Origin of the sequence: Marinobacter piscis, assembly GCF_007671655.1 — a bacterium.
GTDB lineage: Bacteria > Pseudomonadota > Gammaproteobacteria > Pseudomonadales > Oleiphilaceae > Marinobacter > Marinobacter piscensis.
The window spans coordinates 57,409-114,275 of sequence record NZ_VCGX01000003.1 but is presented as its reverse complement, the minus strand read 5'-3'; the positions used below and the strand labels follow the sequence as shown (position 1 = coordinate 114,275).

Genomic DNA, 56,867 nt, shown 5'->3' with positions numbered 1-56,867 from the left:
CAATCCATTGCCGAACACCTGGCGATTGACAGACAAGATAGTTCTCAGTACTCAACTGAAACGTGAGATTACACCCGGAAATTTTCAGGCATTCCTGAAACTCGGCAGACTGTCGGACTTTTTCTTTTTCAGCCTCGCCATGCAGAAAGTCGTGAACGGCTCGGACGCCCTCATCGTTCGGTAAGTCGGCATACAGCCGGTCCACAAGATCCACGAAAGCCTGATGCTGCTTTTCCGCCATGCTCACTTCTTTCGCAGAGGGTGTCGTCCCCGGCCTGGTTACTTTTGGCTGGCCCAACACATAACCAAAATGATCCCAGAGGCAGTAAGCCGTTTCATATGACTTGGCACCAGTGCGTTTGGTCCCTTGAGGAACCGTGAATGTCTTCGCGATGGCCTTGCCTTTTTCCTGGAACTCGCGGGTGTCCTTTAACTGAACAAATTTACCGTCCGGGCTTAACACGATGACAAACGGAATTTCCTTTTCCTGAAACCCTAAGGGTGGTAAAGGGTTTCCTGCTGCTTGTCTTCGGTCGTAGTATTCGCAAAGGGCCTGAAGGATCATCCCCTAACCTCCCCACTATGTCGGTCAGGCACTTCCACCACGCCATTTTTCATTTTTGCCCGAAAGAACAAAGGCTGCGGTGAAGTCGGATCAGAATAATCGAGGTCATACAGCATGAACCCAAAATCTGGTGATTCCTGAATGGGGTCAGGACCGTCTGCGGCATCCACCAGAGTGAAGTCGCAACTGAATTCACGACATCCCAGATAAGGCTGGTTGAAGCACTGCCCTTTTTCGGCGCGACGCCGGAACATATCCGCAAATTTCGCCGCAGAATCCTGGGGACCAGCATTTTCTGTCAGTTGAAACTCACCGTGGAGTCGGTAGCGCACATCTTTCAGAAGCAGGCTGGCCCGCTGCTGACGCTGTTCGTCTACGTAAATACCCAAGTGCCCTTCCCCACTATTCATGGCCGTCTTCGCCGTTCGCGTGGACACTATGGATTCCACTTCATTACGCCGTAGGTTCATCCATTTAATAGGGTTAAGCACTTCTATTTTGGTTATCTGCCACTGAATAGCCGGTTTCCACAAAATCGCCTCAAAAATAGCCCGCGCGGCCGACGGAGTGATCACGTCGTAGCTCACCCGCTCTACCTTCATTTCTGGCCTTGTAAAGCAGGCGAACTCTCCACTGACTTCCAGGCAAAATGCCATAAGGCCTCCTATATAACGGTTGATTCAGCAGGGATCAGGCTGTCCGGTGCCTGAACGCCCCAAACCGAGTGGTAGTGACTGGACTCAACAACAAATTTCCCGGCTCTCTCGTAAATAGCTCCCATTCCATATAGCTGTTTCGCAAGTGACTCCGGCAATGTAACGCTGTATCTCTGTAATTTCCGGTGAACCCACTTCAAAGAGCCATCCTGCTCCAGCATAGTCAGCCATTGGTCGATAGGTGTTTCTTCATACCGGTCGGGGCAGAAAGGAACAATAACCCCAACGCCCACATCATTAATGAGCCGAAATTTGTCTGCCGCTTCCCGAAACTGAATACCCAGAGGCGTATCGGGAGTGTTGTCCGCTTTTAAAAGCTGGCAAATCCCATGCTTGTCACGATCGCCCTGAGCATTGAGATCGCTAAAAAAGGCCTGTATCGCTTGGGGACTCAGTGGATCGCCCAACTGCCCACTACGCAGCAGCTTTGTTGTTACTTGTGCAGCTTGCCTCAGAAAACCAGGTGGAGGGAGCTGTTCTGGCTGAAACACCACAACGCGCCCACAGGATAAGCGCCCTTCACGGTTACAGCGTCCTGCCGCCTGAGCGATGGAGTCCAGGCCCGCCATGGCGCGATAAACAACGGGGAAGTCCACATCTACCCCAGCCTCAATCAGTTGGGTGCTGACGACGCGCAGGGGACATGTTGATCCCGCCTGGCGTTCAGAGAGCTTGTTACGAATTTCCTTTAAAACACCGGAGCGATGTTCGGCACACATATTTGCAGAGAGATGATAAGTATCGCCGTCGTCGGGAAGCAGCCCAAAGAGGGTTCTCGCATCCTGACGCTTGTTAACCACCACCAGAGCACATGGCTCTCCCGACAGTTGGTTAGCCAGTGACTCCCAGGATGTTGTTTCGTCTGGGTCTGACGGCATTTCTATTTCTACTCGCTTCAGCTCGCTCGCAAGCTGCGCAGGCTCCGGAATTATTTCCCGGACCTTACCCAGTCCTGTATGCAAGACTCTGCCAAAGGGGTCTGCTTGCTTGCCCAGATCCGGCTGAGTGGCTGTACACAATAACCAGGTCACACCAAAGTAATCAGCCATCTGCTGCATCACTCGAGTGATGGGCTCATGAAAATCTCTGGGTATTTGTTGCGCCTCGTCCAGAACAATCACGCTGTTCACAATGTTATGCAATTTTCGACAACGGCTGGTTCGGCTGGCAAACAATGACTCGAATAGTTGAACGTTGGTGGTAACAATCAACGGCGCATCCCAGTTTTCAGCAGCCAGCCTTGAGCCTGCACTTTCTGCGGCCGGGTCGACATCAAGACTGCTGTGGTGCTCGAGAACAGCAGTCTCGCCAAGAAAATGACGAAATACGCTGGCATTTTGTTCTATGATGCTGGTGAACGGAATCGCATAGATAATCCGGGACTTTCCATGCAGTCTGGCATGCTCCAGGGCAAACCCAAGGCTGGCGAGAGTCTTTCCGCCACCGGTAGGTACCGTCAGGCTGAAAAGCCCTGATACTTCAGCCGCACTGTGATGGCAGGCATCAAATATCGTTTTCCGGGTTCTGTTCAATGGCGTGTCATCTGCGTTTGTTTGCAGATCTTTCATTTTCTTGAAAAATACAGGATGAAGCTCCGACAACGTAGGCAACTGCTTTCGTTGCCCAACTCGCTCTGGAGCCATATAACTCTCAGTATCCAGAAAATCTGCATCCACCAGGCAGGAAAACAATAACCGCATCCAGAGGCTGATGGAATCTGGATCTCTGGCCGGGGCAGGAATTGCGGGTTGGTCAGCGATCAGAAGATGCTCGGGGATCTCAACACTCATCGCCTCAGAGTATTCGTCTCCTGCGTTCTGTAAACGAAACTGCAGGGAGCCCTGGTTCCCAAGCCAGTCAGGCAATCCCGCGTGATGCCCGGCAATGAGGTACGCAATGATATGGCCTGGCACCGATGGCCACTGGTTAATCGCGTGAACCGCACCTGCCGTCGAATGCGTCACTCTTTTTGGCCCTTCGACATGGGCGTTCTCACGCTCGTAGCCGGATGCATCGCGAATGTATTGCTGGAAAGCGGGACGAAATTTCCCAAGGTCATGCCAAAGGCCTGCAGCAGTTCCCCAGCCAGCCGATTGGAATTCATCTGCTTTCGCACCACTGAGCTTTGCAACTTTATGGAGATGAGCCTCCAGTACATGAGGCTCCAGCCAGCCTTCACCGTGCTCGTCCATTTTCACATGCGCGACATAATCGCACTCATGCAACATTCTCATTTAGTCCCCCGAAACTTATACCTGCTGCCCGACCACTGCGTGATTTCTCACGAAAAGACAGTCTGGGCCTCTGGTTCATTCATTTGGGGGTTGGCTTTGCGGGATCGACTAGGCTGAATAGAAATCCAATCAAAACAGCTCACGTACACTCCTTCCTTGTAATACCATCTACCGTCCGACCACACTAGCTACATATCTTTTGTTTTTCCACTTGTTGAACAACAATTTGCCACCGCCTTTATGGCGATGGCACAGTGAACAATCCTCTTACCGTATCGTTACGGCACCCCTTAATTTATTTAGACTGCTCATCCCACGGATGCACAGGCATAACAGCTTCGCTGGTTTCTGCATCAAAAGAGCTGCGGAAATAATCCATGGCTTTCTCGGCCTCGCTCAGTTCGTCAAAGCGGGCGATGTGGTAAATTGCCTCACCTTCGTTTACCAGCGGCAGATTATTTACGCAGATCACAATCCCCGAACAAGGCGAGGTGATCGCGGTTTCAGACTCACCAAACGGGTTAGCGACGATGGCCAGCTTCTGGCCTTTACGGACTTTCTGGCCCAGCTGGGCAACGGGGCGCATAATGCCGTCGGTATCGGTTCTCACCCACTGTGAGTTTGCCGCTATTTCAGAGCGCTTTTTCGATGCTTTGGGGCTTTTCTTTCTGGGCACCATTTCCAGTTCACGCATTACCCGCATCACGCCCTTTACACCGCTTCCGATCACAACACCGTCAAAGCGCAGGGCTTCGCCGCCCTCAAATGTAATCACCGGAATATCCCTGGAGTCGGCGTAGGCTCTGAGGCTGCCATCGCGAAGCCCGGAGTTGATAATAACCGGCGCTCCGAAGGCTTCTGCCATGCGTGTGGTTTCCGGGTTTTTCAGTTGGGCCCGGATCTGTGGAAGGTTGAAGCGGTGCATTGCGCCTGTGTGCAGGTCGATAATGTGAGTCACCTTTTCCATGATCTGCGTGCGCAGCAGGTAAGCTATTCTGGCCCCCAGTGAGCCGGACTCAGTGCCCGGAAAACAACGGTTCAGGTCGCGGCGGTCCGGCAGGTACCGAGTACGCTGCACAAAGCCGAAAATATTCACAATCGGCACCGCAACCAGAGTCCCGCGCAAATGCCGCAAGGCAGAGTTGTTCAGAACCCGGCGAATGATTTCAACCCCATTGATTTCGTCACCATGAATGGCCCCGCACACCATTAACACCGGGCCATCACGGCGGCCATGAACAACCTCAACCGGTATATTCAGGGGTGTGTGGGTGTAAAGCTTTGCTACCGGAATCTCCACCATTTCCCGGCTTCCGGGTTCAACCTGGTGTCCTGCAATTTCAAATGGGCCTCTGGCCATAGGTTACCCTCTGCCGCCCTTGGTGCGGGTTTTCCAGGGCTTCTGGTTTTTTTCGATCCAGTCCACGATCATTCCCGCGACATTCTTGCCGGTTGCATTCTCAATGCCTTCCAGGCCCGGTGAAGAGTTCACCTCCATAACCAAAGGCCCGCGGCTGGAGCGCAGCAAGTCCACACCGGCCACATTCAGTCCCATGGCTTTGGCCGCTGTAATGGCCGTTTTACGCTCGGCCGGCGTAATTCGCACCAGGGAGGCGCTTCCGCCCCGGTGCAGGTTGGAACGGAATTCTCCCTCTGCACCCTGACGCTTCATGGCGGCAATTACTTTGTCCCCAATCACAAAACAACGGATATCGGCACCGCCTGCCTCTTTGATGAACTCCTGCACAAGAATGTCGGCTTTGAGGCCCATAAACGCCTCAATCACACTCTCTGCCGCTTTGCGGGTTTCCGCCAGCACCACACCAATGCCCTGGGTTCCCTGCAACAACTTGATAACCACAGGGGCTCCGCCCACCATTTTCAGCAGCTCAGGCACGTTATCGGGCTTGTTTGCAAAGCCGGTTACCGGCATGCCCACGCCTTTGCGGGCAAGCAACTGCAAGGAACGTAATTTATCCCGGGAGCGGCTGATGGCAACCGATTCATTCACCGGGAACACACCCATCATTTCAAACTGGCGCAGCACTGCCGTTCCATAAAAGGTAACGGAGGCACCGATGCGGGGAATGGCCACATCAAAACCTTCCAGAACTTCCTCGTGATAATGAATCTGGGGATTCGCGGAGGTAATGTTCATGGAACAGTGAAGACAATCGATTACCTTCACCTCATGACCACGATTAACCCCCTCTTCCACCAGACGCCGGGTGGAATACAAATGCCGGTTACGGGACAGGATTGCTATTTTCATGTATCGGACCTTGAGGCCGGCTCCCCGGCCATATAGGAAGCTTCAGGGTAAACCATTGCGCGGCCGGCCATTGCCGTGCGTCCGAGCAACATGCGAAAACGCATGGTATCGCGGTTGGTGAGGGTCATCTCAACAGGCCAGCGCTGGTCGCCAACAATCAGGGTTGTCTCGATGACCAGGCGCATTTCTTTATGGCCTCCGGAATCGGATACATCGCGCTCATCCAGCACCCGGGCATCACACTCAACCACCTCGTGCATATTATTCTGTACCGGGTGAACCCAGAATTTCACCCGACGCTCGCCATCCCGGGTGTAGGGTTCCATACGGAACGTATGCAGGCAGGAAGTACGCGCTCCTGTATCCACTTTTGCCTTGATGCGGCTAATGTCCAGATCTGGCAGAGCCACCCACTCACGCCAGCCCAGACCAACTTTATTATCAGCGGGTGTGGGCCCTACGGTTTTGGTGGCTTCAATCGTTTTTTTCGACATCCAATGGTTCCTTTTCAGTGGACTTTTCCGGCGCCAGCAATTGCACTCGGAATGGCTCGGAATGGCTGCCAGCATAAATACTGGTATGCGGGAAGGGTATTTCTATGCCGGCTCGGTCGAGGGCTTTCTTTGTTGCTACCAGCATACCGCTTTTACCTTCAAGTACTTTGTTTTTTGGCACCCAGAAGGAAAACTGCAGATCCACCGATGAAGGGCCAAAGGCGGTGACCAGCACAAAGGCTTTGGGCTCTTCCAGGCAGAGAGGGTTCCTTTTTGCCAGCTCCAGCAACAGGCCTTCTACTTTCTCGGCATCTTCGGCGTAGGCAATCCCGACCTTAAGATCAATTCTGCGAACCGGAAACCGGGAGCGGTTAACCACCGGCGTCTTGATCAGCGTTTCGTTGGGGATGCGCACATACACATTATCTCTGGTACGAAGCTTTACGCTGAGCATATCAATGCCCACCACTTCCCCCATGATGGACTCCACTTCAATGAAATCACCAATTTCAAAAGGCTTTTCAACAAGCAGAAATAACCCGCTGATCATATTGGAAGCCGATGTCTGTGATGCAAAACCAATGGCTACCGTAAGAATCCCCGCCGCACCCAGCACCACATCCAGCGAAAATCCTGCTTCCCGAAGAGCCGCAACACCAAACAGCAGAAAGATGGCATAGAAAACCAGCCGCCGGACCATGACAGTATGATGCCGGGAACTGCGTTTCAGCATTACGTTGGTCACACTGCGCCCGGCCACTGACGCAAGAAAAGCTCCAAGCGCCAGCAGAAAACCGGCACTGACCCACTGTCCCCAGGCTATATCGGTAAACACACTCATTGCCCCTTTTTAAAGTTCTAGCCGAACACCCGGTCAAGAGCCCGTACCAGACGCCCCCTGACAGTTTTTTCCCGGGCCGGCGCCACTTGTCGGCAAGGCCCGGCCACCGCCGGCAACTTCTGGTCTACATGCAGGTTTGCCGCATTCATATCGGTTGTTACTTCCACAACCACTCCCGGTGTCCAAAGCTGGCCACGCTCATTCTGGTGCAGTGACAGCAAAGGTGTCGGCAGACTGAAGCGCTCCAGAACCAACGGCTGCGCCCTGCGATTAATGATTGTAACCGCTGTGGTGGCCCGCCAGGATCGCTTCGGTAGTGCCTCCAGTACCAGGCGGCCAAAGTTTGACGAGGCGTAGCACAGCTCCCCCTCCATGGTATTTTTCCCCACCCAGGTAAGGGATGGGATTTCCAGAGAAATTTCTGTCAGAGGTGTCTGATTATCCCCCGCACACACTTTCATCCAGACAACCGTTCCAAGGTAAATCGTACACTGTGTACCGCCGGGAATAGTCAGCGGGTGGAAAGGCCGGACCACCGTCGGAAGATCTGCCACTGCGGGTATGAAGGTGACTGTTGATGCGTCCCCTTCCCGAACAAAGCGTTCCAGCGAGACACTGGCAGCAGGCAGCTGGTGGCCTATGGACTCGGACCAGCCGGTTGGGGCTGTTTCCGGCTCCCGGGTTTCGGAACGCACCTGCCACTCCTTGTCTAACAGCGTTACCCATAGCCGCACATGCCCAAGCTTATGGTACTGAGTCTCCCCGGGGGACAGCTCGTACGGCTGTGCCCAGATACCCTCACGCCGGTCTGCAGTTTCATTAACCATAAACGCTGTACGTCCCTAACGTAGACAGGTGATAAACTTGGCTCCACTATAATCCAATCAGTAATCCCGGGCGACCATCCACACCCCATACGGAACACTATATGACACATCTGGTCTGGTTCAGAAATGACCTGCGAACAGCCGACAACGTTGCTCTTATTGCGGCCTGCAAAACAGCCTCCCGGCCGGATAACGCCTCTGGCGTTCGGGCCTGTTTTATCCTCACGCCGGCTCAGTGGCAGGAACACGACTGGTCACCGGCACGGGTGCATTTTGTGATTGCCCACGCCAATGCCCTGGCTGCGGAGCTGGCGAAGCTTGGCATTCCGCTTTCTTTTATTTATGCCCAGCGGTTCTCTGACAGCCTGTCGGCGCTGGAACATCATTGCCGCCAACATGATGTGTGCCAGATTCATTTCAATGAAGAGTACGGCTTTAATGAGCGCAGGCGCGACAAAGCCCTGAAGCACCGCTTTGACCAGCTGGGCATAGCAACCCGTAAATACCGCGACCAGACTGTGGCGCCAGTGGGTGATATTCTCACAGGTCAGGGCCAGCCTTACTCCGTATTTACCCCATTCTCCCGGCGCTGGCGCAGCTGGATTGAGGAAGCCCTGCCAGCACCCCACCCGGTGCCACCGCCCCGGCATACTGATATTAAGCCAGAACGCATAATCGACATACCCGAGGCCTTTAAAGTGGCGCCGCCCGCCCTGGTAAAAACCGGTGAAGACGCCGCCCACGCACAACTGGAACGTTTCCTTAATGAAGACGGCAGTGCTTACAAGGAGCAAAGAGATTTCCCCGCTTTTAATGCCACCAGTCTGCTCTCCCCATACCTGGCCAACGGCGTTCTCTCAGGACGTCAGTGCCTGAGTGCTGCCCGGCAAGCACTGGCGATGGGCGGCAACCCCGAAGGCCTGCAGACCTGGATCAACGAAATCGCCTGGCGCGATTTCTACATCCACACTCTGTACCACTACCCGCGCGTCAGCATGCACCGTGCCTACAAACCGGAAACCGAAGCATTACAGTGGAACGACCCGAAAGACCACTTCGAAGCCTGGAAAACCGGTAACACCGGCATTCCGTTGGTAGACGCCGCCATGCGTCAGCTCAACCAGACCGGCTGGATGCACAACCGCCTGCGCATGGTCACCGCCATGTTCCTCACTAAAAACCTGTTCATCGACTGGCGGCTGGGCGAGGCTTACTTCATGTCAAAACTGGTAGATGGCTTTCTGGCATCCAACAACGGCGGCTGGCAATGGAGCGCTTCCACTGGCACAGACGCCGCGCCCTACTTCCGGGTGTTCAACCCGGTTACCCAAAGCGAGCGTTTTGATCCAAAGGGTGAGTTTATCCGGGAGTGGGTGCCAGAACTGGCAAAACTGGATAACAAGCGTATTCACGATCCGTCTAAAGGCGGCGTTATCCCCGGAGGCTACCCAAGGCCGATCGTTGACCTGAAGGAAAGCAGAAAAGAGGCAATAGCAAAGTTCCAGGCACTAAAAAACTAGGCGGAGCAACCAATGCAGAAGCGGGTGTGGGAAGGGCTCTCCAAAACCGTGCGGAGCCAGGGATGGCGGAGCCGAGCGTACACGGACGTATTTACAGCGTGTTTTGGAGAGTATTTGCACGCCCGCTTCGGTCCGGCCCGTACTATGCCAGACCACAAACCGGACAATCAGGATCCCGGGCAAGCTTCATCTCACGCCACTGCATCTCCCAGGCATCCAGCAGCAGCAACCGGCCAACAAGCGGCCGACCAACGCCCGAAAGCAACTTGATAGCCTCCATGGCCTGAACAGTGCCGATCATACCCACCAGCGGCGCAATCACCCCGGCTTCAGAGCAGGTCAGATCTTCATTGCCCTGCTCCGGGTATAAACAGTGGTAACACGGGGATTCAGAATTGCGGCTGTCGTACACGCTGACCTGCCCCTCCCCCCGGATAGCGGCACCGGAAATCAGGGGTACACCCGCAGCAACGCAGGCACGGTTCAGACCAAACCGCGCCGCAAAGTTATCCGAGCAGTCCAGAGCCAGGCTGGCGCCGCTGACTTCACGGGCAAAACCTTCCTGGTCCAGGCGGCGGTTCACTACAGAAATGGACACCGCCGGATTGATACTGCGTACCCGGTCAGCAAGAGTCTGCGCTTTAGATTCACCAATTTGCGCGGTATCAAACGCTATCTGGCGCTGCAGATTAGGCAGCTCAATAACATCATCGTCTATCAACGTTAAGTGGCCAACCCCGGCCGAGCCAAGGTAGAGCGCAACCGGGCAACCGAGACCGCCAGAACCAACGATCACCACACGGGCACTCTTCAGCGCCTGCTGGCCGGCGACATCAAAACGGGGTATCAGTATCTGGCGACTGAAGCGCAGGAGTTCTTCATCAGTTAGCATGGCAGGCTCCTTTCCGGGGCCACTGGCCCAGTGTCATACGATCGTTACCACCGTAATCCTTCCGGCACTCCACGCCAACAAAGCCCTGGCTGATAAACAGATCCTGTACTGTCTCTGCCTGATCAAACCCATGCTCCAGTAACAACCAGCCCCCGGCATTCAGCCACGCAGGCGCCGCTTTTATAATCAACCGGATATCATCCAGGCCATCCGTCCCGGAGACCAGCGCAGAGGCAGGTTCAAACCGCACATCGCCTTCTTCAAGATGCTCGTCGCCAGAGGCAACATAGGGAGGGTTGGAGATAATCAGATCAAAATGGCCGGCAGGCAACTGGGCAAACCAGTGGCTCCGGGTGACAGAAACCTCCAGCTGCAGCTGGTGGGCGTTCAGCCGGGCCAGGGTAACGGCCTCGTCCATCCGGTCACAGGCGCTTACACCCCACTCAGGCCGCTCACTTTTCAGTGCCAGAGCGATAGCACCTGTGCCTGTACCCAGATCGATCACACGGGCTGCGTCTGGTAACGGCAATGCCAGAGCCTGCTCAACCAGACATTCAGTATCCGGGCGGGGGATCAGTGTGCTGTTACTTACCCTTAAAGGCAGCGACCAGAATTCCTGGCTTTCCAGAAGGTAAGCCACAGGCATTCCCTGTGCCCTCTGTGCAACCAGTTGTTGAAACTCATCGGTCACATGGGCCGGCACTTTACGTTCGGGAAATGCCCGGAAGCTGGTACGGGAAAGACCGCTTACGTGGGCAAGAAGCAACTCGGCATCCAGCCTGGGGCTGTCACTGGTAATACGCTGTACGGCATCATCCAGCAGAGTCTGACAAGTGAGCGCAGCTTTACTGGTCATCGGAAAGCGAGGCCAGAAGCTCCGCCTGGTGCTCTTGTCGCAAAGGCACGACAACGGCATCCAGGTCGCCGGCAATAACATCATCAAGCTTATACAGTGTCAGATTAATCCGGTGGTCTGTAACCCGGCCCTGGGGGAAATTGTAGGTACGAATCCGCTCAGAACGATCACCACTGCCCACCAGGCTTTTGCGGGTTTCTGCCATGGATTTCTGCTTACGCTCAATTTCTGCGTTTTGTAACCTGGAGGCCAGAAAGCTCATGGCCTTGGCACGGTTTTTATGCTGCGAACGCTCTTCCTGACACTCCACTACTATCCCGCTCGGGAGGTGTGTGATCCGGATAGCTGAGTCTGTTTTGTTGACGTGCTGCCCCCCTGCGCCGGAGGAACGAAACGTATCCACCCGCAGGTCGGCCTTGTTGATTTCAATTGCCTCTGCCTCATCGGCTTCGGGCATAACGGCAACCGTGCAGGCAGACGTGTGAATACGCCCCTGGGATTCCGTTTCCGGCACCCTCTGTACCCGATGGGCACCGGATTCAAATTTCAGCGTTCCGTAAACCGCATCGCCCGCCACCCGGACAATGATTTCCTTGTACCCACCGTGCTCACCTTCGCTCTCGTTCAGCACTTCCATGCGCCAGCGCCGGCTTTCCGCATATCGGCTGTACATACGGAACAGGTCACCGGCAAAAATCGCGGCTTCATCACCGCCCGCTCCGGCGCGGATTTCCAGAAACACGTTTCTGCCATCATTCGGGTCTTTAGGCAACATCAGCCGCTGCAGCTCTGCATCCAGTTCTTCGCTTCTCTGCTCGGCCAGCTCCAGCTCTTCTGCAGCCATCTCACGCATGTCGGCGTCGCCATCTTTGGCCAGTTCTCTGGCGGCATTAATATCTTCCAGCGACTCTTTCCAGGATTGAAAGCACTGTACCACCGGCTCAATCTCAGCAAATTCCTGGGACAGTTCACGAAACTTGTCCTGGTGTGAGATGGTGGCAGAATCGCTGAGCAGCGCTTTCACCTCTTCAAATCGCTCGACAAGCGTTTCAAGACGGGTCTGTATGGATGGTTTCATAGTTTTTCCGGGGTTGTCGCGTCTGCGTCCACTGCATCAAGCTGATGCAACTCCCTCAGCCACTCGGTTACCTCGGTTCGTCCCTCGGTAGTGGCCTTTCGAACCTGGATAGATGGCTCGTGGAGCAGTTTGTTTGTCAGCCCTCGTGCCAGACTGCGCAGCGCGGTTTCAGGGTCTCCGCCATTGCGCAGAGCACGCAGGGCTTTCTCCGTCTCCATATCCCGCAGCACTTCCGCTCGCTGCCGGAACTGCTTCAGTGTAGAAACAGCATCCAGGGCCCGGATCTGGCTGACAAATTCCTGTACACCATCGGCAATCAGGTTTTCGGCTTCACGGGCTGCCCCCTCACGGGTACGGATGTTTTCCTCAATAACCTGGCGCAGGTCATCCACGGTATAGAGATAGACATCGGCGAGGGAACCTACTTCGGGTTCGATGTCCCTGGGAACAGCAATATCAACCATAAAAAATGGCCGGCGCTTACGTCTTTTGAGCGAGCGCTCCACTGTTCCCTTGCCAAGAACAGGCAAAGGGCTTGCCGTGGAGGAGATGATGATATCTACATCTTCCAGGTAGTCGGCAATTTCCGAGAGCAGGATGCCCCGTCCGCCCCTGGGTTCAGCAAGAGCCTGTGCCCGCTCCAGAGTCCGGTTAGCAACCACAAAGTCTTTCACACCGGCGTCTGACAAGTGCTGGGCAACCAGTTCAATGGTTTTCCCCGCGCCGACCAGCAATGCCCGGTTGCGTGACATATCAGAGAAAATACGGTGAGCCATGCTGACTGAGGCATAAGCAACTGACACCGGGTTTTCGCCGATAGCAGTCTGGGTGCGCACACGTTTGGCAACCGAGAAGGTGTGTTCGAACATGCGCGACAGGAACGACCCACTACCACCATGCTCTCTTGCAAGCGCATAGGCATCTTTCAGCTGGCCGAAAATCTGCGGCTCGCCCAGAACCATGGAATCCAGACCAGCCGCCACCCGCATCATATGCCGCACTGCATCGGCATCGCGATGCACATAGATCACATTCTCAAGCTCAGCGGCATCCAGATCGTGAAATCCGGCTAACCAGCGCAGCACCAGCGGTGCGCAGTCGTCATCGCCGGCCAGGTACAGCTCGGTACGGTTGCAGGTAGAAAGAATTGCGGCTTCGCTGGCGCCCGACGCCGCCCGCAACTCCACAAACGCCTCTGACATTCGCTCAGGCGTAAACGCAACCCGCTCCCTTATTTCAACAGGAGCGGTGCGATGATTAATTCCCAGCGTCAACAATGCCATGTGTTGGTTCTACAATCCTCTACCGGTAAATCTGTGTGAATACGCGCAAGCTTGCGCCCATTTTAGCGACCAGAGCCTGAAGCCGCCACCCATAAGCCATTTCAGTTCGGGAAGTGCGGACAGGTTGGGCAAGAAAGGAAGCTTGTGCCATTATAGGGTACCGACGCACGCCGGGGCCCGTTTCTGCGCAAAAAACCAGCGCCTGCACGGGTCATTCAGAGTGCGCAGTCATCAAATCACGGGAAGTTGCATGCACAAATCCGTACCGCTTTTACTTACCTGCCTGCTGGGTCTCTCCCTGGCAGGCTGTGCCAGTATAACTGATTCAGAACCCTCACCCTCCACAGGTGAAGCCAGCGTCGAGAACACTGAAGAATCCGTCGGTGATATCAGCAGTATGCCCCCGCCGGAGTATGCTGATTTTGAGCCCGAAACCCTGTATCTGCTGCTGTCTGCCGAAATTGCGGCACAGCGGGGCAGGTACGATGTCACACTGGTCAACTACCTTAAAGCCGCACAGCAGTCCCGTGATAAAAAAGTGATCGCCCGCGCTATGCGCATTGCCCGTTCACTCAATGCCGATAACGCTCAGAAACAGCTGGCCGAGTTATGGCTCAGCGTTGACCCGGACAACTTGCAGGCCCTCAGAGTCTCCGCCATTCAGGCGGTCAAACGCAAGGAGTTGGACGTTGCCATGGGCCATATGGAAAAAATCCTGGCTCAGGGCGAAGATGCAGACTTCGATAGCCTGGCGGCCATGGCAGCAAACCTGCCACCAGAACAGCAACAGGAACTGCTGACGCTTTATGAAGAAATGGCCAGCCGCCATCCGGACACACCGGAGCTGGAATACAGTATTGCCCTGCTGCTGAAAGTCACCGGCGAACCCGATACCGCCCTTAACCGCATTGAACCGCTTCTGGCCGAAAACGCCAACTTCCAGCCAGCTATTATTCTCAAGGGCGACCTTCTGTACCAGACAGGCAGAACCAACGAAGCGCTTGAGCACCTGCTTATCAATACCCGCCGCTTCCCGGCAAACCGCCAGATGGGCACCCTGTACGGGCGCATGCTGATCAATGAAGGCGAATTGCAGGCAGCTCAGGATGAATTCAGCCGTCTGGTAAAGCGCTACCCTGACAACTCAGGGCTGCGCCTCTCACACGCTCTGGTTGCTCTGGAAAACGGGGAGCCGGATCTTGCAAAAAATCAGCTTACGCAGCTGATCGAACAAGACCACCACAGCGATGAAGCCAGTTATTACCTTGGCAGAATTGAAGAGGAAGCAGGTAACACCGAGCAGGCCATTGGCTATTATCAGAGCGTGGAAGCCGGTGCCTACTACTTCCCGTCTCTTGCACGGTCCAGCGCCTTATTGAGTGCTGAAGGCCGGCTCGACGAGGCTTTGGAGAACATCCGCTCACTGCGCAACGCCAACCCGGGGAAGGCGGAGAATCTCTGGCTGCTTGAGGTGAACCTGCTACTTGACCAGAAACGCCAGCAACAGGCGCTCACTGCAGCCTCCGATGCGCTTGCGGATTACCCCGGCAACCTGGAGGTGCGCTATGCAAGAGCCATGCTTTTTGATGCCATGGATCAGCCTGGTAAAGCCGAGCAGGATCTCAGAACCATTGTTGAAAGCGAACCGGATAACGCCATTGCACTCAACGCCCTCGGCTACATTCTGACCACACGCACCGACCGCCTGAGCGAAGCCCGTGGCTATATCGAGCAGGCTCTGGCACTGGACCCGGAAAACCCCGCCATCCAGGACAGTATGGGCTGGGTCCTGTTCCAGGAAGGCCAGATACAGTCGGCACTGGAGTATCTGTCCCGCGCGTGGGCTGCTTACCCGGACCCGGAAGTAGCTGCTCATTACGGCGAGGCCCTGTGGATGAGTGGCGCGGATGAACAGGCGCAGGTTATCTGGAAAGAAGGCCTGGAGCAGGATCCGGAGCACGAGATCCTGCGGGAAACCATTGAGCGGCTGACCGGCAGTGGTGTTCAGTAATGCCTTTATGGATACGCGCCTGGCTGACAACCCTGCTGATTGCGAGCCTGAGCGCCTGTAGCACCATCCGGCTGGAGCCCCTTCCGGATGGCATGACGGATCAGCCTCCGGCTGACTGGGCAGATCGCTCCGCACAACTCAGGCAGTTTGACCACTGGCAGCTGAGCGGCAAGCTGGCGGTCCGCCAGCCCTCAGACAGCGGCACTGCTCTTATCAATCACTGGATACAGAAAGGCGAGGCCTACGACCTTGCGCTCTCCTCATCTTTTCTCGGGATGGGCAGTACAACCTTAAAAGGTGTGCCCGAGTTCATCGAACTGACGCTTGCCAATGGTGAGACTTACCGCTCAGGTGACCCGGCTGCCCTGATGGAAGCCGCAACAGGCTGGCAACTCCCCCTGGAAAGCCTGACCTGGTGGATACGCGGCCTGCCTTCACCCGGGAGTGATTACCGGCTGCTTTTCAACAATCAGGGTGAGCTGGCGATCATCCGGCAGGACGGCTGGGAAATCCGTTATGACCGCTGGCATGAACAGCAAAGCAACATTCCGGCCCTCCCGGCCCGAATCACCGCACTGAAAGAACAGAAGCGGGTTCGGGTGGCTGTTGGCGACTGGCAGGAACTCAAGCCGTGACTCGCATTACCCTGCCCTCTCCTGCCAAACTAAACCTCTTCCTGCACATACTCGGACGGCGACCCGACGGGTATCACGAGCTGCAAACCCTGTTTCAGTTCCTTGATTACGGCGACGATGTCACTTTGAGCCTGACCCCCGACCGGCCTGGTATTCATATGGAGGACGCCATTCCCGGTGTTCCCGCAGAAGACAACCTGGCCGTCCGGGCCGCGCACGCGCTTGCACAGAAGGCGCCGGAGGGCCTGTGTGGTGTCTCGATCAGCATCCATAAACGTCTGCCCATGGGTGGCGGCCTGGGTGGCGGCAGCTCTAACGCGGCCACAACCTTGCTGGGGCTGAATTATTTATGGGGGCTCAAACTGGAGCTCACAGAGTTGGCTGAAATTGGCCTGACACTGGGCGCCGATGTACCGGTTTTCGTGCATGGCCAGGCGGCCATTGCTGAGGGCGTAGGAGAAAAACTGACCCCCGCTTTCCCACCCGAAGACTGGTTTCTGGTTCTGAACCCTGACTGCAACATCAACACAGGAAAGATATTTTCAGCCCAGGGGTTGACAAGGGACACTCCAAAGATGACAATAGCGCCCGCTTTTGAGGGAGACGCCTCGAGGTACCGAAACGACTGCGAAGATACGGTTAAAGAGCTGTATCCAGAAGTCAGGCGGAGCATGGAATGGCTCACACAATTCGGACCTGCAAGATTAACCGGAACCGGGGCTTGCATTTTTGGACGTTTCCCTACAGAATCCGCAGCTCGGATCATCTGGGAAAGCAAACCCTCCGGCATCAAGGGGTTCGTAGCTAAAGGGGTGAACAGATCACCTCTACACACAAAGCTGACTGAGCTGAAATGATGCCAAAGAAGCACGATACTGGGGTGTCGCCAAGTGGTAAGGCAACGGGTTTTGATCCCGTCATGCGCAGGTTCGAGTCCTGCCACCCCAGCCACCTTTCTCCCACTTCTCCTGACACAACCTCCGAAAACGAGAAGGATATCATCGTGTCCAAATTGATGATTTTCGCAGGCAACGCCAACCCAGAGCTTGCCCACGCTATCGCCAAAAAACTTCATGTACCTATGGGCAATGCGACCGTAGGCGGATTCAGTGACGGCGAATCTACCGTAGAGATCAACGAAAATGTACGCGGCCATGATGTGTTCATCATTCAGCCCACGTGCTACCCGACCAATGACAACCTGATGGAACTGATTCTGATGGCCGACGCTCTGCGCCGCGCATCAGCCTCACGCATCACTGCTGTTGTCCCCTACTACGGCTATGCACGCCAGGATCGCCGTGTGCGCTCCAGCCGCGTGGCTATCAGTGCCAAGGTAGTGGCCGACATGATTTCCAGCATTGGCATTGACCGGGTCCTCACTGTAGATTTGCATGCAGACCAGATCCAGGGCTTTTTTGACGTACCAGTAGATAACATCTACGCCACCCCCGTACTGCTTGATGATATTGAAAAGCAACGGTTTGAAAACTTTGTGGTGGTATCACCGGACGTGGGTGGCGTTGTGCGCGCCCGCGCCGTTGCCAAGCGTCTTAATGACGCCGACCTGGCGATTATTGACAAGCGCCGGCCCAAAGCCAATGTATCCCAGGTTATGCACATCATTGGCGATGTAAACGAAAAGACCTGCATCCTGGTTGATGACATCGTGGATACCGCAGGAACCCTGTGTAAAGCGGCCAACGCACTCAAAGAGCGCGGCGCATCCCGGGTTGTCGCCTATATTACGCATCCGGTTCTGTCCGGCCCGGCTATTGAAAACATCAGCAACTCCGAGCTGGATGAGGTGGTTATCTGCGACACCATCCCGCTGGGTGACAAAGCGAAAAACTGTGATAAGATCCGCCCCCTCAGCATGGCCGGGTTGCTCGCAGAGTCTATTCGCCGTGTCAGTAATGAAGAATCAATCAGCGCGTTGTTTGAAAACGCCTGAGTGTATAAAAATCAGTGAGTCGGGAGCCTGCACAGGCTCCCGACTCTTTTCGTCAGCCGGAAACCCCGGCTTATCAAAAACATCACCTGTCCCAACGCCTGGTCGCGGGCAGTTCAGGTGACGATCGAGGTAGAAACCATGTCTCAGGACTTTGTAATAGATGCATTTCCTCGTGACGACAAGGGGAGAGGTGCGAGCCGCCGCCTGCGTCGTGAGGAACGTAAAATTCCAGCCATCATTTACGGTGGTGGAAAAGATGCTACTCCGATTTCCATCTGGCACAACGAGCTGAAAAAGGCGCTGGAAAACGAAGCTATCTTCTCTCACATTCTGACCATTAACCTCAATGGCAAGAAAGAGAGTGTAATCATGAAGGACCTGCAGCGGCACCCATACAAGCTGCTGTTGACTCACGCGGATTTCCAGCGGGTTGAGCAGGACCAGGAAATCTTTGTCCAGGTGCCCGTGCATCTGCTGAACGAAGAAACGGCTCCGGCAATCAAGACTTACGGTGGTGTTGCCTTCCGTCTGATGACTGAAGTTGAAATCGCCTGTCTGCCGAAAGATCTTCCCGAGTTTCTCGAAATTGACCTGACCGATATCGAAATGGACCAGGTTGTCCACATGAGTGACCTGAAGCTTCCGGAAGGCGTACGCATTCCTGCCCTGCAACACGGTGAGGAGCACGACCAGGCCATTGTTTCGGTTAACCAGCCGAAAGGCGTCAAGGCTGACGAAGAAGCCGACGAAGCCGAAGGTGAAGGTGAAGGCGAAGAAGGCAGCGAAGACAAGGAGTAATCACTCCGGAGGCAATGGCAAATGGCACAGGATATTGTCATGGTGGTTGGCCTGGGAAACCCGGGCGCTAACTACGAAAACACCCGCCATAATGCCGGCGCCCTCTTTGTTGAAGCCCTGGCCCGCGACGCGGGCCAGGTGCTACGCCCCGAAAAAAAGTACCACGGGCACTATGCTCGCATTCAGTGGCAGGGTATTGAGCTGCACCTGCTGAATCCGGCCACGTTTATGAACCGCAGTGGCCAGTCTGTAAAAGCACTTGCAGACTTTTTCAAGATCTCCCCCAGCCAGATTCTCGTCGCACACGATGAGCTCGACCTCCCCCCCGGCACCGCTAAACTGAAAAAAGGTGGCGGACACGGCGGGCATAATGGTCTGAGAGACACTATCGCACATCTGGGCACCAATGAGTTCCAGAGGCTGCGTATTGGTATCGGACACCCCGGCGACAGCCGCAAAGTCACAGGCTATGTGCTGGGCCGCCTGGGCAAGCGTGAAACCGAAGACCTGAACGCGGTGTTTGGTGAAATCATGCGGGTACTGCCTGATGCTGCATCCGGCAATACGGCGGCTGCAATGAACCGTTTGCACAGTTTCCGCCCTGCAACGACTTGAGTAGCGCAGCTGTACACCCTGGCAATTCACCACCCCTCAATACTCCTTACTCGCACCCGGTGCCGGACACCAGTATAATCCGGCAAAATTTTCCAGTTCCAGCAGAGGCTTTTCATGGGTTTTAACTGCGGCATCGTCGGCCTGCCTAACGTCGGCAAATCCACCCTGTTCAACGCACTTACAAAGGCGGGTATTGGCGCGGAAAACTTCCCGTTCTGCACCATTGAACCAAACGCAGGCGTGGTTGCCATGCCAGACCCACGCCTTAACCATCTGTCGGAGATCGTCAAACCGGAAAGAGTGGTGCCCACCACCATGGAGTTTGTGGATATTGCCGGCCTTGTTGCCGGTGCATCCAAGGGTGAGGGCCTGGGCAACCAGTTTCTTGCCAACATCCGTCAGACCGAGGCCATAGCTCATGTTGTTCGTTGCTTTGATGACGACAACGTGATCCACGTCGCCAATAAAGTAGACCCGGCCTCCGACATCGAAGTCATCAACACAGAGCTCGCGCTGGCCGATATGGACACGGTCGAGAAAGCCATCAAACGGGTTCAGCGTGTGGCAAAAAGTGGCGATAAAGAAGCCAAGGCTCAACTGGAGATCTTTGAACGCCTGCTGCCGGTGCTGAACGAGGGAAAGCCTGTTCGCAGCATGGGGCTGGATGCCGATGAACTGCTGCTGATCCGGGAGCTGTGCCTGCTCACAATCAAACCGACCATGTTCATTGCCAACGTGGCGGAAGACGGCTTTGAGAACAACCCCTATCTCGATCAGGTACGGGCAATTGCAGCCGAGGAAAACGCTGTCGTAGTGCCGATCTGCAGCAAGATTGAAGAAGAAATTTCAGAACTGGAAGATGACGAGAAAAGCATGTTTCTCGACGAGATGGGCATGGACGAACCAGGCCTCGACCGGGTTATCCGTGCCGGTTATGACCTGCTGGGGCTGCAGACCTACTTTACCGCAGGTGTTAAGGAAGTCCGGGCCTGGACTGTCAAGATCGGCGCCACCGCCCCTCAGGCCGCTGCGGTGATCCACACGGACTTTGAGCGTGGCTTTATCCGCGCCGAAGTGATCAGTTACGACGACTTTATCCAGTACCGCGGAGAAGCGGGCGCCAAGGACGCAGGCAAATGGCGCCTGGAAGGTAAGGAGTACATTGTTCAGGACGGCGACGTTATTCACTTCCGGTTTAACGTTTGATTCAACCTGCCAGACCCCGCAGTCTGCCAGCTGATTGCCTGGCAGACTGCCCTTCCCTATTCTTCATCACCCAGACTCTCCGGCTCATCAAGTATCTGCTGGTACAGTTTCAGATCTTCCTCCGAGAAGCAGCAGAAGATCACTTCTTCAAGCCCTGCACCCGAAACAAGGCTTGCCTGCACCGTTTCCACAGCAATACGGGCTGCCGGCGCTGCGGGAAAGCCGTAGACACCAGTGCTGATGCACGGGAAGGCTATGGTCCGGGCACCGGCATTAATGGCTAATTTCAGGCTCTGCCGATAGCACGAGGCCAGCAACCCGGCTTCATTATGGTCGCCACCCTGCCACACTGGGCCAACCGTGTGGATCACATGCTTTGCGGGCAGGCGGTAGCCTTTCGTAATTTTAGCATCCCCTGTATCGCATCCCTGAAGCGCCCGGCACTCCTGCAGCAATTCAGGGCCGGCGGCACGATGAATGGCTCCATCCACGCCACCACCGCCCAGCAACGATGAGTTAGCAGCATTGACAATAGCGTCAACACTCAGAGAAGTTATGTCACCACGAATAGCACGCAATTTTGTCGTCAACAGAGTCATCCTCCCGCTGTAGGCAGATTGCCACCCAGCATATTTTCAACCACGGCGGCGTTATAGAATGCCTCCACCGTATGAATTTTTCCGTCACGGACACGAAACCAGACCGCGAGCCGCACATCCCCGATTGGCTCAAAGTTCGTCTGGTAATCCAGGATTGCGAACACATGCTCACCGTCCGCGCTGAGCTGGCGCACAATCAAATCCTTCTGGATAGCAACCATACCGAACTGATAAGACAGCATGTCATCCCGGCTGAGAAAGCGCATATTTGGCCCGACATACTCAAACCCTTCCGCTGCCAGCAGGTTCTTTGCCTCATCCAGACGCTGGGCGTGAATGTGCGCGATGAAGTGCTCTACGGTTTCTTTCGGCTGCATGGGCAAACTCCATTTCAAAAAGCTTTTGGGAAACATTACCACACTCTGACAAACACCACTGGCCCTTTTTCAAACCAGCTATTGACACACAGCCGCTCCGAACATATGATACGCGCCGCTTCCATTGATGAAGCAATGGCAAGGTAGCTCAGCTGGTTAGAGCACGGCACTCATAATGCCGGGGTCGGCGGTTCGATTCCGCCCCTTGCTACCAGTATTCAGAAAAGGTCGCGATTTACATCGCGGCCTTTTTTTATTCCTGTGGTGAAAATCCGGGAATGCCAAGCTTCTGTGGAGACATCTGATGAGAACCACCGCTGACAGAATCCGGCAAGCGGTTTCCTTTGAGGTGGTCGGACTGCTGATTTCTGCCCCTCTTGCTGCTTTTGTCTTTGGCTACTCTCTTGAAAAAACCGGTGTGCTCGGTCTGATCGGCGCCACCCTGGCGACAACCTGGAACTACCTCTTTAATCTGGGCTTTGATCACACGCTGAAGCGGCTGACCGGCTCAACGCACAAATCTGTAAAACTGCGTCTGCTGCATGCCGTCTGTTTCGAGGCAGGTCTGTTAATCGTCTTTCTACCGATTATTGCCTGGTGGATGGAGATCAAATTAATAGACGCACTGTTGCTGGATATTTCTTTCTCACTGTTTTATCTGGTATATGCCTTTGTCTTCACCTGGTGTTACGACACCCTTTTTCCTGATCCGGATTCCACGCCTCCGCCGGCACATTAAGGCGCTGCCCGGCCCCATAGTGTTTTTCGGTATGTCACGATTGCATACCGTTATAAACCCTGCCTGTTCTATATGGCATACTACGGCCCTAAACCAATAACACCGACGACCTGTTCGCAAGGAAGTTACCATGAAATTTGAGACGCTAGCCCTCCATGTAGGCTTTAAAGGCGACCCGACAACAAAGGCCGCCACAACACCGATTTATCAGACCACGTCTTACACGTTTGATGACACCCAGCACGGCGCCGACCTTTTTGACCTGAAAGTCGAAGGCAATATCTACACACGGATCACGAACCCGACAAACTCGGTACTGGAAGAGCGCGTAGCAGCTCTTGAGGGCGGCATAGGTGCGCTCGCGGTGGCTTCTGGCATGTCAGCTATCACTTATGCCCTGCAAACCATCTGCCGGGTTGGCAACAATATTGTCAGCACAGCCCAGTTGTATGGCGGCACTTACAACCTGTTTGCCCATTCGCTGCCTAACCAGGGTATCGAGTGCCGCATGGTTCGCCACGATGATTTCGACGCCATTGAAAAGGCCATTGATGACCAGACCCGCGCACTGTTCTGCGAATCCATTGGCAACCCTGCCGGCAACGTAGTGGATATTGAGCGCTGGGCAGAGGTTGCCCACAAACATGGCATTCCCCTGATCGTGGATAATACGGTGGCCACCCCTTACCTCTGCCGACCGTTCGAACATGGCGCCGATATCGTGGTTCACTCCCTGACCAAGTACATCGGTGGTCACGGCACCACAATAGCCGGCGCTGTTGTGGATTCCGGTAAATTTGACTGGAAAGCCAACGCTGACAAGTTTCCAATGATGAACGAGCCGGACCCGTCGTACCATGGCGTGGTGTACACCGAAGCGCTTGGCGCGGCCGCTTTTATTGGCCGCTGCCGCGTAGTGCCGCTGCGTAATACCGGCTCCGCTCTGTCTCCTTTCAACTCATTCCTGATTATGCAGGGCCTGGAAACTCTGGGGCTGCGCATGGATCGTCACTGTGAGAACTCCGAGACCGTGGCGCAGTTCCTGCAGGATCATCCGGCCGTCGAATGGGTAAACTATGCCGCGTTACCCAACAGCCCGTACAAGGCAACCTGCGACAAGATCTGCGGCGGCAAGGCCTCCGGCATCCTCAGCTTCGGCATCAAGGGCGGACGTGACGCCGGCGCCCGGTTCATTGATGCGCTGGAGATGATTTACCGCCTGGTGAACATCGGTGATGCGAAAACACTGGCCTGCCACCCGGCAACCACAACTCATGGCCAGCTAAACGCAGAAGAACTCGCAAATGCCGGCGTCAGTGAAGACCTGGTGCGACTGTCGATCGGCATTGAACATGTGGACGACATTCTGGCAGATATCACCCAGGCTCTGGAGAAGTCCCAGGCCTAATAGAAGCTCCGGGCCGGGTACGACCAACGTCGTATCCGGCTTCTTATCCACCCCCGTGATTGCCCGTACCTGCCTTGTAACTCTCCCGCCAGCCGATTATTCTCTGGGGATACCTTCATCCTTCTGAGAGTTCGGTTGCAATGAGCGAAAGCGCAAAGCCCCGCGTTACCAGTGGTTCCAAGTTCCGCAATGAGCATGGCTTTTCTGCCATCAAGGATGGCCAGAAGCGATCGGCAAGGCAGACACCTGCCCCGGTTGAGCGCAAGCCCAGCTGGTTGCGGGCCAGAATGCCGGGTGGTGAACGTTATGAGGCGGTACGCAAAAACGTCAGTGACCACCGGGTAAGCACCGTTTGCCAGGAGTCCCACTGCCCCAATATCGGTGAGTGCTGGACCGCTGGCACAGCCACTATCATGGTCATGGGATCTGTGTGTACGCGTGCCTGCCGCTTCTGTGCCGTGGACACGGGTAATCCGAAAGGCTGGCTGGACAAGGACGAACCTGAAAATACCGCCAAATCGGTGGAGCTCATGGGCCTGCGCTATATCGTACTGACCTCTGTCGACCGGGACGATCTCGACGACGGTGGTGCCGCACACTATGCGGCCTGTGTGTCAGCCATCAAAAAACGCACGCCCGAGGTGGCAGTAGAGGCTCTGACGCCTGACTTTGACGCCGTCATGTCTGACGTGGAAAAAGTGGTGGATTCCGGTCTTGAAGTATTCGCACAAAACGTAGAGACCGTGGAGCGGCTGACCGGTCGTGTACGCGACCCCCGTGCGGGCTACCAGAAGACGCTCAGTGTCCTGGCGCATGCCAAGAAATACCGGCCAGACGTACTGACGAAAACCAGTCTGATGCTGGGCCTGGGCGAGACTCATGAAGAAATTCTTGCCACCATGGACGATTTGCGCGCTATTGGCGTAGACATCCTGACTCTGGGCCAGTACCTGCGGCCGACGCAGAACCACCTGCCGGTGGAGCGTTACGTTACACCGGAAGAGTTCAATCAGTATCGTGAGATAGGTCTGGAGAAAGGCTTTATGGAAGTGCCCTCAGGGCCCATGGTGCGCTCCTCCTACCGGGCCGACCGGGTCTTCGACAAGAATAACCTTGGGCTGGCTGTGCCCGAAGTACCTGCCCCGGATGCCATGCAGATTCCGGTAAAAAGCCTGGACTGAAACATGTCCATAAAAAAAGCCGCCACCGATTCCTTAGAACCGGGGCGGCTGTTTCTCTGAGCTGTTAATGCTTCAGCAGACTCACTGACCCTGCTGCTGTTGCATCATCTGCTGTTGCTGCTGCATCTGCTGACGCATCTGTTGCATTTTCTTCTCCAGCTCATCACGCTGCGCCTGTGTGAACACACTGTCCACCTTAGCCTGCATGAGGGTGGATAGCGCGGCAATTTCACCGGTCACATCACCCAGATCTTCTGCCTGATCACGAATCGCATCTTCATCGTAATCTGCTTTGATCTCATTCTGCATCTGTTCCTGTAACGAACGAGCCTCTTCTCTCAGCGGTGCAATCTCGGCCTGCATTTCATTAAGAATACCGCGAATCTCGTTCTGCTGATCATCTGACAGACCTACCATTTCCGCAAGCTGTGTAACCTGATCCGTCTGCTGCGGCGCACCTGCCTGTTGAGCCAGCGCCGGGGCTGACAGGCTCAGCGCTACAAGAGCCGTACCGACAAACTTTGCGAGCTTCATAGAAATCTCCGTTAACGATTGGGTTAAGAAACTACGTAATGGAACACCCTAAAGCATTCGGCATCCGGATTTCACCCCGATACCCCTTATTTTTGTACACACTGAGCACCAGATCCCTTTATAACCCGCCACACGAGCGCTTTGAAACAAATGTGAAAATTTCGTCATTCCCCTTCATAATAGGCAGGCTACTTTACTTTCGGAGCAAAACATGGCCATTAACTGGTTTCCAGGGCATATGCACAAGGCCCGCAAGGAGATCAAAAAGATCATGCCTCAGATGGACCTGATCATTGAGGTACTTGATGCCCGCATCCCTTTCAGCAGCGAAAACCCGCTGGTTCCAGCTCTGCGCGGTCATACGCCACTACTCCGGGTGCTGAACAAGCGTGACCTGGCGGATCCGGACGTCACGGCCCAATGGCAACCCTGGCTGGAGCAGGAGCGGGGTGTCCGGACTATCCCCCTCACCCATAAAAAGCGCAATGAAGTGCTGGACATCCTCGACCTGGTCCGGGAAATGACGCCAGAGCATGACCGCCAGAAAAGCGCCTTGCGAGTGATGATTCTGGGCATACCCAATGTTGGTAAATCCACCCTGATCAACACTCTGGCAGGACGCCCGATTGCCAAGACCGGTAATGAGCCGGCAGTAACCAAGGCCCAGCAAACCATCAAACTGCCTGACAACATTCTTCTATATGACACGCCCGGGTTTCTATGGCCGAAACTGTCTCCGGAAGACTGTGGCTACAGACTGGCAATCACCGGTGCCATTCGCAGCGCGGTACTGGATTTTGAGGATATTGCCCTGTTCGAGGCAGATTATCTGCTCGAGGCCTACCCTGAACAGGTACAAGCCCGTTACGGCCTCGATGAGCTGCCGGCAGATGGTCTGGCGCTGATGGATGCCATTGCCCTGAAACGCCGGTTTCTCGGCCGTCGCGGCAGGCCGGATCTGCATAAGGTTGCGGAAGTGCTGCTTAACGAGTTTCGCAGCGGCACCTTGGGGCGAATCTCTCTGGAAACCCCGGAAATGATTGAACAGGAAATGCGCGACCACGAGGAACAAACTGTCCAGACACCCTGACACTTGCCTGCTAACCGGCATTTTTGTTTTCAATATATGCACATGTCCTTAAGTTTAGTCATTGGCAAACTGTCTTCAGGGTATTAGAGTAACAAGTTGACTTGCATCAAATTGGACGGTTTACAAGTAATGGCTCAAGCAATAAAGATCCGTCAGGCATCCTCTCCCCTCAAAGCATCCTGCCACCAGTGCAGCCTGAGCAACCTGTGCCTGCCACTGGCCATAGAGGATAACGACCTGGACCGCCTTGAAGATATCGTACAACAGGGCCGTATCTACAGCCGTGGTGAACATATCTTTGATCAGAGCACACCTTTCCGATCCTGTTTTGCGGTTAAAAGCGGCTCCGTTAAAACATCGATTATTACAGAGGGTGGCGAAGAGCAGGTAACCGGCTTCTTTATGCCCGGTGAACTTATCGGTCTGGACAGCATGAGCAGTGACTCATACGCCTGTACGGCCCGGGCCCTGGAGCGCACCAGCGTGTGTGAGTTTCCGGTCGGCAAGCTGGAGGAGCTCACCGGCAAGCTGCCTGAACTCCAGCACCACATGTACCACCTCATGAGCCAGGAAATTCAGAACAGCCACCAACTGGCCCTGCTGCTGAGCAAGAATACAGCGGAAGAGCGGATTGCATCGCTGCTGCTGTCATTATCCAGCCGGTTCCAGCGTCGTCGCATGTCACCGACGAACTTCAGCCTGCCGATGGCAAGAAATGACATTGCCAACTTTCTGGGCCTTGCTGTTGAAACCGTAAGTCGTGTTTTTACCCGCTTCCAGAACCAGGGCATTATCCGTGCGCGGGGCCGTGAGGTGGAGTTACTGGATATCGAAGCTCTGCAGCTGGTAACCCGTGAATTCGCCCGTCAGGGCTGCCAGTCATAACCCTTTCCCGGGCGGGCCGGTATTAGCTTGCCCCCGGCGCCCTGGCGGCTTCTTTTAACATAGCCAGCTCGGTAACCATCCCGGAGCGCCAGGGCAGCTGTTTGATTCCGAACGTATTGCGAATCTTGGTGCAGACCAGTGTTGTATTGGGCGGCTCAATAGCGCCCCAGGGCGGCATTTCATCGACGACACGCAAATCTTCGGGAATACCTGGCAAACCGGCAATGGCCAGCCCCAGTTCGTAGAGGCTGACTGTTTCAGAGCCGGCATACTGGTATGTTCCCCAGGCCTCAGCACCACAATCCAGTTGCTGCACAACTGCCGTCATAACCCGTGCCAGATCCTGCACAGATACCGGCTGGCCTACACACCGCCCCGGCAATGCCAGCACCTCATTAGCCGCCGTACTGGCCTGTACTTTGCGAATAAAGCGGCTGAGGCTCCACCCGGTACGCAAGACAATGTGCCGTGGCAAGAGTGCACGCAGCGCCTGCTCACTCTCCCACTGCCAGCTCCCCAGTTCGTTTACCGGTTGTCCGGGGTTCGACGCTATATAACCATTCTGCTTCCGGCCATCAAACACATAGCATGAAGACAGCTGGAACAGTGCTATGTTTTTATCCCGGGCAAATTCTGCCAGCGCGACCGGTAGCGAAAAGGCCGTTTTGTAGGTGCCTTCCGGGTTTTGCTCAGCGGCTTCCGGGTCTGCCAGCCAAAGAGCATTGACGATAAGGTCGGTATCTTCAGGAACCCAGTTCTCCAGCGCACTTAGGTCGGCACTTGCAGGATCACTGACCAACAGAGGGCTGACATCAAGAGAGGTTTGCCTGAGACGCTCAAGCAGTATTTTGCCTAGCGGGCCGTAATCGTGAATAACAAGTACATGCACTGGGGTTCAATGCCTCCGGATATGATTAATATTAACGCGCCCCGGGCTTTTGCCTGGCTGATGGCTGTACGATACGGGGAACCCGACTGGTAAGACCTGTCAGCAACTCATACGAAATGGTGCCTGCACAAGTGGCCACTTCGTCTACCCCGACAGTGCGTCCCCAGAGCTCCACCGTATCGCCAACACTCACTCCGGGTGCGTTGCTCAGGTCTACCGCCAGCATGTCCATGGAGACCCGGCCAATTAGCCGGATACGCCGGCCATCAACGGCTGCCGGAGTGTCTGTGCCCGCATGCCGGGGGTAGCCATCACCATAGCCAACGGCCACCATTCCCATCAGGGTGTCCTGCCGGGCTGTCCACACCGAGCCATAGCCCACACTTTCACCGGCCCTGACAACCCGGGTAGTAATCAGAGGAGCCTCAAGTGTCATTACCGGCTCAAGGCCCAGCTCAGGCCCGGTTTTACCGACAATCGGTGATCCGCCATAAAGCATGATTCCGGGGCGGCTCCAGTCAAACAATGGCTGGCCAGCAATAAAATGGGCAGCGGAATTAGCGACACTCTTCAGCAGCGTTGGCCAGGGAGAGGTTGCCTTAATAAACGCAGAGGTCTGCTCTGCGGTCATTGCGCTCCCGGTATCATCAGCACAGGCAAAGTGAGTCACAAACCCCTGAAGCTGGCTGAGCGCTCCTGTTTTTTCAAGGTTCTCCATAACACCCGGCAATTCTTGCGGTCGAAAGCCCAGCCGGTTCATACCGGTGTTAACCTTCAGCCAGAAGGTCGGCCTGTGACTACCTTTAAGCAGCCATTCCAGCTGAGACTCTCCGTGCAATACAGGCTCAAATGCTTTCCCGCTGCATTCAGCGATATCCTCCGCCGCATGCACCCCTTGCAGTAACACCACCGGCTGGGCCAGCCCCGCATCACGAATAGCCCAGGCCTCTTCAATACATGCCACGGCGTATTTGGGTGCCAGATCGCTCAGTGCCGAAGCAACACGGGCGATACCGTGGCCATAGCCGTCTGCCTTTACCACCGCCATGGCTTTGGCGCTGCCGGCGCGCTGACAGGCTTTGAGGTAGTTGTTACGCAGAGCCTGCAGATCTATGCGGGCAACAGTGCTGCGTGGCATCAGTACTCCCCACCGTAATCGCCATAGTCCCCATGGGCCAGGTCTTCAAATTTGGTGTATTTGCCGATAAACGCAAGGCGGGTTGTCCCGATGGGCCCGTTCCGCTGCTTGCCTATAATGATCTCTGCAATGCCTTTGTCCGGCGTATCTTCGTTGTAAACCTCATCACGGTATACAAACATGATAACGTCTGCGTCCTGCTCAATGGCGCCTGACTCGCGCAAGTCGGAGTTTATCGGGCGCTTGTTGGGGCGCTGCTCAAGACTTCGGTTAAGCTGTGAAAGTGCGACCACAGGGCAGCTGAGCTCTTTGGCTATTCCCTTTAACGACCGTGAAATTTCCGAAATTTCAGCTGTCCGGCCTTCGGTGTTTCCCGGCACCCGCATCAGCTGCAGGTAGTCCACCATAATCAGGCCGATCTTGCCGTCGTTCTCCCGGGCAACCCGCCGGGCCCGGGAGCGCAATTCCGTAGGGCTCAGGCCGGGCGTATCATCAATATACAAAGGCTTATCTTTCAACAGACTCACAGCCGACGTCAAACGGGGCCAGTCATCCTCTTCCAGCCTGCCGCCCCGCACTTTAGTCTGATCAATGCGCCCAAGCGATGAAATCATACGCATGGCCAGCGCGTCTGCCGGCATTTCCATACTGAACACCAACACCGGTGTGCCTGTGCTGATCAATGCGTTTTCTACAATGTTCATGGCGAAGGTGGTTTTACCCATCGAGGGTCGCCCCGCCACGATAATAAGATCTGCCGGCTGCATACCGGATGTCTGCTCATCCAGATCCCGGAACCCGGTAGTCAGGCCCGTGGTCTGATCTCCGGATTCAAACAGCTCTTCAATGCGACTGAGGGTCTGAGTCAGAATCGGGTTGATAGACTGGGGGCCCGAGCCCTCTTTTACCCTGGATTCGGCAATCTGGAAAACGTTGCGCTCGGCTTCATCCAGAATCTCATTACTGCTGCGCCCCTGGGGGTTAAAAGCCGAGTCTGCAATTTTTCCCGATGCTTCCACCAACTGGCGGAGAATAGAGCGCTCACGGACAATCTCTGCATAAGCCCGGATATTGGCCGCGCCGGGGGTTTTTTCCGCCAGCTCAGCCAGGTAAGACAAACCGCCGGCATCTTCAATATCTCCGGCACGCTCCAGAAACTCAGCCAGGGTAACCACATCCAGTGGCTCACCTTCACTGGCCAGGCGCTCAACCGCACCAAAAATGAGGCGGTGGTCCTGGCGATAAAAATCAGCCGCCGAGATTATCTCGGTAATCTCATCAAACCGGCGATTATCCAGCATCAGACCACCCAGAACAGCCTGCTCGGCTTCGGCAGAGTGAGGGGGTACTTTGATGCGACTGGTTTCAAGATCCGTACTTGCGGGCTTCAGATTAGGCTTGGCCATGAACACTTCTTCAGTTGGACGTCAGAACCACAACAATGATTGCGAAACGTCGTGGCAATGGAGGGATTACCTGAGCCTTACAGCATACCAGAAAGCAACAGGCCCGAAAGCCGTGTTTAAACGGTTCGGGCCTGTCAGTCAGCTTCTGGCATTCTTCAGGGGCCGGGGCTGGCCCGGCACTGCTTCTGGTGTAAGCAGATTACCCGGCAACAACCGCCAGTTTTACTGTTACTGCAACGTCAGAGTGCAGTTGAAGCTCAATTTCGTACTCGCCCGTAACCCGCAGCGGGCCTTCCGGCAGACGAACTTCGCTCTTCTCAACTTCGGTACCTGCGGCAGTGATAACGTCGGCAATGTCGCGCACACCAATGGAGCCGAACAGTTTGCCTTCGTCACCCGCTTTGGATGTGACCGTAAAGGACGCATCCTCCAGTGCCTCGGCACGGGCCTGAGCTGCGGCGAGCCTTTCAGCTGCAGCCTTCTCGAGCTCGGCGCGACGCTCTTCAAACGCCTTCAGGTTTGCTTCAGTAGCAGGCACAGCCTTGCCATAGGGAAGCAGGAAATTACGGCCGTAACCGGACTTAACTTTCACCTTGTCGCCCAGAGAGCCAAGGTTTGCAACTTTCTCGAGCAGAATAACTTCCATCTCGTTAACCTCTTCGTGCTTTATTCAGCCGGCCCGGCAGGCTTTAATCGCCCCCGGATATCCAGCCAGCTATCCACAAAAGCCAGAACTACTAACAGAATCATCAGACTTGGGCCCAGGAGCACCAGTGCAACATAAAACGCTCCAAGCCAATGGGCACTCAGTTTTTTACGCCCGGCAATGCCGTGAACCAGAGCCACACCCGCCAGAAACATCGGCGTTCCGGCTACCCAGCCAAGCAGCATGGGGTTCAGCCCAAGAAACGGGCCGACAGCCATGGTCGCAGCTAACACCACTGCCACAGTTGGTGACAACCTGAAGTTGTGAAACTCCTTGCGAAATCCGCCAGGGTTATACAACGTCGACTGCCACCACCGGGCCAGCATGGTCATTCCCACAGCGACTGCAAGGTAGCTGCCTGCCATACTGGCATTCATGGTGTCCCGTATCGCTATCTCGAGATCACTCCCGAGTGAGCGAGCCACCTCGGCATTGTACTGTTCGTAAAAACTGACCCCGGCGCGAACCAGTTCGTCCATCAGGCCGGGGTAAAGCATGGGCAATAACAGGCCCATGACAATTGCCAGAAAGCTCCCTCCAAGAAGGGTTCTTTCCCAGGACAGCGTTGCTCTGAGTACTGACGCCATCAGCATCACTTGCAGCAGTACTGCCAGAGCTGTGGGATCACTTCCGAACACCGCCCAGCCAAACGCTGGAAGCAATGCCCAGAGAGCAATATTAAGCCCCTGACTGATGCCCAGCCTGAGAAAAACCAGGCCAACAACTGCGGCGCCAATCCAGAACAGCAAAGGTATCGCAGTTGTTACCGCTGCTACCCCGCTGGCCTGCAGGGGACCGCGCATTACAAATTGTGCCAGTGCACGCATGGTCCCAAGCCTTATTCTATCTGTTACTTAGTTATCGTGGCTGTCCGAGTACGGCAGCAGTGCCAGGTAGCGGGCGCGCTTTACAGCGGTTGCCAGCTGACGCTGATAACGTGCTTTTGTGCCGGTAATACGGCTGGGCACGATTTTGCCAGTTTCAGTGATGTAGCTTTTCAGTGTGTCCAGATCTTTATAATCAATCTCTTTAACACCTTCTGCCGTAAAGCGGCAGAACTTACGACGTCTGAAAAAACGAGCCATAATGTACTCCTCAACTCCGGTTAATTACTTTTCTTCGCCCTGGGCTTCAGCTTTCTGAGTCTCGTCTTTGCTTTCGCTCGGACGGTTTTCAGAAGGTGCAGCTGAGCGACGTGGACGATCATCCCCACCGGAACGACGGTCTTCACGGGATTCTGCGGCTTTCATCGGAGACAGATCGACAACCGCCTCATCGCGACGCAGGATCAGGTCACGAATAATGGCATCGTTGAACCGGAAGTTGTGAGTCAACTCGTCCAGTGCTGTCTGTGAACATTCGATGTTCATCAGCACATAGTGAGCCTTGTGAATCTTGTTGATCGGGTATGCCAGGTGACGACGGCCCCAATCTTCCAGGCGATCTACCTTGCCGCCATCTTCAGTGATGAGGCTGGTATAACGCTCGATCATTGCGGGCACCTGCTCGCTCTGATCCGGGTGTACCATAAATACGATTTCGTAGTGACGCATGAGTTCTCCCTACGGTTTAAACAGCTTTCTGCCATTTCCCGACTCAGTCAGGACGCATGAAAGCAAGGAGGTGGCAGACGATGCTGCCGGTTCTTTTTGCTCTTTCAATAAGGCTTTACAATTAAAGGCTTGATCAAAAGCGAGGTGTGGCACTGCCCATTCAACGGGCATGACAAACCTCTCCCCTGAAAAAAGGGGTGACGTATTCTAGGCGCTGACAGCCTTCTGTGCAACAGTTAACCAAGCCGCTGGCGCAAAGCCTCGTACAAACAGACACCGGTTGCAACAGACACGTTAAGACTGTCTACATGCCCAAGCATGGGGATTTTGATCAGCTGATCGCAATGCTTACGGGTCAGCCGGCGCATCCCCTTACCCTCAGCGCCCATGACCAGTGCCACCGGGCCTGTGAAGTCCGCCTGATACAAAGTGGCAGCTGCCTCTCCTGCAGTACCGATCAGCCATATACCCTGATCCTGAAGCGCGCGCAGAAAACGGGCGAGGTTGGTGACTCGTACAAGTGGCACGGTTTCCGCTGCTCCACAGGCAACCTTGCGGGCCACCGGCGTTAGCGACGCTGATTTATCTTTCGGAACAATCACCGCCTGCACCCCCGCAGCATCACAGGTACGCAGACAGGCTCCAAGGTTATGGGGGTCGGTTACTCCGTCGAGTACCAACAGGAACGGCGGATTGCTGCCTGCTGAGAGTTGTGTGAGCAGGTCATCTTCCGTCCATTCGCGGCTTGCGCTGACTTCTGCCACAACCCCCTGATGAACCCCGGCCACACGCCGGTCAAGTTCCCGACGATGTACGACAGCCCACTGAACCCCGAGCTCATTCAGGGTGTTGGTGATACCCGCTACACGCTTATCCTGCCGACCGGTCTGAATCCAGACCTGCTGCAGTCTTTCCGGCTCACGTTTGAGAACAGCCTCAACTGCGTGCCAGCCAAATACAAACTCTCCGGACACTGATTCGGTTCCCTGTTACTTATCTGTCTTTCGCGGTTTCCGCGCTTTACTGGTACTGGCTGACTTGCCCTGTCCCTTCTTCGTTTTTTTGCCGGCCTCACGGGCTGCGTCTGCGACCAGCTGGGCTTTCGCCTCTTTACCGGATTTTGCACCTGCCGGCGCACTTTTCCGGCTACGCCGCTTATCAGGCTTTTTGCTGCTCTTGTTTCGTGTTTCCTTCTTGGTCACATCCAGAGCATCTCTGTCGGCCCGCCGGCGCTTGGGCTTACTGACCAGTTCCAGGTCGATTTTGCGGTCTTCCATGCCAACCCGCATCACCTTAACCCGCAGCTCATCACCCAGGCGGAAACTAATGGCCGTACGCTCACCAATCAGGCGGTGTTTGGCCGAATCATGATGAAAGTAATCACCACTCAGTGTTGAAACATGCACCAGGCCCTCGATATAAACATCCGAAAGCTCAACAAAGAACCCGAAGGGAACGACGGCGGCGATTACCCCGTCGAACTCCTCGCCCACACGATCACTCAGGAATTCGCACTTGAGCCACGCCATCACATCCCGGGTAGCATCGTCAGCCCGCCGTTCTGTCATTGACACATGCTCACCGAGCGTCTGCATTTTTTCGTAATCGTACGGGTATTCTGCCAATGCCGGATCCGGTTTCGCCGGTGATACCACATCTTTTGTCACTTCCGGATTGTGGATACGGGACTTGATAGCCCGGTGCACAATCAAATCCGAATACCGGCGTATGGGTGAGGTGAAATGCGTGTAACTGGGAAAGCCGAGACCGAAGTGGCCACTTTCATCCGGGCTGTAAACGGCCTGGCTCAACGACCGCAACATTACGGTCTGAATCACGCCGGCATCAGGCCGGTCAGCGACTTCGGACAGCAAGGCCTGGTAATCGGCCGACGTCGGCTTGTCACCACCGCCCAACTGCAGACCAAGCTCTCCCAGAAACAGGCGAACCGAGCTGAGCCGCTCTTCCGATGGCCCATCGTGCACACGGTAAAGTGCCGGCATTTTATGCTTCTTGAGAAAGCGCGCCGCCGCTACGTTGGCACACAGCATGCTCTCTTCAACAATCTTGTGCGCATCATTGCGGTGCACTGGCACAATTTCTTCAATCTTGCGCTCCGGATCAAAAATCACGCGGGTATCCGTGGTTTCAAAATCAATAGCGCCACGCTTTGTCCGTGCCTTGCGCAGAAGCTTGTATACGTCGTACAGGTTATGTAAATGCGGCAATATGTCCGCATACTGGGCTGACAGCCGATAACCTGGCTCTGAGTCCGGCCGTTCCAGCATGTCACTGACTTTACTGTAGGTCAGCCGGGCATGGCTGCGCATCACAGCCTGGTAAAAGGTATATCCGCTGATATTACCAGCCGCACTGATGGTCATATCTGCAACCATGCACAGACGATCGACATCCGGGTTCAGGGAACACAGACCATTGGAAAGCTTTTCCGGAAGCATCGGCACCACGTGATCCGGGAAATACACAGAGTTACCGCGGCGCAGAGCTTCTTCATCCAGCGGAGAGTCTGTGCGTACATAGTGCGATACGTCTGCTATGGCGACAACGAGACGGTAGCCGCCGCGACTTCTGGGCTCACAATAGATGGCATCATCAAAGTCACGGGCAGTCTCATCGTCGATCGTTACCAGGCGCATGTTGCGAATGTCTACCCGGTTCTTTTTATCAGCCTCAGTAACCTCGCCCGGAATGGCTGCTGTCTGCTCGCCCACCTCTGTGGACCATTCATGGGGAATGTCGTAAGAGCGGATAGCAACGTCAATTTCCATTCCCGGTGCCATATGCTCGCCCAGAACCTCGGCAATTTTCCCGGTAGGCTGGGAGCGAACCGTTGGCTGACGCAGGATATCAACAACCACATACTGGCCGTGATGCGCCTCGCCCAGATGCTCCTCCGACACCAGAACTTCCTGGTTTATACGGGCGTTTTCCGGCACTACAAAGGCAATGCCGCTTTCTTTGAAAAGGCGCCCGACCGTCTGGTGTGTACGATGCTCAAGAACGTTAACAATGACACCTTCGCGCCGGCCACGATCATCAATCTTGTCTACCCGGGCGGCCACCCGGTCACCGTGAAAAACCTTACGCATTTGCCGGGCGGTTAAAAACAGGTCAGAGCCGCCATCATCCGGCACCAAAAAGCCGAAGCCGTCTCTATGGCCGATCACCCGGCCGCTGACCAGGTCTGCCTCTTCTATCGGCAAATAGGCATCACGGCGGTTACAGATAAGCTGACCATCCCGGCACATTGCAATCAGGCGACGCCTGAGGGCCTCGATGCCTTCCGGGTCTGTCTGGCCAAGCTCGGAACACAGTGTTTCATGTGTTGCCGGTGCACCCCGCTCTTTCAGGTGTGCGAGTATGAACTCCCGGCTTTGAATCGGGTTTTCATATTTTTGAGCCTCACGGCCAGCGTGAGGATCTTTGTGTTTTTTATTTCTGGAAACCATTCGGATCCTTGTTCAGTACGGCGCCACAACGGCGCTGTTCGTATTCATTTGTTGCACAGTATACGATGGTACGCACTCACTGACTAACAACGCACCACTTATAAGCACAAATACCTGCCAGCCTCTTTTTCAAAAAAAACATTTGACAGCCCTGCCGGGAATTATTAAAGTACGCGCCATCGGTTGACGGGAACATCCCGCCGATGTGGCAGAAACGCTAGGTTTATCAACAAACTGACTGCGAAACTGCAAATCACCTGCCGAGGTGGTGAAATTGGTAGACACGCTAGCTTCAGGTGCTAGTGGGGGCAACCCCGTGGAGGTTCAAATCCTCTCCTCGGCACCATTTCTTCCCTCAAGAAATGGCCAGAGTTTTCAATTAGCAATTAATCCCCAGCAACTTCCTCAGCCAAACCTTGCAGCAAATATTCCGTGAGCGTTTTGTAAGTGTAACTCACTTTTGCATACGCCGTACCCGGGGCATTGCTGACCGGAACTCCACACTCGCTTATTCCGTCACGGTCCTCCAGGTACGCTTCGCGAACCAGGTTTGCCGAGACCCGGTCCAGCCCCTTCTGCTCCAACGACGCGTAAGACAACCGCCACTGTAAGTTTCCTGCATCTGGACCAGCCTTCGACAGACTCCGCAGGGGGTATTTAAGCAGACGCTCAACGGGCAAACTCCTGGTTCCGTCCTCATCCACCCTGTACTCCCGGATATCATACTCGTAGGCATGTCCTGCCTCGCCATCAATCGTGACCGGGAATAACTGCGTCACATGTGACGCGGTCAGGTCTGGCTCCTCTCCATCCATACTCGCCGGCTCACAATTACTTCCAGAATCTGAAAACGCAAGCGCAACCTCCGGAGTATCGCCCGCCACAATTCTATAGCCGGTAACCCAGCTCTGCCCCAACACCTCAGCCGGCGCGCTGGCTGCAGCCAGTAGATTAATCTTCCGGTCCGGTGATGCAGCCACTTTTTCAACCACCTCACCCTCATTATCCCAACTCCAGGTGATCTCAGGCGTACCACCCAGTTCTGAGCCCTCCGAGCTGACTCCGCGAGTGCCCTTATGGCAAGAAGTAACGGTATCGAAATAAGCACGCTTGTTTTTCCAGTCAAAGACAATGCGCTCGTCAATGCCCGCATCTGCGTAAGCCTGTTTGCTCTCGGCAGAAAGAGAGGCACTGGGGTGCCATTGATTTTTCATTTGCGCCATATACCCATTCACCTGAACGAGTCGCGCAATCTCTGGTAACGAAGGCTCCATACACCCCTGACTGGAAACCGACAGCAACTGGCCGTCTTCCGTGTAATCAAACTCAAGCGCTGCGGACAATTCAAGGGCCTCTACTCTGACCTCTTCGGTATTGGCAAATACCTTAAGCCCGGTCAGAAGCGATGGGTTCTTCAATTCAATATCGACGCGCGGCAATGCCAGATTATCCGTATCAACATTGCCGTAGCGCCCGCCTGACACCTGCGCATCAACTCTGCTGACAACCTCCCGGGCATTCCTGATCAGTGAAATCCCAAGCAAGTCCACGGCTTTACTGGAGAGGAACCGTCCGGTGCCGTCACTGCCCTCTGCGGCCAGATCCTTGTTGTATTCATCAGGTATCTGGCTCGCCATAAATCGCGCCAGGGCACGGGCGTAGGCGTGCGCCTTTTCATTATTGGCCTGAACGTAATCCTGCAAAAGGTTCACGCCATTTAATTCCGCTGAGTCCGCCAGGGCAGCATTTTCGGAGCCCATACTCGCCTGCCCTGCCACTTTGGCCCGGAATCGCGCCAGAGTGGTCAATGGAGTTACGTTGGTGACACCCGGGCTGGCTGACATCAGATAGGCGCGAGGGACAGGCACTTCGCCGCTATGGGTTTCTTCCATGGTTTTGCCGGGCAGCGCCAGTGCATACAAGGGGTAATCTCTGGGGTCCAGGTCCTTACCCTTCGACAGACCAACCTGAAATTCCGCGAGGTCCAGTGAAAAGCGCCCGCCAGCGGTGGTCATCGCTGTGGGTTCACCCCGGTCCAGCCTGTGAGTGTCGCCATTGGCCAATGTAACGTCCAGAGGGCCTTTGCTGTACTGGCCATCACCGTCCAGGTCGAGCCATACCCGGGCGTTTTTCAGATAACCATCAATGGCACGTCCGGTATAAACAGACTCTGATTCACTGTATTGCACGCCATCAAAGTCGCGCCCGTCTACAGGCAGTTCATTAACCTCCTCGCCGCAGCCGGCGAGGGCAAAAAACAGAACAGAAAGAGGCAGGCAAGTCAGGCGTTTCATAACGGCAACCATTGATTGTTGTTAGAGGTTATGCAGTTACTCTAAGAGATGTGAGTGCCTGAGACCTTGATAGGTTTGGCAAACTGTAAAGTTTGGTAAAGACATGCCCCGGGAGAACCCCGGGGCTTTCGACGCGTCATTTAAAATGCGCGGGCAACAATCTCTTTCATGATTTCGTTGGTTCCGCCGTATATGCGCTGAACCCGGGAGTCTGCCCAGGCACGTGCGATCGGATACTCCCACATATAACCGTAACCGCCGTGCAACTGCACACATTCGTCCATCACTCTGCACTGCAGATCAGTGGTGTGCTGCTTCAGCATGGCGGCGGTGGGTATATCGAGCTTCTTCTCCAGATGCAATTCCAGACACCGATCGGTAAATACCCGGGCTGCCGTGATTTCCGCTTTCATCTCGGCCATTTTGAACCGGGTGTTCTGGAATTTGACCACGGGCCTGCCAAAGGCCTTGCGCTCTTTCACGTAATCCAGCGTCCATTGCCAGGCGGCTTCTGCAGCAGCAACGGCGGTAAGCCCGATCTGTAACCGCTCTGCCGGAAGCTCCTGCATCAGTTGCAGAAAGCCCTGCCCTTCTTTGGAGCCCAACAGGTGCGTTGCCGGTACTTTTACATCCTGAAAAAACAGTTCGGAGGTATCCTGAGCTTTCATGCCCACCTTGCTCAGATTCTTGCCCTTTTCAAAACCTTCCCATCCGGACTCAACCAGCAACAGGCTGATGCCCTTGGCGCCCTCTTTGGGGTCGGTCTTTGCTACGACAATCACCAGATCCGCCATCTGGCCGTTGGTAATGAAGGTCTTGGAGCCATTCAGAACATAGTGTCCGCCATCCTTAACGGCGGTGGTCTTCACTCCCTGCAGGTCTGAACCTGCGCCCGGCTCGCTCATGGCGATTGCGGTAATGATTTCCCCGGACGCCATTCGGGGCAGGTAATGTTTTTTCTGTTCTTCAGTACCGTACTTGAGGATATAAGGCGCGACAATATCCGAATGCAGAGTCCAGCCGATGCCGGAGAGCCCGGCCCGCGACACTTCTTCCATTACAACGGCACTGTAACGAAAGTCCGCGCCAGCGCCGCCGTAGGCCTCTGGCATGGTCGGGCATAAAAAGCCCAGCTCGCCGGCTTTCTGCCACAGTTCGCGGCTGACCTGGCCATCCTTTTCCCACTGTTCGTGGTATGGCGCGGCCTCCTGCTCAAGAAATTTCCGGACAGAGTCCCGAAAACCATCAAGGTCGGCATCAAAGAGCGTACGTGGAATCATGGTGAACCTCAGTCAGTGGGCAGTATTGTTGTTTAGCTTCACCAAGTTTCAACCGCCGGGCAGGCAGGCTCAATGGTTAAAACCATCAATCCTGCTGGCCAAAACCATCGCTGCTTTCCAGTTTGGCACTGACTCTGGCCTCGCCCCAGCGAGGCATCAGCTCCTGGAGCAGGTCCAGATGATCGAGAATGCGGGCGACAATAAAGTCCACAAGATCATGAACCGATTCCGGCCGGTGATAAAACCCCGGGCTCGCGGGCATAATAACCGCGCCCATGCGGGTCAGCTTCAACATGTTTTCCAGGTGCACTTCCGAGTATGGCGCTTCCCGGGGAACCAGAATCAGCTGGCGTTTTTCTTTAAGGGCAACATCGCCAGCTCGCTCAATCAGGTTATTGCTGGCCCCGGTTGCCAACGCAGACAGGGTGCCGGTGCTGCAGGGGCAGATCACCAGAGGTGCCTTCTCTCCAGAGCCGGAGGCAGGTGGAGAAAACCAGTCTTCGCGACCGAAGACCAGAACCTGACCGGGCTCAGCCGAGGCGTAATCAGACAGGGTTCTCTGCATAGCCGGCGGGGTTCCTGGCAACTTGAGATCGGTTTCTGTTGCCATCACCACCTGTGCCGCCTTGCTGACCATCACATGCACACGGCACCCGGACGCTACCAGGCACTGCAGCAGGCGCAAGCCATACTGAGCCCCCGATGCGCCGGTAAATGCCAGATTGATCGTTCGGGAGGGGGACGGTTTATTGACCATGAATCGCCTCAATGCCTGCAACCAGCTGACCGTGAATACCACCAAAGCCACCATTGCTCATGATCACAATGTGGCAAGGACTGGGAAGATCGTTCAGCACACGCTCAACCAGGTGCTCTACCGTCGACTCCACCTGATGCTGCACCGACTGTGGGTTTGCTGTCTGCCACTCAGATACCAGCGCCGGAAGCCATTCCATGTCGTTCAGGTTGGCCCAATATACTTTGTCAGCCAGGCTGGCACTGGGCAGTAACGTGTGCTGATGGACGCCCTGTTTCATGGTATTGGAGCGGGGTTCGATCAGAGCAATAACCGGCTCATCCCCCACCTGGCTGCGCAAGCCGTCCAGTGTTGTCTCTATTGCGGTCGGGTGGTGAGCAAAATCGTCATAAACCTTCACTCCACCAACATCTGCCAGCAGCTCCATCCGGCGCTTTACGCCGGAAAAACGACACAACGCCGCCACGGCGTGGTCGGGTGTTACCCCCACATGCTTTGCGGCCGAAATTGCCGCCAGGGCGTTACGCACATTATGCAGGCCCGTCTGACCCCACTTCACCACTGCCACTGGCTGCTCATGATGAATCACCATAAAGCGACTGCCATCCTCAGAAAGCAGCTCTGCCCGCCAGTCGGTCGTGGTTTCAACCTCGCTTCCAATTGCAGTGCTTTGCACCTGACTCCAGCACCCCATGGCCAGAGCCTTATCCAGATGTGCATCCAGAGCCGGGCGAACAATCAGGCCCTGGGAGGGAACAGTACGGACCAGATGGTGAAACTGACGCTCAATCGCCTCAACATTTTCAAAGATATCGGCGTGATCAAACTCCAGGTTATTGAGTATGAGTGTATGAGGACGGTAATGAATAAACTTGGACCGTTTGTCGAAGAAGGCACTGTCATACTCATCCGCTTCGATAACAAAGAAATCACTGTCCCCGAGCCGGGCCGATACCGGGAAGTCTTTGGGCACTCCCCCCACCAGATAACCCGGAGCCAACCCGGCCTGCTCAAGAATCCACAACAGCATGCCAGTGGTCGTGGTTTTACCATGGGTGCCTGCAACCGCAAGCACCCAGCGATGCCGGAGTACCTCACGTGCCAGCCACTCGGGGCCGGACATATAATCGATATTACGGTTCAGCACTGCCTCTACCTCGGGGTTCCCCCGCGACATGGCATTGCCGATCAGCACCAGATCGGGCCGAGGCTCCAGATGCTTCGTACTGTACCCCTCCATCAGGCTGATGCCCTGCTCTTCCAGCTGAGTGCTCATGGGCGGATAAACGCCCTGATCGGAGCCGGTTACTGTGTGCCCGAGCTCCCGCGCCAGAACGGCAAGGCTACCCATAAATGTGCCACAGATTCCCAGAATATGAATGTGCATTCGCCAGTTGTCCTCTGAATTGAAACCCGACAAGCCTCCCGTATCCATTGCACCCCGTCAAGGCATCTGAAATAAAGCCATCTGCATTTCCTGCCATGAAAAAGCTGCGCATTTGACGTATCATCGGCGCCATTGTCGAACCAGCAGGAGACCCCATCCGAGATGGCCATCAAGAACGCATTCTACGCTCAGTCCGGCGGTGTTACCGCTGTTATTAACGCCAGTGCCTGCGGGGTTATCCAGACCGCGCGCAAACACCCGGATAAAATCGGTAAAGTATTTGCCGGGCGCAACGGTATTCTGGGTGCCCTGAACGAAGAGCTGATTGATACCAGCCTCGAAAGCGATGAAGCCATTCAGGAACTCATCCACACGCCCGGTGGTGCCTTCGGGTCCTGTCGTCACAAACTGAAAAACATTACCGAAAACCGGCGTGAATACGAGCGCCTTATAGAAGTATTCCGGGCTCACAATATCGGCTACTTCTTTTATAACGGCGGCGGCGACTCCCAGGACACCGCCTTCAAGGTTTCACAGATTGGCGACACTATGGGTTACCCCATCACCTGTATCGGTGTGCCCAAGACCGTCGACAACGACCTGCCGTTTACCGACTGCTGCCCGGGCTTTGGCTCCGTGGCCAAGTACATTGCCACCTCTACCCTGGAAGCCAGCCTGGATATCAAGTCCATGTGTGAAACCTCCACCAAAGTCTTCATTCTTGAGGTCATGGGCCGCCATGCAGGCTGGATTGCGGCGGCCGGAGGCCTGGCAGGTCAGGGAGAAGGCGAGCCACCCCACATTATTCTGTTCCCCGAAATCCCGTTTAACCGTGATGCATTTCTGGAGCGTGTGGATTTTTGCGTGAAGGAATACGGCTACTGTGTGGTTGTTGCCTCTGAAGGATCACAGTATGAAGATGGCCGGTTCCTCGCTGATGCCGGCGCCAAAGACGCCTTCGGCCATACCCAGCTAGGCGGTGTTGCGCCCGCACTGGCCAATATGGTCAGGCAGGCTCTGGGGCATAAATACCACTGGGCCGTTGCAGACTATCTGCAGCGCAGCGCCCGCCATATTGCCTCTGCTACCGATGTCGAGCAGGCCTACGCGGTTGGTAAAGCGGCGGTGGAAATGGCACTGGAGGGCAAGCAGGCAATTATGCCCACTATTGTCAGAGAACAGTCAAAACCCTATGTCTGGAAAATAGGTGAGGCGCCGCTGAGTGATGTGGCCAACCAGGAAAAGAAAATGCCGATTCATTACATTACCGATGATGGTTTTGGCATTACCCAGGATTGTCGGGACTACCTCCAGCCCCTGATTACCGGTGAGAGCTTCCCGCCTTTTGACAACGGCCTGCCCCGGGTTGCAAAGCTGAAGAACATTCTGGCAGAAAAGAAACTGAAAACAGATTTCCAGTTCTGACCGGACGCCTGACCTGCCGTAAATAACTAAAAAGCCCTGCGGCTATCGCTACAGGGCTTTTTTAATGTCTTCAGACCAATGATACGGAAGCTCAGCTTGCTTCCTGCTGGCGTACATAGGCCGAAAACTCGTCATACCCACCAATGTACTTGTCGCCCACAAGTATCTGCGGCACAGTGTGAACCGGGCGACCAATCTTTTCGGCAACATCTGCCTTGGTCATGTCGTGCTCAATCATATCGACCCAGGTATACGGTATGCCACGGGATTCGCAAATACCTTTTGCACGCACACAAAACCCGCAGCTTGTGCGTCCGTAAATCGTTACCTGCTCCATAATTCCTCCGAATAGTAGCCCCGGGATGCCACCGGGGGTGTTAAAAACTGCAGTCATGATGCCATGATTGCACAGTGTTAAAAAATGAATGCTTTGAATGGCTATCATAGCCCCAGCGTATACAAGGAATGCCCTGTGGTTTATCTGACACTGTTTCTGACCTCTTTTGCAGCGGCGACCCTGCTGCCTGCCTACTCCGAAATTCTCGCAGGCACGCTGGTTATGCAAGGCTACTCACTGTGGTGGCTCTGGGTCTGGGCTACCCTGGGCAATACGCTCGGGTCCGTCGTTAACGGCATTATTGGCAGGCAGGTGGATCGCTTCAAGCACAAGCGCTGGTTTCCGATCAGTGAGATGCGGCTGCATAAAGCCCGAAACAGCTTTAACCGCTACGGTCAGTGGTCGTTATTGCTGGGCTGGCTGCCCCTGGGTGGTGATGCGCTGACTCTGGTTGGCGGTATCATGCGTGTCCCCTGGCTTAATTTCATTGTACTTGTGGGGATTGGCAAAGGCTTGCGCTACGCCTTTGTACTCTGGCTGGTTGCAGAGGCATCCGGCCTGTCGTCACCCTCCCCGTAAAGGTATTTGCGCAGCAGCGGCTCGCCGTTAAACTCTGAATAGAGCACGGCGATAAACGTATAAACCCCGATCAGCTTACGATTAAGAAATACAAACTCACTGGGCGGCACCCGAAAGTAACGACTGATAGCGGACCTTGCGGCCTGTCGCGCCACTCTTGAGGGCAGGTCACTCTGTTTCCAGCGATACTGGCCTTTGCTGTTAACAGCGTAATCCGGCCAGCTGTCGTGATCGCCGGACAAGGGTTCCAGTACAGACATGCACACACGGCCGAACGTCTCCAGCACGTCTTGTGGCCAGTCCCTGCTCATGAAGCGAAGTTTTACACCACCATCAATTACGGCTTCAAGGTTGTCCTCGTAAGAAGCCTGAATCATCTGGATAACCGGATCCAGAAACTCTCGCGAGTAAGCCTGCACGGCGCCGAAGTCGAGCAGTACAATACGATCATGGTCTGTATCATCGCCTTCTTCACCGGCAATCCGGATACGATAATTCCCGAAGTTGGGGTCTGTCTGAATCTCGCCCCAGATGAACAGTTCCCGAAAGAAAAGCTCAAGCGCTGCTTTTCCAAGCTCACTGCGTCGCTCCAGCGACAACTCCCCGACGGTTTCCGAACTTACCGGGTGGCCATACTCATAGGTGGAGGCTATCACCTGTGGACTGGAATACTCCGGTAATACTCGCGGCACTATAAATCTGGGATCGTCCGCCAGCATTTTACGGAACTTTTCAGTCGTGCTGGCTTCAAGGCGATAATCCACTTCGCGGTGCATCATCTCCCGGACTTCTTCCAGCCAGTCTTCAAACTCCGGACCAAAACTTACCAGGCGGGCCATTTTCAGTATCTGGGCGACCGCGTTCAGGTCACTGTCGACGGCGTCGGCAACACCCGGATACTGAATTTTAAGTACTAACTCTAACCCGTCACTGCGCCGGACCGCACGGTGCACCTGCCCCAGAGAGGCAGCCCCTATGGGATCCGGGTCTATATCCAGCTGGGCAAGTTTCTCATCGCCCAGCTCGGCTTTAAGCACGCGCTCAATCGCAGGCCACTCAAGGGAGGTGGTCTGATCTTCGAGGGTATGAAGGGCGGTGGTCACTTCTTCGGGCAAAAAGTGTTCACCGTAAAGGGCCATCACCTGGCCAATTTTAACAACACTGCCTTTGAGCTTACCCAGCTCGTCGACCAGAAACCTGGCCTGAGTGGAAAGCATGGCCTTATGTCGCTCTTCCCGGGTTTCCTTGCTACTCAGCCAGTTGGTTGCCATATGGGAGGCCATACGGGTTCCGGCGAAAAGCCCGGCACGGGTGAGGCTCAGCCGACGTTCAAAGCTGCCGGTTTTAATCCGGGAAACTGATTTACCTGAGCGTCTGGATGACATGTGTCTCCTTTCTTTTTCAACCCGTGTTTACCAACCTTTGCAATAGCTAACGCTGGAGTCTCCCAATCCGGCCACCAGGTGCGCGACCAGTCGCTTCTCCGTTTCCTCAACAGACGCCGAAGCCACAAAGTCGCTTGTCTGACACATGGCCAGTCCGGCGTAACCACAGGGGTTAATTCTCTGAAAAGGCTCCATATCCATACATACATTAAGTGCCAGACCGTGAAAAGAGCATCCACGCCTGACTCTCAGGCCAAGGGAGGCTATCTTGGCCCCGTTCACATACACACCCGGCGCATCCGGACGCGGCGCTGCCGAAATACCCTGCTCTGCCAGTGTACCTACAATGGCCTGTTCGATAATATCGACCAGCTTGCGGACACCTATTTTGCGCCGGGTCAGCCCGATCATCAGGTAAACCACTAACTGCCCCGGGCCGTGGTAGGTTACCTGCCCTCCACGATCCACCTGGATCACCGGTATGTCACCTGGCGCCAGAATATGCTCGGGCTTGCCGGCCTGCCCCTGAGTGTAGACCCTGGGGTGCTCCAGACACCAGAGCTCGTCTGTGGTGTGCTCGTTCCTGTCTGCTGTGAAGCTTTTCATGGCTTCCCAGGTGTCCGGATAGGGCTGCTGCCCCAGAGACCTCACAATCAGATCAGGCATCGGGTTTATAGCACCATGTGTACACGGCCACTGGCCTTGAGCTCTTCGAACAGAGCTTTCAGTTGTGGCTCTCCGGTCGCGACAATGTTCAGCCGGACAGAGCAGAACCGCCCTTCCCGGCTATCCTTGACGGACACATCGGCCTCACAGATTCCCGGCGCATGCTGTTCTACAACGCCTACGACGAACTCTTTGAAATCCGGTGCCGCATCGCCAATCACTTTGATGGCGTAGTCGCATGGAAACTCAATTTTTGGTGCTTTCGGCTCACTCATGCCGCTTACTCTCCCGGGCTCAGCAGGCCCTTACTGAAACAGCTGTACAAAAAACAGTTTAATGGCATCCCAGATACGTTTGAAAATGCCTCCTTCCGGAACCTCAGTCAGGGCAACGACCGGCTGGTCAACCAACACGTCGCCATTAAGCGATACCTTAACCCGGCCCAGCTCATCACCTGCCTGCACCGGTGCTTTGATCACCGAATCAAGATCGACGCTGGACTCCAGACTGTCACGGGAGCCACGCGGGATCGTAACGTAGGCGTCTTCCAGTACTCCGACCGAAAGTTCACCCGACTCACCGCCCCATACTTTGGCTTCAACCAGCTCCTGACCGGCGCTGAACAGACGCTCGCTCTCGTAATAGCGGAACCCGTAGTTGAGCATTTTCTGGATTTCCTGGGAGCGGGCCTGCGTGCTGCTGGTTCCCATCACGGTTGCAATAAACCGCGTATCATTGCGTTTCGCTGAAGCCACAAGGCAGTAGCCCGCCTCTTCTGTATGGCCGGTTTTGAGGCCGTCCACACTTTCATCCCGCCACAGCAGGCTGTTGCGGTTGGGCTGACGAATGTTGTTATAGGTAAAGTGCTTCTCCGCGTATATCGGGTAGTTCTCCGGGTAATCGTTGATAATGGCCCGCGCCAGCACGGCCAGATCATACGCAGTGGAAAAATGATCCGGTGATGGCAGGCCGGTTGCGTTCTCGAAGTTGGTGTCTTTCATGCCCAGAAGCTGCGCCTGCTGATTCATGATATCCACAAAGGCACTTTCGCTTCCGGCAATAAATTCTGCCAGTGCAACCGAGGCGTCGTTACCAGACTGAATGATCACGCCTTTAAGCAGGTCCTCGACTGTGGCACGGGTTCCTTCTTTGACAAACGTGCGGGACCCTTCAGTTTTCCAGGCCTTTACGCTGATTGGAACCTGATCCGACATACGGATACGACCCTCGTCCAGCTCTCGCTCGACAATGTAGGCGGTCATCATCTTGGTCAGGCTGGCAGGCGGCAGACGCTCATTACTGTTCTGCTCCATGATGATACGACCGCTTTTCGGGTCCATCAGTACATAAGAGCTGCCGGCAATCTGCGGTGGCGACGGGATCAGCACACTCTGAGACATGGCCTGGCCTGATACAGTAAGCATCAACACCAATGCGAGGGACGCTGAAATAAAAGAAAGCGAGCGGAAAACTGATTTTAATGCCATGGGTCCATTCATTCGTCGTTAAGTGTTTTTCTTAATGCAAACCGGTACTTAGTCAGTTTCGGTCAGCACTATGGATTTGGAGATCCCTCTGTTTTCCAGAAGGCTCTGGGTCTTTCGCGCGCTGTTTTCATCCTGAAAAGGGCCAACCTGTACCCGATGAAAGCGTCCTGCTTCCGTCTCAATGGCACGCACGCGCACCGGATCGCCGAGCAGACTTTCGGCGTGTCCCTGCAGTTTCTCTGCAGGGTCGCGGCTGCTGAACGAACCAAGCTGAACAAACAGCCCGCCGCCGCGGCTCTCATTGTCTGCAACGGTGTTTGCCGGTACAGACACGGACTCCTGTGATTTTGGCGCGGTTGCCGGAGCCCCTGGTTCAAAAGACTGCCCCGCAAGGAACATACTGCCATCCGGTTTGACAGTTATGGCGGCAACTTCCACTTGCGCCGTCCCGTGGGACTGATAACCCAGCTTCTTGGCGGCGGCGTAAGACAAGTCAATCAGACGGTCACCATGAAAGGGCCCCCGGTCATTCACACGGACAATCACAGAACGGCCATTATCGAGGTTCGTGACTCGTGCATAGCCGGGAATCCTCAGGGATTTGTGGGCCGCCGTCATCTTGTACATGTCAAACGTTTCGCCATTGGATGTCTTGTGGCCATGAAACTTCTCGCCGTACCAGCTTGCTGTACCACGAGCGACATAGCCATCATTACTGTCCAGTACGGAATAGCGTTTACCCCACACCGTATACGAGGGTTTATTCCCCGCACGCGCTGGCTCAATATATACGGGACTGGCGTCTGACAGCCCGGAAGCGTCAAAGTTTCCGCTGGGAGCCCTGTCCTGGGTAATGGTATACCGCGATGAATGGTCGGGGCCCGCGGATTTGGGAGCAGGTGCAGGCGCCGATGCGCAGCCGGCTATGGCCAGCGCTGCCAACACCATTAAGCATAAGCCTGAACGGTTTGCTATCACTGTTTGGATGTCCTTTGAAGTTCGTCGCCAGCGGGTAACCACAAATGCGGCGCTGCGGACTATTGTAACGGGTTCCGTGCCCTGATCACCATTACCTGCCTGACATCAGGCTGAAATCATCCGGCGGTGGGTGTGTACCGACATCAGTATGCCGAACGCTGCCATCAGGGTCACAGTGGATGTCCCGCCGTAGGATATCAGCGGCAAAGGCACACCCACGACCGGCAGCAGACCACTTACCATGCCAATGTTTACAAACACATAGATAAAGAAGGTCATGGTCAATGCACCGGCAATCAGCCGGCTGAACGAATCCTGGGCAACCACCGCAATAAAGAGGCACCGGAGAATGATCAGCAGATAAATACTGAGCAACACGAGCATACCGATAAATCCGAACTCTTCGGCCAGTACCGCTACAATGAAGTCGGTATGGCTCTCCGGCAAAAACTCCAGGTGCGACTGCGTGCCCTGAAGCCAGCCCTTGCCTTCGAAACCACCAGACCCGATGGCTGTTTTCGACTGAATAATATTCCAGCCAGCACCCAGCGGGTCACTCTGGGGATCAAGTAATGTCAGTACACGCTGTTTCTGATAGTCGCGCATACCAAAAAACCACAACACCGGCGCTGCAACAGAAATCATCACTGCAAATGCACTGATCAGCCGCCAGCTCATGCCGGCAAAAAACACCACAAACAACCCGGCCATGCCCACCAGCAATGCAGTTCCGAGGTCGGGTTGCACGGCAATCAGAGCCATGGGCAAAAGTACAACGATCAGACTCATGCCTATACGGGGCAACCTGGGTGGCAGGAAGTGCCGTGAAAGATACCACGCAGCCATCATAGGCACGACCAGCTTCATTAATTCTGAGGGCTGAAACCTTGGCAATCCGGGAAGCGCCAGCCAGCGCTGGGCGCCTTTCGCCCCGACACCCACAAGCAACACCGCCACCAGGCCGGCAAGGCCAGCCGCATATAACCAGGGTGCCCAGCGCCGGAATACGGACGGATCAAGCTGAGCAAAGACCAGCATCACAACAAACGCTATGCCAAAACGAATCGCCTGCGCTTTCACGACATCAAAATTGCGGTCTGCACCACTGTACAGCACAAACAAACCACCAATAATCAGAGCAGTAAGCAGTATCAGGAGAACAGGGTCCAGATGCAGGGCCGACCAGAAACCTCTCGGGCGCCCAAGAGGGTTACTGGCCGTTGAGGTATACACTTCCCGGACAGACATCACAGTGCCTCACTTTGCGAATCGGTTTTACTGACCAGAGAGTCATTGCCTGTATCTGCAAACTCCAGCAGCCAGGCATCAAACAAGGCCCGGGCAACCGGGGCCGCGGTGCGGCTGCCACCGCCTCCGTTCTCAACGATGACCGCCACCGCAATTTCCGGGTTCTCCACGGGTGCAAAACCGACAAACAGTGCATGGTCACGCAACCGTTCACGGATTTCTTCCGCATCATATTCTTCATCCTCGGCCAGGCTGAACACCTGCGCTGTGCCGGTTTTCCCGGCCATCCGGTAGGGTGCATCCCTCCCCGCTCCACGTGCCGTGCCTCGGGATCCGTGCATGACTTCAGCCATGGCCTCAACAATGAACTCCCAGTCATCCGGGTTCTGGAGTTTCAGCGGTTCATGGGTTTCACTCGGCAAAAAGCCGTCCAGGGACTGATCGCCTTCGATACCTTTCAGCAATCGTGGCTCCACCCATTCACCCCGGTTTGCAATCAGAGCGGTTGCTGTCGCCATCTGTAAAGGTGTAGCGAGCATAAAGCCCTGTCCTATTCCGAGATTCACAGAATCTCCCGGGTACCAGGGTTCATCGCGCATTGCCCGTTTCCAGTCCGGAGACGGCAACAGCCCGCTAAGCGCCCCGGAAACATCCAGCGTTGCGTCCTCGCCAAATCCGAAACGGGATAAATAGCTGTGCATGGTGTCCACACCCATCTCAACGGCGGCTTCATAAAAATAGACATCGCAGGACTGCGCCATGGCATGGGTAAGGTCTACCCAGCCATGGCCACCCCGTTTCCAGTCCCGGTATCGGCGGCCGCCAGGTTTGAGCTGGAAATAACCCGGGTCCCATATCGTCTGATCACGGGTGACCGCACCGCTATCCAGAGCGGCAATGGCCAACATAGGCTTGAGGGTGGACGCAGGCGCATACTGACCACGCAAGGCCCGGTTAAACAGCGGCTTATCCTTGCTCTCACTGAGTTCACGGTAGTCCGGCACACTGATCCCGGTCACAAACTTGTTGGCATCAAACCCCGGTACGCTGGCCAGAGCCAGTAACCCGCCTGTTTTCGGTTCGATCGCAACAATCGCTCCACGACGGCCATCCAGAAGTTCGTGAGCACGGGCCTGCAGGCGTAAGTCCAGATGCAATTGCAGGTCTTCCCCCGGCGATGGGCTTTCACGCTCCAGAACCCGGAGGATGCGCCCACGGGCGTTGGTTTCCACATGCTGATACCCTACTTCACCGTGCAGCAGCTTTTCATAGAAACGCTCAACCCCGGACTTTCCGATGTAGTTGGTGCCTGCATAATTAACCGGGTCTATACGCTGCAGTTCGTCACGATTAATCCGGCCAACAAAGCCCAGTGCATGGGCGGTCAGTTCACTGTGGGGGTAGTACCTGACAAGCTCTGCCCTTACCTCAACGCCGGGCAGCCGGTGACGGTGCACCGCCAGGCGGGCAATCTCGTCCTCAGTCAGGTCATAGCGCAGCGGGATTTCCTGAAAGGGGCGCCGGGGTTCCCGCAGGCGCCTCTCGAACCGTTCCAGGTCTTCTTCAGAGACCTCAAGAATCCGCTCCAGTTGCTCCAGTGTTTCATCCATGCCGCCAACACGCTCCGGCACCAGAGTGACACTGAATACGGGGCGGTTTTCCGCCAGCAATACCTGATTACGGTCGTAGACCAGGCCCCGGGGGGGCGGTACAGACTGAACCTGAACGCGGTTTTTATCGGAGAGAGTAGTGTAAATGTCGTGCTCTGCTACCTGCAGCTGATACATCCGTGCTGCAAGCCCGGCGAGCAGCAGGAACACTACGACCAGCATCACCAGTGCGCGACGCTGAAAGAGCCTGCGCTCGGCGGCGGTATCCTTAATCTCACCCCACGGCATGAATGCCCCTAAGCCCGGTGGTACGGGTGGTTACGGGTAATCGACCAGGCTCTGTACAGCTGTTCTGCCAGCAGAATCCGAACCAGCGGATGCGGCAGCGTCAGGGGTGAGAGCGACCACAGTTGGTCGGCGCGCCGACGACAGGCTTCGGCCAGACCATCCGGCCCGCCCACAAGAAAGCTTACATCGCGACCGTCCTGTTGCCAGTTCTCCAGCTGCTCCGCCAGCTTTGGGGTCGACCAGGCGCGGCCGGAGACTTCCAGAGCCACAACCCTGTCCCTTTGACCGACAGCCGCCAGGATAGCATCGCTTTCACGTTGCATGAGCCTCGGTATATCGGGATTTTTGCCACGGTGCGGCATGGCAATCTCGGCCAGCTCAAGAGGCATTTCCGGAGGCATTCGACGGGCGTAATCGTTATAGCCTTTGCTGACCCAGTCGGGCATTTTCTGGCCAACACAGACCAGGCGCAGCCGCATAATTACTCGCCGCCTGCAGCACCGATATCCGGCGCATCACGCCAGAGGCGCTCCAGATCATAAAACTCACGGGTCGCGGGCATCATGACATGTGCCACCACGTCTCCCATATCCACCAGTATCCAGTCGCTACCGCCACCGCCTTCCACGCTATTAACGCGAATGCCTTTTTCTTTGGCATCAACAACCACGGAGTTGGCAAGGGATTTAACGTGGCGACTGGACGTTCCGGAGGCCAGAACCATATAGTCGGTAACGCTGGTGCGGTCCCTTACATCGATAACACTGACGTTCTGCGCTTTCATATCTTCAAGCGCATTCACTATCAGATCTTTAACTTGTTCTGCCTGCATAATTACCCTGTTGTCCGGATGCCGGCCGGAATGGCCATCCGGGAAGTCATACTTGACAGTGATTGTAACACTAATTCTTCGTCACAGGGCATGCCCTGTAAAGCCCCATATCGTGAATTTCTGCCAGAACGGTTTCCGGGACAAGATAGCGGGCCGAACGCCCCTTGCGCAGGCGCTCACGAATTCCGGTTGCCGAGATGTCCAGCCTGGGTGGGTCCAGTTCCAGAACATACCCGGAAGCGCAATGACGCAAGGCTTCAGCCCCTCCGGCACGGCGCTCTGCCAATAAGCGTCCGGGCGGGGTTTCGGGGTTCAGCGTTATGCCCGGTCGCCGTACAACAATAATGTGCGCAAGTTCCGGAATTTGTTCCCACTCTTTCCAGTGGTCAAAAGCTGCAAACGCATCCGTACCGACCACCATGGTCAGAGGCTCGCCGTCACCAAGCTCAAGACGCAACTGGCGCAATGTGTCTGCCGTATAAGAGGCTCCACCACGAGTCAGTTCCCGATCGTCTATACGCAGATGAGGTTCTCCGGCAATCGCCTGCTGCAGCATCCGTAACCGCTGCTGCGCGGTGGCCCCTGTTACCCCCCGGTGAGGCGGTATATGGCAGGGCACCAGACTGACAGGTGCACCTTCGAAACGCTCACTGACCTCCAGCGCAAGGCGCAGGTGGCCGTGATGAACCGGGTCGAAGGTACCGCCATAGATCACATGCATAGGTATCAGGTCCGGATATGGCCGTCGCCGAACACCACGTACTTTTCCGAGGTGAGGCCTTCAAGTCCAACCGGGCCACGAGCATGTATCTTGTCTGTGGATATACCGATTTCGGCCCCGAGACCATACTCAAAACCATCGGCAAAGCGGGTCGACGCATTCACCATGACCGAGCTCGAATCCACTTCGGTGATGAAACGCCGGGCGCGGGTATAGTTTTCTGTGATAATGCTGTCCGTATGCTGCGAGCTGTAATGGTTAATGTGCTCAATCGCCCCGTCCAGCCCGTCAACGACACGGACCGCCAGCACCGGCGCCAGGTATTCCTCGTGCCAGTCCGCGTCAGTGGCGGCCTTGATATCCACAAGAATTTCCCGGGTCTGATCACACCCTCGCAACTCCACACCTTCGCTGATAAACGCAGGCCCCAGCAGTGGCAGGATATCCGCGGCAATTTCCTTATCCACTAACAGGGTTTCCAGGGTGTTGCAGGTACCATACCGCTGGGTTTTGGCATTAAGAGCAACACTCAGAGCTTTTTCCGGGTCTGCGTGGCTGTCTATATAGACATGGCATACACCGTCAAGGTGTTTGATAACAGGTACGCGCGCATCTCTGCTGATGCGCTCAATCAGGCCTTTACCGCCGCGCGGCACAATCACGTCCACGTAGTCCGGCATTGTAATCAGTTCACCGACAGCGGCCCGGTCCGTGGTTTTGATCACCTGTACGGACGAGCCCGGCAGCCCCGCATCTGCAAGCCCCTGTAACAGGCACTGCGCAATGGCCTGGTTGGAGTGAACAGACTCGGACCCGCCCCGCAAAACTGCGGCGTTACCCGACTTCAGGCACAGGCTGGCAGCCTCAACGGTTACGTTGGGGCGGGACTCGTAAATGATTCCGATAACACCCAGAGGTACGCGCATTTTGCCTACCTGAATACCGGACGGCCGGTAGGCCATGTCGGTGATGGCACCTATAGGGTCCGGCAGTGCGGCAACCTGACGCAACCCTTCTATCATCGCGTCAATACGTGCAGGTGTAAGCTCGAGCCGGTCCAGCATCGCGGCATCCAGACCACTTTCCTGCCCGTTGGTAAGGTCGCGGGCATTGGCTTCGGCCAGTTCGCTCCGTGAGGCGTCCAGCGCGTCCGCGGTTGCCAGCAGCGCCCGGTTCCGCACCTCTGTGGTAGAACGGGCAATGAGTGTCGCTGCCGCACGGGCTTGCTGCCCGACTTCAGTCATGTAAGCTGCAATATCCATCCGTTTACCTTTATGGTTTCTGCCAGATTTCAGGAAATAGTACCTAACTTTACCTTTCTCGTTTCAAGTACGCATCCCAAACGGATATTATATCGAGCGACTATCACAGAACCCCCGATAAGGACGAGCATCATGGCTCAGGCGGCCGACAAATTTTTACTGAACCGGCTATCACGCGCCAGCTTCGCTGGTTTTTTGGTCATTGCCACCCTTATGGCACTGCTGGGGGAGCCTCTGAACGCAGCCTGTGCCGCGGCTGTTGCCGGGCTGATTGTCAGCGGACGCAGTTTTCACCCGGGTCGAACTGCCCGCCCCTGGCCCCTCATCCAGAAACTTTTTTTTGCGGTCTTTATTTTTTTGATTACCGTCAGTTTCTGGACAGGCCCCTGGGTGCTTAGCCACTGGCTCTACGGGCTTGTTTTAATATCATTTGCACTGATTCCCCGAGCCGCTGCGGCCCTGACAGCCACTGCTGTCCTGGTTCTCGGAATAACAGCAGCCACGCTGGCCGAAGGGGTAACTGAACGCCATCAGATGATCAGCGCACTAATACTGACGGTTTTCCTCTCTACCGTCATTATCTTCCTGCATGAGTATAAAGCCCGCCAACTGGCACCACTGAGGCGCACTGACAAACTCACTCAGGCGGCGAGCCGGGAGTATCTTTCTGCCGACCTCCACAGAGAAATTCTGCGTAGTGAACGGGAAGGAATTGACCTCTCTATCATCATGGTCGGCCTGGACACCCACACGAGTGATAGTCCGCCGGATGCTGACATCCGTTCCATTCTGCCCGCAGTTGGCCGGTACCTGCACTCACACATCCGGGATTTTGATACGTATTACCGATCTGCAGATCTGCAATTCCTGGTCATATTACCAGGCAAAGCCACCCAGACAGCCGCGACCCGCGCCGAACGGATCCGCAAAGGACTGGTAGCCCTTCTGAACACCCATGAAATAAATCTGACCGTCAGTGCCGGCGTTGTCGGGCTGAACATAGGCGACGATGCCAAAAGTCTGCAACACAGTGCCGCCCATGCACTCCGGCGGGCGCAGCAGCAAGGCGGCAACCAGACGCAGGTCTACAGCAACAGCGCCTCTGCCCCGGCCCAGTCCTATGCACAGGGAGCCCTATCGTGACAGAAACCCGGCTCAGAACCTGGACTCACAGCGTGGGTTATGGCCTGGCGACAGTGTTTATCTTTGCCCTGGCCCTGCAAAACCTGCGCTATGGTTTTTACCCGCTTTTTTACCTGGCGGCCGGCCTGGCTGCTCTGACCGCCGCGGGCCTGATTTATACCATCGTAAGCCGAAAGTACCAGCTTGCAGCAGCCGGCCACCTGCTTATTCTTGCAGGCCTGAACAGCGCTCTGCTTGCAGCGATGTTTGTAACCAGTACAGCAGAAATTTCCCACTGGATCATGCCACTGCTCCTTCTTAACCTGCTGATCCTGCCGCTGCGTTATGGGCTGATGCTGTCCCTGCTCCTGCTTGCTCCCACGGCCGCGCTGCTTTTTCTCAGGCTTCCGACGGCCGATGCGCTGACCATTATCAGT

At 55.4% G+C, this 56,867-nt stretch carries 57 protein-coding genes and 3 tRNA genes (2 of these 60 only partly in view); 20 read left to right on the top strand and 40 right to left on the bottom strand.

What is annotated here, in order from left to right:
• The 8 genes from cas8c to FFI95_RS11425 form a co-directional block, all read right to left on the bottom strand.
• Positions 1-565, bottom strand: the 5' end (the start) of a protein-coding gene (gene cas8c, locus FFI95_RS11460; RefSeq protein ID WP_144822668.1) for a type I-C CRISPR-associated protein Cas8c/Csd1. Its footprint begins 1,223 nt before the window's first position; 565 of the gene's 1,788 nt are visible here — the first part of the coding sequence; it begins with the start codon at positions 563-565; the stop codon falls past the left edge of the window.
• A complete protein-coding gene (gene cas5c / locus FFI95_RS11455; protein ID WP_144822666.1) occupies positions 562-1,221 on the bottom strand; it encodes a type I-C CRISPR-associated protein Cas5c in 660 nt (219 codons plus the stop codon). The genes cas8c and cas5c overlap by 4 nt, the downstream gene beginning before the upstream one ends.
• Before the next feature lie 8 nt (positions 1,222-1,229).
• The gene (gene cas3 / locus FFI95_RS11450; RefSeq protein ID WP_246069503.1) at positions 1,230-3,515 is read right to left on the bottom strand and encodes a CRISPR-associated helicase Cas3'; all 2,286 of its coding nucleotides are present in this window, start codon (positions 3,513-3,515) and stop codon (positions 1,230-1,232) included.
• Positions 3,516-3,810: 295 nt separating this feature from the next.
• Positions 3,811-4,875: a succinylglutamate desuccinylase/aspartoacylase family protein gene (locus FFI95_RS11445; RefSeq protein WP_144822664.1), complete on the bottom strand. Its 1,065-nt coding sequence runs from the start codon at positions 4,873-4,875 to the stop codon at positions 3,811-3,813.
• Positions 4,876-4,878: 3 nt separating this feature from the next.
• Entirely contained in the window at positions 4,879-5,787 is a 909-nt protein-coding gene (gene rimK / locus FFI95_RS11440; protein ID WP_144822661.1) for a 30S ribosomal protein S6--L-glutamate ligase, read from the bottom strand.
• Positions 5,784-6,281, bottom strand: coding sequence for an ATP-dependent zinc protease family protein (locus tag FFI95_RS11435; RefSeq protein WP_144822659.1), 498 nt, complete (start codon positions 6,279-6,281; stop codon positions 5,784-5,786). The genes rimK and FFI95_RS11435 overlap by 4 nt, the downstream gene beginning before the upstream one ends.
• Entirely contained in the window at positions 6,262-7,122 is an 861-nt protein-coding gene (locus tag FFI95_RS11430) for a mechanosensitive ion channel family protein (RefSeq protein WP_144822657.1), read from the bottom strand. Before FFI95_RS11430 ends, FFI95_RS11435 begins: the two co-directional genes overlap by 20 nt.
• 17 nt (positions 7,123-7,139) lie before the next feature.
• The gene (locus tag FFI95_RS11425; RefSeq protein WP_144822655.1) at positions 7,140-7,949 is read right to left on the bottom strand and encodes a hypothetical protein; all 810 of its coding nucleotides are present in this window, start codon (positions 7,947-7,949) and stop codon (positions 7,140-7,142) included.
• Positions 7,950-8,050: 101 nt separating this feature from the next.
• Between FFI95_RS11425 and phrB the strand changes: the two genes are divergently transcribed.
• Positions 8,051-9,469, top strand: coding sequence for a deoxyribodipyrimidine photo-lyase (gene phrB / locus FFI95_RS11420; protein ID WP_144822653.1), 1,419 nt, complete (start codon positions 8,051-8,053; stop codon positions 9,467-9,469).
• A 142-nt stretch (positions 9,470-9,611) separates the two neighbouring features.
• Here the strand turns inward: phrB and FFI95_RS11415 are convergent, their stop codons facing one another.
• From FFI95_RS11415 to hemA, 4 genes are read right to left on the bottom strand one after another with little or no spacing between them, the layout of a single operon-like run.
• The gene (locus FFI95_RS11415) at positions 9,612-10,361 is read right to left on the bottom strand and encodes a molybdopterin-synthase adenylyltransferase MoeB (RefSeq protein WP_144822652.1); all 750 of its coding nucleotides are present in this window, start codon (positions 10,359-10,361) and stop codon (positions 9,612-9,614) included.
• Entirely contained in the window at positions 10,351-11,217 is an 867-nt protein-coding gene (prmC, locus tag FFI95_RS11410) for a peptide chain release factor N(5)-glutamine methyltransferase (protein WP_144822650.1), read from the bottom strand. The genes FFI95_RS11415 and prmC overlap by 11 nt, the downstream gene beginning before the upstream one ends.
• On the bottom strand, positions 11,207-12,295 hold the full coding sequence (gene prfA, locus FFI95_RS11405) for a peptide chain release factor 1 (RefSeq protein ID WP_144822648.1): 1,089 nt from the start codon (positions 12,293-12,295) through the stop codon (positions 11,207-11,209). Before prfA ends, prmC begins: the two co-directional genes overlap by 11 nt.
• Positions 12,292-13,578: a glutamyl-tRNA reductase gene (hemA, locus tag FFI95_RS11400; RefSeq protein WP_144822646.1), complete on the bottom strand. Its 1,287-nt coding sequence runs from the start codon at positions 13,576-13,578 to the stop codon at positions 12,292-12,294. The genes prfA and hemA overlap by 4 nt, the downstream gene beginning before the upstream one ends.
• A gap of 250 nt (positions 13,579-13,828) precedes the next feature.
• Between hemA and FFI95_RS11395 the strand changes: the two genes are divergently transcribed.
• The 8 genes from FFI95_RS11395 to ychF all read left to right on the top strand — a co-directional run bounded on the left by FFI95_RS11395 (position 13,829) and on the right by ychF (position 20,797).
• The gene (locus tag FFI95_RS11395) at positions 13,829-15,589 is read left to right on the top strand and encodes a tetratricopeptide repeat protein (protein WP_144822645.1); all 1,761 of its coding nucleotides are present in this window, start codon (positions 13,829-13,831) and stop codon (positions 15,587-15,589) included.
• Entirely contained in the window at positions 15,589-16,224 is a 636-nt protein-coding gene (gene lolB, locus FFI95_RS11390) for a lipoprotein insertase outer membrane protein LolB (protein WP_144822643.1), read from the top strand. Before FFI95_RS11395 ends, lolB begins: the two co-directional genes overlap by 1 nt.
• Complete coding sequence (ispE, locus tag FFI95_RS11385; RefSeq protein ID WP_144822642.1) at positions 16,221-17,081, top strand: 4-(cytidine 5'-diphospho)-2-C-methyl-D-erythritol kinase; 861 nt, start codon at positions 16,221-16,223, stop codon at positions 17,079-17,081. Before lolB ends, ispE begins: the two co-directional genes overlap by 4 nt.
• Before the next feature lie 19 nt (positions 17,082-17,100).
• Positions 17,101-17,175, top strand: a tRNA-Gln gene (locus tag FFI95_RS11380).
• A 52-nt stretch (positions 17,176-17,227) separates the two neighbouring features.
• The gene (locus FFI95_RS11375; RefSeq protein ID WP_144822640.1) at positions 17,228-18,178 is read left to right on the top strand and encodes a ribose-phosphate diphosphokinase; all 951 of its coding nucleotides are present in this window, start codon (positions 17,228-17,230) and stop codon (positions 18,176-18,178) included.
• A 138-nt stretch (positions 18,179-18,316) separates the two neighbouring features.
• Positions 18,317-18,976, top strand: a complete 660-nt coding sequence (locus FFI95_RS11370) for a 50S ribosomal protein L25/general stress protein Ctc (protein ID WP_144823241.1) — start codon at positions 18,317-18,319, stop codon at positions 18,974-18,976.
• A 21-nt stretch (positions 18,977-18,997) separates the two neighbouring features.
• Complete coding sequence (gene pth, locus FFI95_RS11365; RefSeq protein WP_144822638.1) at positions 18,998-19,591, top strand: aminoacyl-tRNA hydrolase; 594 nt, start codon at positions 18,998-19,000, stop codon at positions 19,589-19,591.
• Positions 19,592-19,705: 114 nt separating this feature from the next.
• Positions 19,706-20,797, top strand: a complete 1,092-nt coding sequence (ychF, locus tag FFI95_RS11360; protein WP_144822636.1) for a redox-regulated ATPase YchF — start codon at positions 19,706-19,708, stop codon at positions 20,795-20,797.
• 56 nt (positions 20,798-20,853) lie between these two features.
• Here the strand turns inward: ychF and FFI95_RS11355 are convergent, their stop codons facing one another.
• On the bottom strand, positions 20,854-21,387 hold the full coding sequence (locus FFI95_RS11355) for an O-acetyl-ADP-ribose deacetylase (protein ID WP_144822634.1): 534 nt from the start codon (positions 21,385-21,387) through the stop codon (positions 20,854-20,856).
• A gap of 5 nt (positions 21,388-21,392) precedes the next feature.
• Positions 21,393-21,773 (bottom strand): nuclear transport factor 2 family protein, encoded by a 381-nt coding sequence (locus FFI95_RS11350; RefSeq protein ID WP_144822632.1) that lies wholly within the window; start codon positions 21,771-21,773, stop codon positions 21,393-21,395.
• A gap of 137 nt (positions 21,774-21,910) precedes the next feature.
• Between FFI95_RS11350 and FFI95_RS11345 the strand changes: the two genes are divergently transcribed.
• The 4 genes from FFI95_RS11345 to lipA all read left to right on the top strand — a co-directional run bounded on the left by FFI95_RS11345 (position 21,911) and on the right by lipA (position 25,101).
• Positions 21,911-21,987, top strand: a tRNA-Met gene (locus tag FFI95_RS11345).
• A 90-nt stretch (positions 21,988-22,077) separates the two neighbouring features.
• Positions 22,078-22,512, top strand: coding sequence for a PACE efflux transporter (locus FFI95_RS11340; RefSeq protein ID WP_144822630.1), 435 nt, complete (start codon positions 22,078-22,080; stop codon positions 22,510-22,512).
• 130 nt (positions 22,513-22,642) lie between these two features.
• Complete coding sequence (locus FFI95_RS11335) at positions 22,643-23,920, top strand: O-acetylhomoserine aminocarboxypropyltransferase/cysteine synthase family protein (RefSeq protein WP_144822629.1); 1,278 nt, start codon at positions 22,643-22,645, stop codon at positions 23,918-23,920.
• 140 nt (positions 23,921-24,060) lie between these two features.
• Positions 24,061-25,101 (top strand): lipoyl synthase, encoded by a 1,041-nt coding sequence (lipA, locus tag FFI95_RS11330; protein ID WP_144822627.1) that lies wholly within the window; start codon positions 24,061-24,063, stop codon positions 25,099-25,101.
• Positions 25,102-25,182: 81 nt separating this feature from the next.
• Here lipA and FFI95_RS11325 read toward each other — a convergent pair whose 3' ends face one another.
• On the bottom strand, positions 25,183-25,635 hold the full coding sequence (locus tag FFI95_RS11325) for a Spy/CpxP family protein refolding chaperone (protein ID WP_144822625.1): 453 nt from the start codon (positions 25,633-25,635) through the stop codon (positions 25,183-25,185).
• Positions 25,636-25,846: 211 nt separating this feature from the next.
• Between FFI95_RS11325 and ylqF the strand changes: the two genes are divergently transcribed.
• The gene (ylqF, locus tag FFI95_RS11320; protein ID WP_144822623.1) at positions 25,847-26,725 is read left to right on the top strand and encodes a ribosome biogenesis GTPase YlqF; all 879 of its coding nucleotides are present in this window, start codon (positions 25,847-25,849) and stop codon (positions 26,723-26,725) included.
• 129 nt (positions 26,726-26,854) lie between these two features.
• Entirely contained in the window at positions 26,855-27,610 is a 756-nt protein-coding gene (gene fnr / locus FFI95_RS11315; protein WP_144822621.1) for a fumarate/nitrate reduction transcriptional regulator Fnr, read from the top strand.
• 22 nt (positions 27,611-27,632) lie between these two features.
• On the opposite strand, the gene FFI95_RS11310 is transcribed toward fnr, so the two are convergent.
• The 9 genes from FFI95_RS11310 to rnr form a co-directional block, all read right to left on the bottom strand.
• Complete coding sequence (locus FFI95_RS11310; RefSeq protein WP_144822619.1) at positions 27,633-28,499, bottom strand: SDR family oxidoreductase; 867 nt, start codon at positions 28,497-28,499, stop codon at positions 27,633-27,635.
• A 31-nt stretch (positions 28,500-28,530) separates the two neighbouring features.
• Positions 28,531-29,637: an alanine racemase gene (gene alr / locus FFI95_RS11305; protein WP_144822617.1), complete on the bottom strand. Its 1,107-nt coding sequence runs from the start codon at positions 29,635-29,637 to the stop codon at positions 28,531-28,533.
• Positions 29,637-31,043: a replicative DNA helicase gene (gene dnaB, locus FFI95_RS11300; RefSeq protein WP_144822615.1), complete on the bottom strand. Its 1,407-nt coding sequence runs from the start codon at positions 31,041-31,043 to the stop codon at positions 29,637-29,639. Before dnaB ends, alr begins: the two co-directional genes overlap by 1 nt.
• A gap of 199 nt (positions 31,044-31,242) precedes the next feature.
• Positions 31,243-31,689 carry a 50S ribosomal protein L9 gene (rplI, locus tag FFI95_RS11295; protein WP_144822613.1) on the bottom strand — a complete coding sequence of 149 codons (447 nt, stop codon included), beginning with the start codon at positions 31,687-31,689 and terminating at the stop codon, positions 31,243-31,245.
• Positions 31,690-31,709: 20 nt separating this feature from the next.
• Complete coding sequence (locus FFI95_RS11290) at positions 31,710-32,576, bottom strand: YybS family protein (protein WP_144822611.1); 867 nt, start codon at positions 32,574-32,576, stop codon at positions 31,710-31,712.
• A gap of 27 nt (positions 32,577-32,603) precedes the next feature.
• Positions 32,604-32,834, bottom strand: a complete 231-nt coding sequence (gene rpsR / locus FFI95_RS11285; RefSeq protein WP_144822609.1) for a 30S ribosomal protein S18 — start codon at positions 32,832-32,834, stop codon at positions 32,604-32,606.
• Between the two features lie 24 nt (positions 32,835-32,858).
• Positions 32,859-33,302, bottom strand: coding sequence for a 30S ribosomal protein S6 (gene rpsF / locus FFI95_RS11280; RefSeq protein WP_144822607.1), 444 nt, complete (start codon positions 33,300-33,302; stop codon positions 32,859-32,861).
• 236 nt (positions 33,303-33,538) lie between these two features.
• Positions 33,539-34,276 carry a 23S rRNA (guanosine(2251)-2'-O)-methyltransferase RlmB gene (gene rlmB, locus FFI95_RS11275; RefSeq protein WP_144822606.1) on the bottom strand — a complete coding sequence of 246 codons (738 nt, stop codon included), beginning with the start codon at positions 34,274-34,276 and terminating at the stop codon, positions 33,539-33,541.
• Between the two features lie 15 nt (positions 34,277-34,291).
• The gene (gene rnr, locus FFI95_RS11270) at positions 34,292-36,772 is read right to left on the bottom strand and encodes a ribonuclease R (RefSeq protein ID WP_144822604.1); all 2,481 of its coding nucleotides are present in this window, start codon (positions 36,770-36,772) and stop codon (positions 34,292-34,294) included.
• Positions 36,773-37,031: 259 nt separating this feature from the next.
• On the opposite strand from rnr, the gene FFI95_RS11265 reads away from it, so the two are divergent.
• A tRNA-Leu gene (locus FFI95_RS11265) sits at positions 37,032-37,118 on the top strand.
• A gap of 40 nt (positions 37,119-37,158) precedes the next feature.
• Here FFI95_RS11265 and FFI95_RS11260 read toward each other — a convergent pair.
• From FFI95_RS11260 to mpl, 4 genes are all read right to left on the bottom strand, one after another.
• Complete coding sequence (locus FFI95_RS11260) at positions 37,159-39,066, bottom strand: hypothetical protein (protein ID WP_144822602.1); 1,908 nt, start codon at positions 39,064-39,066, stop codon at positions 37,159-37,161.
• A 140-nt stretch (positions 39,067-39,206) separates the two neighbouring features.
• Positions 39,207-40,346: an acyl-CoA dehydrogenase family protein gene (locus FFI95_RS11255; protein WP_144822601.1), complete on the bottom strand. Its 1,140-nt coding sequence runs from the start codon at positions 40,344-40,346 to the stop codon at positions 39,207-39,209.
• Positions 40,347-40,431: 85 nt separating this feature from the next.
• Entirely contained in the window at positions 40,432-41,103 is a 672-nt protein-coding gene (locus FFI95_RS11250) for a flavin prenyltransferase UbiX (protein ID WP_144822599.1), read from the bottom strand.
• The gene (gene mpl, locus FFI95_RS11245) at positions 41,093-42,490 is read right to left on the bottom strand and encodes a UDP-N-acetylmuramate:L-alanyl-gamma-D-glutamyl-meso-diaminopimelate ligase (RefSeq protein WP_144822596.1); all 1,398 of its coding nucleotides are present in this window, start codon (positions 42,488-42,490) and stop codon (positions 41,093-41,095) included. The genes FFI95_RS11250 and mpl overlap by 11 nt, the downstream gene beginning before the upstream one ends.
• Positions 42,491-42,652: 162 nt before the next feature.
• Between mpl and FFI95_RS11240 the strand changes: the two genes are divergently transcribed.
• A complete protein-coding gene (locus tag FFI95_RS11240) occupies positions 42,653-43,915 on the top strand; it encodes a 6-phosphofructokinase (protein ID WP_144822594.1) in 1,263 nt (420 codons plus the stop codon).
• Between the two features lie 91 nt (positions 43,916-44,006).
• On the opposite strand, the gene FFI95_RS11235 is transcribed toward FFI95_RS11240, so the two are convergent.
• The gene (locus tag FFI95_RS11235) at positions 44,007-44,252 is read right to left on the bottom strand and encodes a GrxA family glutaredoxin (protein WP_144823239.1); all 246 of its coding nucleotides are present in this window, start codon (positions 44,250-44,252) and stop codon (positions 44,007-44,009) included.
• A 135-nt stretch (positions 44,253-44,387) separates the two neighbouring features.
• On the opposite strand from FFI95_RS11235, the gene FFI95_RS11230 reads away from it, so the two are divergent.
• Positions 44,388-44,831: a YqaA family protein gene (locus FFI95_RS11230; protein WP_144822592.1), complete on the top strand. Its 444-nt coding sequence runs from the start codon at positions 44,388-44,390 to the stop codon at positions 44,829-44,831.
• Here FFI95_RS11230 and FFI95_RS11225 read toward each other — a convergent pair.
• The 11 genes from FFI95_RS11225 to FFI95_RS11175 all read right to left on the bottom strand — a co-directional run bounded on the left by FFI95_RS11225 (position 44,771) and on the right by FFI95_RS11175 (position 55,308).
• A complete protein-coding gene (locus tag FFI95_RS11225; RefSeq protein WP_144822590.1) occupies positions 44,771-46,216 on the bottom strand; it encodes an ABC1 kinase family protein in 1,446 nt (481 codons plus the stop codon). The two genes, FFI95_RS11230 and FFI95_RS11225, sit on opposite strands and share 61 nt — an antisense overlap.
• A gap of 27 nt (positions 46,217-46,243) precedes the next feature.
• Positions 46,244-46,882, bottom strand: a complete 639-nt coding sequence (gene lipB, locus FFI95_RS11220) for a lipoyl(octanoyl) transferase LipB (RefSeq protein WP_144822588.1) — start codon at positions 46,880-46,882, stop codon at positions 46,244-46,246.
• Between the two features lie 5 nt (positions 46,883-46,887).
• Positions 46,888-47,157: an HP0495 family protein gene (locus FFI95_RS11215; RefSeq protein ID WP_144822586.1), complete on the bottom strand. Its 270-nt coding sequence runs from the start codon at positions 47,155-47,157 to the stop codon at positions 46,888-46,890.
• Between the two features lie 30 nt (positions 47,158-47,187).
• On the bottom strand, positions 47,188-48,369 hold the full coding sequence (locus FFI95_RS11210; protein WP_144822584.1) for a D-alanyl-D-alanine carboxypeptidase family protein: 1,182 nt from the start codon (positions 48,367-48,369) through the stop codon (positions 47,188-47,190).
• Between the two features lie 48 nt (positions 48,370-48,417).
• A complete protein-coding gene (locus FFI95_RS11205) occupies positions 48,418-49,317 on the bottom strand; it encodes a septal ring lytic transglycosylase RlpA family protein (RefSeq protein WP_144822582.1) in 900 nt (299 codons plus the stop codon).
• A gap of 135 nt (positions 49,318-49,452) precedes the next feature.
• The gene (gene rodA, locus FFI95_RS11200) at positions 49,453-50,595 is read right to left on the bottom strand and encodes a rod shape-determining protein RodA (protein WP_144822580.1); all 1,143 of its coding nucleotides are present in this window, start codon (positions 50,593-50,595) and stop codon (positions 49,453-49,455) included.
• Positions 50,595-52,493: a penicillin-binding protein 2 gene (mrdA, locus tag FFI95_RS11195; protein WP_144822578.1), complete on the bottom strand. Its 1,899-nt coding sequence runs from the start codon at positions 52,491-52,493 to the stop codon at positions 50,595-50,597. Before mrdA ends, rodA begins: the two co-directional genes overlap by 1 nt.
• Before the next feature lie 8 nt (positions 52,494-52,501).
• The gene (rlmH, locus tag FFI95_RS11190; RefSeq protein ID WP_144822576.1) at positions 52,502-52,972 is read right to left on the bottom strand and encodes a 23S rRNA (pseudouridine(1915)-N(3))-methyltransferase RlmH; all 471 of its coding nucleotides are present in this window, start codon (positions 52,970-52,972) and stop codon (positions 52,502-52,504) included.
• Positions 52,973-52,974: 2 nt separating this feature from the next.
• Positions 52,975-53,325 carry a ribosome silencing factor gene (rsfS, locus tag FFI95_RS11185; RefSeq protein WP_144822574.1) on the bottom strand — a complete coding sequence of 117 codons (351 nt, stop codon included), beginning with the start codon at positions 53,323-53,325 and terminating at the stop codon, positions 52,975-52,977.
• 70 nt (positions 53,326-53,395) lie between these two features.
• On the bottom strand, positions 53,396-54,046 hold the full coding sequence (nadD, locus tag FFI95_RS11180; protein ID WP_144822572.1) for a nicotinate-nucleotide adenylyltransferase: 651 nt from the start codon (positions 54,044-54,046) through the stop codon (positions 53,396-53,398).
• Between the two features lie 5 nt (positions 54,047-54,051).
• Positions 54,052-55,308: a glutamate-5-semialdehyde dehydrogenase gene (locus tag FFI95_RS11175; RefSeq protein WP_144822570.1), complete on the bottom strand. Its 1,257-nt coding sequence runs from the start codon at positions 55,306-55,308 to the stop codon at positions 54,052-54,054.
• A 132-nt stretch (positions 55,309-55,440) separates the two neighbouring features.
• Here FFI95_RS11175 and FFI95_RS11170 point away from each other — a divergent pair, with 132 nt between their 5' ends.
• Both FFI95_RS11170 and FFI95_RS11165 read left to right on the top strand, forming a co-directional pair.
• Complete coding sequence (locus tag FFI95_RS11170; protein WP_144822568.1) at positions 55,441-56,451, top strand: GGDEF domain-containing protein; 1,011 nt, start codon at positions 55,441-55,443, stop codon at positions 56,449-56,451.
• Positions 56,448-56,867: the beginning of a GGDEF domain-containing protein gene (locus tag FFI95_RS11165; RefSeq protein WP_144822566.1), read on the top strand. The gene runs 579 nt beyond the window's last position; only the first 420 of its 999 coding nucleotides appear in the window; it begins with the start codon at positions 56,448-56,450; the stop codon falls past the right edge of the window. Before FFI95_RS11170 ends, FFI95_RS11165 begins: the two co-directional genes overlap by 4 nt.

Coding starts and splice junctions, on each gene's coding strand:
- cas5c (WP_144822666.1), bottom strand. CDS start 1,221: ATGGCATTTTGCCTGGAAGTCAGTGGAGAGTTCGCCTGCTTTACAAGG.
- cas3 (WP_246069503.1), bottom strand. CDS start 3,515: ATGAGAATGTTGCATGAGTGCGATTATGTCGCGCATGTGAAAATGGAC.
- FFI95_RS11445 (WP_144822664.1), bottom strand. CDS start 4,875: ATGGCCAGAGGCCCATTTGAAATTGCAGGACACCAGGTTGAACCCGGA.
- rimK (WP_144822661.1), bottom strand. CDS start 5,787: ATGAAAATAGCAATCCTGTCCCGTAACCGGCATTTGTATTCCACCCGG.
- FFI95_RS11435 (WP_144822659.1), bottom strand. CDS start 6,281: ATGTCGAAAAAAACGATTGAAGCCACCAAAACCGTAGGGCCCACACCC.
- FFI95_RS11430 (WP_144822657.1), bottom strand. CDS start 7,122: ATGAGTGTGTTTACCGATATAGCCTGGGGACAGTGGGTCAGTGCCGGT.
- FFI95_RS11425 (WP_144822655.1), bottom strand. CDS start 7,949: ATGGTTAATGAAACTGCAGACCGGCGTGAGGGTATCTGGGCACAGCCG.
- phrB (WP_144822653.1), top strand. CDS start 8,051: ATGACACATCTGGTCTGGTTCAGAAATGACCTGCGAACAGCCGACAAC.
- FFI95_RS11415 (WP_144822652.1), bottom strand. CDS start 10,361: ATGCTAACTGATGAAGAACTCCTGCGCTTCAGTCGCCAGATACTGATA.
- prmC (WP_144822650.1), bottom strand. CDS start 11,217: ATGACCAGTAAAGCTGCGCTCACTTGTCAGACTCTGCTGGATGATGCC.
- prfA (WP_144822648.1), bottom strand. CDS start 12,295: ATGAAACCATCCATACAGACCCGTCTTGAAACGCTTGTCGAGCGATTT.
- hemA (WP_144822646.1), bottom strand. CDS start 13,578: ATGGCATTGTTGACGCTGGGAATTAATCATCGCACCGCTCCTGTTGAA.
- FFI95_RS11395 (WP_144822645.1), top strand. CDS start 13,829: ATGCACAAATCCGTACCGCTTTTACTTACCTGCCTGCTGGGTCTCTCC.
- lolB (WP_144822643.1), top strand. CDS start 15,589: ATGCCTTTATGGATACGCGCCTGGCTGACAACCCTGCTGATTGCGAGC.
- FFI95_RS11370 (WP_144823241.1), top strand. CDS start 18,317: ATGTCTCAGGACTTTGTAATAGATGCATTTCCTCGTGACGACAAGGGG.
- pth (WP_144822638.1), top strand. CDS start 18,998: ATGGCACAGGATATTGTCATGGTGGTTGGCCTGGGAAACCCGGGCGCT.
- ychF (WP_144822636.1), top strand. CDS start 19,706: ATGGGTTTTAACTGCGGCATCGTCGGCCTGCCTAACGTCGGCAAATCC.
- FFI95_RS11350 (WP_144822632.1), bottom strand. CDS start 21,773: ATGCAGCCGAAAGAAACCGTAGAGCACTTCATCGCGCACATTCACGCC.
- FFI95_RS11340 (WP_144822630.1), top strand. CDS start 22,078: ATGAGAACCACCGCTGACAGAATCCGGCAAGCGGTTTCCTTTGAGGTG.
- FFI95_RS11335 (WP_144822629.1), top strand. CDS start 22,643: ATGAAATTTGAGACGCTAGCCCTCCATGTAGGCTTTAAAGGCGACCCG.
- lipA (WP_144822627.1), top strand. CDS start 24,061: ATGAGCGAAAGCGCAAAGCCCCGCGTTACCAGTGGTTCCAAGTTCCGC.
- FFI95_RS11325 (WP_144822625.1), bottom strand. CDS start 25,635: ATGAAGCTCGCAAAGTTTGTCGGTACGGCTCTTGTAGCGCTGAGCCTG.
- ylqF (WP_144822623.1), top strand. CDS start 25,847: ATGGCCATTAACTGGTTTCCAGGGCATATGCACAAGGCCCGCAAGGAG.
- fnr (WP_144822621.1), top strand. CDS start 26,855: ATGGCTCAAGCAATAAAGATCCGTCAGGCATCCTCTCCCCTCAAAGCA.
- alr (WP_144822617.1), bottom strand. CDS start 29,637: ATGCCACGCAGCACTGTTGCCCGCATAGATCTGCAGGCTCTGCGTAAC.
- dnaB (WP_144822615.1), bottom strand. CDS start 31,043: ATGGCCAAGCCTAATCTGAAGCCCGCAAGTACGGATCTTGAAACCAGT.
- rplI (WP_144822613.1), bottom strand. CDS start 31,689: ATGGAAGTTATTCTGCTCGAGAAAGTTGCAAACCTTGGCTCTCTGGGC.
- FFI95_RS11290 (WP_144822611.1), bottom strand. CDS start 32,576: ATGCGTGCACTGGCACAATTTGTAATGCGCGGTCCCCTGCAGGCCAGC.
- rpsR (WP_144822609.1), bottom strand. CDS start 32,834: ATGGCTCGTTTTTTCAGACGTCGTAAGTTCTGCCGCTTTACGGCAGAA.
- rpsF (WP_144822607.1), bottom strand. CDS start 33,302: ATGCGTCACTACGAAATCGTATTTATGGTACACCCGGATCAGAGCGAG.
- rnr (WP_144822604.1), bottom strand. CDS start 36,772: ATGGTTTCCAGAAATAAAAAACACAAAGATCCTCACGCTGGCCGTGAG.
- FFI95_RS11260 (WP_144822602.1), bottom strand. CDS start 39,066: ATGAAACGCCTGACTTGCCTGCCTCTTTCTGTTCTGTTTTTTGCCCTC.
- FFI95_RS11255 (WP_144822601.1), bottom strand. CDS start 40,346: ATGATTCCACGTACGCTCTTTGATGCCGACCTTGATGGTTTTCGGGAC.
- FFI95_RS11250 (WP_144822599.1), bottom strand. CDS start 41,103: ATGGTCAATAAACCGTCCCCCTCCCGAACGATCAATCTGGCATTTACC.
- mpl (WP_144822596.1), bottom strand. CDS start 42,490: ATGCACATTCATATTCTGGGAATCTGTGGCACATTTATGGGTAGCCTT.
- FFI95_RS11240 (WP_144822594.1), top strand. CDS start 42,653: ATGGCCATCAAGAACGCATTCTACGCTCAGTCCGGCGGTGTTACCGCT.
- FFI95_RS11235 (WP_144823239.1), bottom strand. CDS start 44,252: ATGGAGCAGGTAACGATTTACGGACGCACAAGCTGCGGGTTTTGTGTG.
- FFI95_RS11225 (WP_144822590.1), bottom strand. CDS start 46,216: ATGTCATCCAGACGCTCAGGTAAATCAGTTTCCCGGATTAAAACCGGC.
- lipB (WP_144822588.1), bottom strand. CDS start 46,882: ATGCCTGATCTGATTGTGAGGTCTCTGGGGCAGCAGCCCTATCCGGAC.
- FFI95_RS11215 (WP_144822586.1), bottom strand. CDS start 47,157: ATGAGTGAGCCGAAAGCACCAAAAATTGAGTTTCCATGCGACTACGCC.
- FFI95_RS11210 (WP_144822584.1), bottom strand. CDS start 48,369: ATGGCATTAAAATCAGTTTTCCGCTCGCTTTCTTTTATTTCAGCGTCC.
- FFI95_RS11205 (WP_144822582.1), bottom strand. CDS start 49,317: ATGGTGTTGGCAGCGCTGGCCATAGCCGGCTGCGCATCGGCGCCTGCA.
- rodA (WP_144822580.1), bottom strand. CDS start 50,595: ATGTCTGTCCGGGAAGTGTATACCTCAACGGCCAGTAACCCTCTTGGG.
- mrdA (WP_144822578.1), bottom strand. CDS start 52,493: ATGCCGTGGGGTGAGATTAAGGATACCGCCGCCGAGCGCAGGCTCTTT.
- rlmH (WP_144822576.1), bottom strand. CDS start 52,972: ATGCGGCTGCGCCTGGTCTGTGTTGGCCAGAAAATGCCCGACTGGGTC.
- rsfS (WP_144822574.1), bottom strand. CDS start 53,325: ATGCAGGCAGAACAAGTTAAAGATCTGATAGTGAATGCGCTTGAAGAT.
- nadD (WP_144822572.1), bottom strand. CDS start 54,046: ATGCATGTGATCTATGGCGGTACCTTCGACCCGGTTCATCACGGCCAC.
- FFI95_RS11175 (WP_144822570.1), bottom strand. CDS start 55,308: ATGGATATTGCAGCTTACATGACTGAAGTCGGGCAGCAAGCCCGTGCG.
- FFI95_RS11170 (WP_144822568.1), top strand. CDS start 55,441: ATGGCTCAGGCGGCCGACAAATTTTTACTGAACCGGCTATCACGCGCC.